Genomic DNA, 56,805 nt, shown 5'->3' with positions numbered 1-56,805 from the left:
GGCGACATCGGTCTTGACGCGGGCATCCCGCAGAACGTGTACGTCCTGGACACCAAACGGATGACGCCCTTCGGTGAGCGGAAGACCTTGAAAAAGGGCGAAACACAGACCCTCCCGGACGGCAGCAAGCTGGAGTTTCTGGGGACGCGGTCGTTCATCGCCATCTCGGTCCGCCACGATCCGGGTGAGCCGATCGTCCTAACAGGAGCGGTCCTGCTCCTGGTCGGGCTGCCGCTGTCGCTGTATGGCAAGCGGCGTAGGGTGTGGCTGCGTCTTCACCCAGACGGCACCGCCGAGGCTGGCGGTCTGCCCAAGACCGACTATCCCGGGTTCGCTGACGAGTTTGAAAAGGTGACACGGTGGCAATCGACGGAGTCTTTCTCACCCTCACGGTGAGCGGATACATGGTGGCGATGCTGCTGCACGCCGCCGACTTCGCTTTCGGCCCGCAAAGCCATGTCGCACGCGCCGCGGTGCGCGAGCGTGAGCTCGTCGGCGCGGGTGGCCCGGCGGTCGTTGAGGGCGCGCCGCATCCCTATGCCGCTCCCGAAGTGGAGCCGAGCAGTGAGCCGCGCTCACGCTGGCTGCTTCCCGCAGCGCTGATCGTCACGGTCGTCGCGGGTGCGGCGCATCTCGCGACAGTGCTCGCGCGCTCCCTGGAAGCGGGCCGCATGCCATGGGGCAACATGTACGAATACGTGATGACGGGCACTCTGCTCGCCACGGCGATCTGGCTCTTCATGGCGGTCAAGAAGCCAGGTGTGCGCCACTTGGGCCTGTTCCTGGTGCTCACCCAGGTGCTGCTGACTGGCGTGGCCGGCATCGTCTTGCGTAAGCCCGTGGCGCCCTTGGTTCCCGCGCTGGACTCCGTTTGGTACGTCGTGCACGTGGGCTCGATCATCACGGCGACGGGCCTGTTCCTCGTCGGCTTCGCCGCCTCCGTCATGTACCTCATCCGCAGCGGTTACGACGCCGGCAAGCGCACGTGGTTCTACCCCTACGGCCGCCTGCTCGCCAACGCGGAAACCGCCGAACGGCTGTCGTTTCGCCTGCACGCCCTCGCGTTCCCGATCTGGACCTTCGGCGTGGCCGCTGGCGCGGTCTGGGCCGAGGCGGCCTGGGGCCGTTACTGGGGCTGGGACCCGAAAGAGGTCTGGGCATTCATCTCGTGGGTGATCTACGCCGGATACCTGCACGCGCGGGCGACGCCGAGCGTGTCCAAGCGCACAGCGGCGTGGATCGCGGTCATCGGCTGGCTCACGATGATGATGAACCTCTTCGGCGTCAACATCTTCTTCACCGGACTGCACTCTTACGGCGGCGTCTAGCCGATACACAGGTGGCGCACAGCGACTCGGCCTAACGTTTTCGGCATGGATGAAAGCCGAGCTCGCCGGGTCGTTGACGCGTTACGGGAGCGGGGTGTCCCGGCTCACGTGGCGCAGCCGCGTGCTGGGGTGTCCCAGTTCGGGATCCGGGTCGTGGTGCCCGGAGACCGCGAAGCGCTATGGGATACCGACGGGACAGCCGGACTAGAGGCGACCGTGATGGCCAACGGGATGCTTGTCGGCTTCGTGCCGCACATCGAAGGGTCCGAGCACTTCACGGAAGAGCAAGTGATCGACGCGATCGCGCGGACCGATTACGACCAGCCGGTCGCCAGGCAACGATCCGCCGCACCACCGCCAGCGCCCGCTTTGCCGCGCGAGGGCGGGTTCTTTAGGCGGTTCATGGAGGGCTTCCGCGAGTGAGCTATTGGCAGCTGCCAGCCGTCCACGCGTCGTAGCGGTTGATCCACTCAAGACAGTAGTCAGCGTTCGATGCCCCGGGCGCGGTTGGCACCTGGCCATCCCAGTAGACGAGCGGTCCGCTCGCGCCATCTTTGAGGCTCACGTTGTCGACCCGCACCTGCGGGACGTCAAAGGGCTTCTCAGAATGCACTTCGATGTACTGCTCGATCTTGGCCCGCCCAGTGATCGGCAGTTCCTGGCTCGTGAGCAGATTCCACTTGTCGCCCCACCAGAGCCACGCCTGCCACGCGGTGGAGGGTGCCTCACGTTCCGTCTGCAGGTAGATCCAGATCTTGTCGCCGGTCTTGATCTCGTACTGGTCGTAGAAGACCCACGCGTCACGGTTCGTGTCGTAGGTGTAGATGCGCTGCTTGCCGTTGCCGGACCAGCCGGTCTCGGTCCAGCCCGCTTCCAGCCACTGGATGCCGTCGGGGGTGTCGCCCTTGGCCATGACGCGCCCGGCGAGGAAGTCAAAGGTCTCAGCGCGCACTGCGGGATCGCCCACCTGGAACCGGGCGATGATCCCCGACCAGCCGCTCGCCGTCGTCGCGCCCAGATGGTGATAGCCCGGGCTGGGAAGGGGCGCGGAGCGCTGCATCGCGGTCACCCGCGCACGGCAAGTGTCCGGAGACGACAGTGATGGGGAACCCTCGGGCGCGCTTGTTGGCGCCGGCTGGCCAGTTTCACACCATGGATAATTGGGGGTACCCGAGAACGCGCCGGCCTGGGTCAGAAAGGCCAGCGTAGCCAGCAAAATCGGGATGCGGCGCTTCACCCAAGGTCAAACGACCGCGCTATCCCGCAGGTCGCGGCAACCTGCCTTTTTACCGAATGCGAGGATGACCCACATGGCTGGACCGCGTTTTCCATACCAGGATCTGCAGGAGTTTCTGGCGGCTCTTGAGCAGGCGGGTGAATTGCACCGGGTGACCGCCCCCGTTGACCCCACGCTGGAGATCTCCGAGATCGTCACCAGGACGGTCCGTGCCAAGGGCCCCGCGCTGCTGTTCGAGAAGCCCACCCGCGGTCAGATGCCGGTCGCCATCAACCTGTTTGGCACCGAAAAGCGCATGGCCATTGCGCTCGGCGTAAAGAGCGTGGACGAGATCGGCACCCGCATCGGTGACCTGATCAAGCCGGAGTTGCCGGTTGGCTTCAGCGGCATGATGGACGGGCTCGGCAAGGTGATGCAGCTCAAGTCGCTCCCGCCGAAAAAGGTCAAGACGGCACCGTGTCAGGAAGTCGTGCTCAAGGGCGCTGACGTGGACCTGAACCTGCTGCCTGGACTGATGACCTGGCCGGGCGACGGCGGCATCTTCCACAACTATGGCTTGACGCACACGAAACACCCGGAGACGGGCAAGCGGAACCTAGGGCTTTACCGGTTGCAGCAGCACTCGCACAACACGCTCGGCATGCACTGGCAGATTCACAAGGACTCCACCGCACACCACGCGGTCGCCGAGCGGCTCGGTCAGCGTCTTCCCGTCGCCATCGCGTTCGGGGCTGACCCGGTCGTGTCCTACGCCGCGTCCGCGCCGCTTCCGGGAGATATCGACGAGTACCTGTTCGCAGGTTTCCTGCGCGGGGAACGCGTCGAGATGGTGGACTGCGTGACCGTTCCGCTTCAGGTGCCCGCGCACGCGCAGGTGATCCTGGAGGGATATGTCGAGCCGGGCGAGCGGCACCCCGAGGGCCCGTTTGGGGACCACACCGGTTTCTACACCCCGGTCGAGCCGTTCCCTGTGCTGCACGTCGAGTGCATCACGATGCGCCGCGCGCCGATCTATCACTCGATCGTCACGAGCAAGCCGCCGCAGGAGGACGGTCCGCTCGGCCACGCGACTGAGCGCATCTTCTTGCCCCTCATCAAACTGCTCGTGCCCGACATCATCGACATGCACATGCCCGAGCCGGGGGTCTTCCACAACTGTCTCATCGTGTCGATCCGCAAGCGCTACCCCAAGCACGCGCAGAAGGTGATGAACGCGGTCTGGGGCGCGCATTTGCTCAGCCTCACCAAGCTCATCGTGATCGTCGATGACGACTGCGATCCACAGGACTTGCACGAGGTCGCGTTCCGGGCGTTTGGCAATGTCGACTACTCGCGCGATCTGCTGTTGACGGAAGGCCCGGTCGACCACCTCGATCACGCGTCGTACCAACAGTTCTGGGGCGGCAAGGCCGGCGTTGACGCGACGCGCAAACTGCCGACCGAGGGCTATCACCGCGGCTGGCCGGAAGAAATGACGATGTCACCCGATGTCGTGTCCAAAGTGGACAAACGCTGGAAGGAGTACGGCTTCAAGTGAAGGCGTTTCTGAAGCTCGTCGCGATCGAGCACTCTGTCTTCGCTCTGCCGTTCGCCTACCTTTCCGCCATCATCGCGGGTGCTTCGTTCAAGCAACTCGTGCTCATCACCGTCGCGATGGTGGGCGCACGCACGTTTGCCATGGCGGCCAACCGCATCATCGACCGGCACATCGACGCGCGCAATCCGCGTACGGCGCAACGGGAACTCGTGACCGGTGCCGTTTCCGTGCGCACGGCTTGGATCGGGGCGATTGTCGCGCTCGCGGTGTTCTTCGCCGCGGCGGTCCTACTGAACCCGCTCGTGACCTGGCTGGCCCCGCTCGCGGTCATCCCGCTGGTCGTTTACCCCTATGGGAAACGGTTTACGAACTGGCCGCACGCGATTCTCGCTGTGGCGCAAGCGGTTGGCCCGGTTGGTGCATGGCTGGCCGTCACCGGGATCTTCGCCGGCTCAGGCCCCGCCTGGCTTCTCGGCACCGCGGTTGGTTTGTGGATCGGCGGGTTCGACCTGATCTACGCGTGCCAAGATGCCACGATCGACCGCGAGATCGGCGTGCACAGTGTGCCCGCGCGCTACGGCGTTGCGTTCGCGCTAAGGCTTTCGAGCATCGTGCACGCGGTGACGTTCGGCTTGTTCGTCTGGTTTGGACTGTGGACCAAGCTGGCCTGGCCCTGGTATGTCGGGCTGGCGCTAACCGCCGTCGCGTTCATTTACCAGCACCGGGTTGTGACGCCCAACGATTTGTCCAAGGTGAACCGCGCGTTCTTTACCGCCAACGGTTTCGTTGGCATCGTGCTATTCCTCTTCGGCCTGCTGGCCTACGTGCTCAGCTGACCGGTCCAGCGAGTGAGCAGGTCGTGCTTGACGCCGACGGTGTCGAGGATTTTGCCCGCGACGAAGTCGATGAGTTGCTGCGAACTGGCCGCCGCTCCTATGCCATAGAAGCCGGGGCTAGCGGGCAGGACAACGGCTCCTGAGTCGATGAGCTCCACCAAGTGCAGCAAATGGCTACGTGTAACGGGAGTTTCGCGTGGCACGACAACGACGGGGCGGCGTTCCTTCAAGTTGACTTCGGCCGCGCGCTGGAGCAGATCCTTGGACAGGCCAAGGGCGATGCCCGCGCAGGCGGCCGTGGACGCTGGTACGACGATCATCCCGCGAGCGGGGTAGGAACCACTTGACGGCCCGGCCGCCAGATCGCCCGCGGGCCAATAGCGAATATCGTTGGGCGCCAAGCCAATCCAGCTCGTTAAGTCTTGCTCCCAGTGCGCGTCCCGAAACGACAGGCTGGTCTCATCGAGGATCGTCAGCCTTGCCGCCCGCGACACCACCAGGTCAACTGGTTCGCCAGCCGTGATCAGAGCACGCAGGACCGCGGCCGCGTAAGGCGTGCCGGAAGCGCCGGAGACGCCGACGATCCACGGGGTGCGCATAGCAGCCAGCGTACTAAATCGCGTATTCACCTGCGGTTTCCGTGTGACGCTTGGCATACATCTGCTCATGGAACATGACGAAACGCTCGATCAGCGTGCTCGCCCGCTTGTCGCCCAGCCGCGTTTCCAGCTCCGGCAGATTGTTCATTAGGCGCTCCCGATGCTGGACGTAGAGCGCTGAGTAGTAGGCCAGGCTGTCCGCGAGCGCCCGCCAGGCCGCAGCCGTGCTGACGGATCGCCTCGCATGCCACAGCGCGACGTTTGTTTCGCCGTTCAGCGCGTCTTTGTGGAGCCGGTCAAACAGGGGATCCTCGGTGTCCTTCAGCGCCTGCACGACTTCGCCTGGCAGTTCCCGCAAACGGGCGGCCTGCTGCACCGGGGTCATCCGCAGGAGGGCCGTTCCCAGATCGTTTTGCAGGCGCACGAGCAACGACGCGTCCGCGAGCACTTCACCTAACGTGCCATCGGCCACGATGTCGGCGTACCCACTGGTGGTTTCGATTTGCTCATAAAGCACGGCGAGGTAGAACCCCACGGTCGGGGTGACGAGGATGGTTTGCGCGCCAACGGCGGCTAGTTCGAGGCGGGACAGGTGCGCGGCGTAGAGCGTGCGGTCAACACCCTGATAACGGTCGGCAAGCCCTTGCCGGACAAGGGTCGCCGTGGCCGTCCCGGTCATCGCGGCTGACAGTTCCCGGCAGACCTCGACGCCGGCCACGAGAGCTGACCACAGCCCGAATTCCAGCTCCTCGCGGGCGGGCACGGCTTTCCCGGCTGACTGAAGCGCGGCGGTGTATTCGTCGGCGGCACCCGCGTGCTTGGCAGCGGCGAGACTCTGGTCGAATCCCGAGGCGAACTGTGCCGCTTGCTTGGCATGTCCCGCGAGCAAGAGCACGGCGGGTGTTTGCCGCCCAGGCAGCAGCGCCTCCGTCATCGCCCGGTTGACCGAGCTGACGAGAAGCCGCCGTTGCTGAGCGGTCTCATCGAGCGTGACCTCGCCCAAGCCCATGGCGAGGTTGTCTGAGATGACCTCTAACACCTGATAGGCGTTCATCAAGCCGGCCTGGCGCAGCATGATCGGCCAAGCGTCCTCGCTGACCAGTCCACTTAGGATGGACGTGTTCATGCTGACCAGCTGCGTTAGACCGCACAGCCGCAAAAACTCCTGCTGCCGCGGGTTTCGCGGCGAGAAGGCCCAGGTCACGAACTCGCGATAGGGCCCGCTCGGCATGTGCTGCGCTATTGCCCCGCTAAGCGCGGTGCAGCTCGCCGCAAGCAACTGCGCGGCGCGCCGGTTTGCTGTCATGCGGCGAGGTTATACCGGCGCCAAATCTACATAGGACTAGTGGGCCGGATGACGGGCATGCGAGCCTGGTGTTGGCTCGGGCATGTCGTCAAAGTCCAGTCCGCCCTCTAATAGCGCTTTGACTTCGGATTCCCGGAACCGGCGGTGACCGCCGGGCGTGCGTATGCTGCCGATGCGTCCAGCCGCTGCCCACCTGGTCACCGTCTTAGGGTCTACCCGGAACAGCGCGGCCACCTCGCCGGGCGTTAGCAGGCGATCTCCCGTGTCCACGCTCACCTCCTCGTCTCGAAGCCAATTAGAGCACCGCTTGGGCGTCACGTCCCAAAAACATCAATATGCACCTTTTGGCAAGAATGCTGAGTAGAATTACGAGCTCAATTCGTATATTGCCCGAAGATCGGCCTCCAAAGTGCGGACTCCACCGAAAAGGGCCTAGGGTCACCTTGTGGACGCAATAGATCGAAGCATCGTTGACCTCCTGCGGCGCAGCGCGAGGCTTTCGTATGCCGAATTAGCCCGCAAGGTCGGCTTGTCCGCTCCGGCCGTACATGAGCGAGTAGGCAAACTGGAGACAGCGGGGGTTTTGCGGGGCTACCACGCCGACGTCGAGCCCCACGCGATCGACCTTGGTGTCACGGCGATCATCGGATTGGTCGCGAACGCCAGTGACCAAACGCTCGACGATCTGCGCGCGATGGAAGAGATCGAATCCTGCTACTTCATGGCCGGCGACGAGTCATACCTGGTCAAGGTGCGGGTGGCTTCCATCGACGAGCTAGAGCACGTGATCGTGCGCTTGTCGCGCATCCAGGGCGTCAGCCGGACACGCACGATGATCGCCCTGTCGACCAAGTGGGAAGGCCGCCCACGGCCGCTGACGTCAGAAGCCAGCTAGATTCGGGGCATGGAACAGGCTGACCGGTGCAGGGAAGACGACCGCGAGTGGGTAACCGAGGCGATCGCCAAGGTGAGTGCCGACGCTAACCGCAGCGCGGACACCCATCTGCTCCCGTTTCCGTTGCCGCATAGCTGGGGCATCGACCTGTACCTGAAGGACGAGTCAGTCCACCCCACCGGTTCGCTCAAGCACCGGCTGGCGCGTTCGCTGTTCCTCCACGCGCTCTGCAACGGCTGGATTCGCCCGAATACCACCATTGTTGAGGCGTCGTCGGGCTCGACAGCCGTGTCGGAAGCCTATTTCGCCCGCATGCTCGGTCTGCCATTCATCGCCGTCATGCCGGCCTCGACGAGCAAGGAGAAGTGCGAACTCATCGAGTTCAGCGGGGCCGAGTGTCATCTGGTCGAAGACCCGGCGCAGGTCGTGAACGAGGCGCGAGCGCTGGCCGCCAGCCGTGGTGGGCACTTCATGGACCAGTTCACCTTCGCCGAGCGGGCGACTGACTGGCGGGGCAACAACAACATCGCCGAATCGATCTTCCAGCAGATGTCGCAAGAGCGGCACCCCATTCCAGCCTGGGTCGTCATTGGCGCGGGAACGGGCGGAACCTCGGCGACGATCGGCCGCTATGTGCGCTATCAGCGCCACTGCACCAAGATCTGCGTCGTCGACCCGGAGAACTCCGCGTTCTATCCCGCCTATGTCAGCGGTGACTGGAATGTGGTGACAGGTAAGGGATCCAGGATCGAAGGGATCGGGCGGCCCAAGGTCGAGGCCAGCTTCCTGCCGTCCATTGTGGACAAAATGGTGCTGGTACCAGACGAGGGCTCCCTGGCCGCGATGCGCATCGGCTCAGGGGTTCTCGGCCGTCGCATCGGCGGCTCGACAGGAACCAACCTGTGGGGAGCTTTCGGCCTGATCGCACAAATGCTGGAACGAGGCGAGACCGGTTCTGTCGTCACGCTGCTCTGCGATGGTGGCGAGCGATACGCCAACACCTACTACAACGATGCGTGGATTTTGGAACAAGGGCTGGACCTAGGACACGCCTACTCCACGGTCCAGCACTTCCTCCACACAGGACAGTGGCGCTAGTAGCGCTCGTGCCGCTGGCGCGGGCGGTCGTCAAACGAACGACGCGGGCGGCCCTTGAACGGCGGGCGTCCCCCGCCACCACCACTGCCGCCTTCACGGAACGGCTTGCGCTGACGCGGCATCGGCTCGTCCTTGACCGGGATGCCTGACGGCTCCAGGGCACCGGTCACCTCGGCCAGCTTCGGGTCAGACGCGCGCACGCGGTGCTCGGCCGGGGCTTCAACGCCAGCCTTCTGCATCATGTGCAAGGTCGTCCGGCGCTGCTTGGGCAGAACCAGTGTCGCCACGGCACCAGACTCCCCTGCGCGGGCCGTCCGGCCAGCGCGGTGCAGGTAGTCCTTGGGGTCCTTCGGCGGGTCGATGTGCACGACGAGCGAGATGCCGTCGACGTGGATGCCTCGCGCGGCGACGTCAGTCGCGACGAGCACGCCCACGCGTCCCTCTTTGAACTCGGCGAGGGTGCGCGTGCGTACGCGCTGGGTCTTGCCACCGTGCAGGCCCCCGGCCCGGACACCAACTTCGCGGAGCTGTTCCACGAGCCGGTCGACGGCCATCTGGGTACGGGCGAACATGATCGTGCGGCCCTTGCGGTTGGCGATAGCGGCAGCGATCTTGAACTTCTCCTGCGGCGGGATCAGCAGAAGCAGGTGATCCATCGTCGTGACACTCGCCTGAGCGGGCGCGGTCGAGTGGGTCACCGGGTTGTTCATGAACCGGCGCACGAGCTGGTCGACGTCACCGTCCAAAGTGGCCGAGAACAGCAACCGCTGGCCACCGGCCGGGGTCTGCTGCAACAGCGCGGTGACCTCGGGCAGGAAGCCCATGTCAGCCATTTGGTCGGCTTCGTCCAAAACGGAGATTTCAATCTCTTCGAGCGAGCAAGAGCCGCGCTCGATGAGGTCGCCGAGACGGCCCGGCGTAGCGATCATCAGGTCGAGACCCTTTTGCAGGCCAAGGATCTGACGGTCGTAAGGAACACCGCCGACCGCGGTGCCAAGGTAAAGCCCGGTCGCCTTCGCCAAGGGGCGCAACGCGTCCGCGACCTGCATCGCGAGCTCGCGCGTCGGCACGAGGATGAGGGCGCGGGGGTGATGCGGGCGGGCAGGCTTGCCTTCGGCGAGTCGCGATAGGACAGCCAGGCCAAAGGCCAGCGTCTTGCCGGATCCGGTCTGGCCACGGCCAAGCACGTCACGGCCCGCGAGAGCATCGGGAAGGGTCGCGGTCTGGATCTCGAATGGTTCGATGATGCCCTCTTGGCGCAAGGTGCGCACGAGGTTCTTCGGCACTCCCAGCTCAGCGAAGCCGCCGGCGTTGGGGGCTGCCGGTGTTTCGGCAGGGGTATCGATGTTGATTTCGAAAACCGAAGGAAGCTGAGCAGGGTCGAACGACACAGCGTTGCTGTTCAAAGTGGTACCTCTCGGGTGGGCGCATCCCCGCGCACAACGGCCATCTCGACTTTGGCCTATACACCCGCAGGAACGCTGGAGGGGCGTGCTCCGCCCCAGACAACCTCGCTAGTCTACGCGATCACGCGCCCGTATTTCCCGCTGGTGTAGTGGGGGTCACCGTCGGGGTTGGTGTCGGCGTGGGGGTTGGTGTCGGCGCAGGTGGCTGCGGAACCGGTATGGCGTCAATGATCCGGACCGCGAAGTCGACCTGATTTCCAGCGCCCAAATTGATGTTTGCGATCTTCACCACATCACCCAGGCGTGGCGAATGAACAATCTTGTGGACGCCATTCTCCTTGCCCAGGTAGATCATCACGTGGTGGATGGTCTTCCAGTCCTGCGGATCGCGGGCGTAGAACAACAGGTCGCCAGGCAGTAGCGCGGACAAAGCCACCGGCTTGGCGCGGTACGCGTAGTACTGATCCTTCGCCACTCTCGGGAGCAGGACGCCCGCCTGACGATAAGACGTCTGTGTCAACCCGGAGCAGTCGAAGAAGTCTGGTCCCTCTTCAGCGAATCGCCATGGCTTGCCCAGCTGCTGCAAGGCGAACAGCACGGCCTTACGTGTTTCTGGGTGGGCGATCAGGCCAGCGTTGCTTTGCCCAGCGTCGTAGTTAACGGCCAGCTTGGCCAACTCGCGCTCCCGCTTGAGCGCGTCTTCGGATTTGAGCAGGAGCAACCGCTGTTCCAAGACGATGCGGGCATTGTCGCGCTGGGTGAACAGGTCAATGGCGGAGGCCACCTCGGCGGCGGCGAGCCGCTCGTCGGCGTTGGACTTCTCCAGCGCCGTCCGCGTCATGTGTTCCTCTGCGGTCGCCTTGGCTAGCTCGTAGGCGGCGCCCTCTCCGGCAGGCTGCGCACCTGGCTGCAGCAGCAGCAAATCATTCACCAATCCGTTGTTCTGCAACGGAACCGGGATCTTGTCCTTGTTTTGGTATGCCGTCGCCGCGGCTGTCGCCGCGTCTGCCCGTGCGAGTTTCAGCCGCTCATCGGCTTGCTTCCACGCGTGCTCGGCCCAGGCCTGGCTGAGTTTGGCCCGGTCGAGCACCTCTTGGAGTTCATTGATGCGTTCGGAAAGCAGGCCGGATTCTTCCCGGGCGGCGTCGACCTGGGCGCCGAGCGCCAGAAGAGGGTCGACAGCCGGGCCTTTGGGGATGGCGAGACTTCCGGTGGGGATGAGAGCCACTTGGGTGGTCTGCGGCCGGCTGCCGCCGTCGGGAACTGATGTGATCTTCGAGCCGGGCGCCGCGTGAGCCGGTGCGGGGATGGAGATTCCGCCCACAATCAGCGCTGTGAGCACAACAGTTCCAACTTTTTCTGCGCGTGATGGCACGAGTTACCGTCCTCCCCTGACAGACCCCCGGTAGTCCTACGTAGGCTAGCGGACATGGACATAGGCGTGAAGCGTCAGCTTGAGGAGAAGGTCTACGCGGGAGAGCGGCTATCGCGCGCTGATGGTGAAGCGCTGTATGCCAGCGACGATTTGGCCTGGCTAGGACGCTTGGCCCATCACGTGCGCACGCAGAAAAATGGCGAGCGAGTGATGTTCAACGTCAACCGCCACCTCAACCTGACCAACGTCTGCTCGGCAAGTTGCGCCTATTGCTCGTTCCAGCGCAAGCCGGGCGAGAAGGACGCTTACACCATGCGGGTCGAGCAGGCCGTGCAAAAAGCGTTGGAAATGCAGGATGAGCAGCTCACCGAGTTGCACATCGTCAACGGTCTGCACCCGACATTGCCCTGGCGTTACTACCCGCGTGTCCTAAAAGAACTAAAAGCGGCTTTGCCCAACGTCAAACTCAAGGCTTTCACCGCGACCGAGGTGCAGTGGTTCGAGAAGATCTCTGGACTGTCCGCTGACGAGATCCTTGACGAGCTCATCGAGGCCGGCCTGGAGTCGCTGACGGGCGGCGGTGCCGAGATCTTCGACTGGGAGGTCCGCCAGCACATCGTGGACCACGCCTGTCACTGGGAAGACTGGTCGCGCATCCACCGCTTGGCGCACTCAAAAGGCCTGCGTACACCGTCCACAATGCTCTATGGGCACATCGAGGAGCCACGGCACCGCGTCGATCACGTGATGCGGTTGCGTGAGCTTCAGGACGAGACCGGTGGCTTCACGGTGTTCATCCCGCTGCGCTATCAGCACGACTTCCACGACAGTGCCGACGGCAAGGTCCGTAACCGGATTCAGGCGCAGACGACGATGGCCTCGCCGGCCGAGTCGCTCAAGACCTTCGCCGTGTCACGGCTGATGCTCGATAACTTCGATCACATCAAGTGCTTCTGGGTCATGCACGGGCTCTCGGTCGCCCAGCTGTCCCTGAACTTCGGTGTCGATGACCTCGACGGCTCGGTCGTTGAGTACAAGATCACGCATGACGCCGACTCCTATGGCACGCCTAACACGATGCACCGCGACGACCTGCTCCACCTGATCTGGGACGCGGGCTTCACCCCGGTCGAGCGGGACACGCGTTACAACGTGGTCCGCCAATACGACCCGGCGCCGAAGCTGGCCGACCGGCGCAGCGAGCCGCAGCAGGTCTGGGCCTGATGGAGGTCAAGCGGGCTAGCCGGTTGGCCGACCTGCTAGCCCAGTCCTTCGCGGCGTTCCTGATCAGCATCGCCGGCGTGCTGATCATCGATGGGCTGTTCGCGCTCCTGGGCCTGGGCAAATTCGGTGACATGAACGGGTTCCTAGCCCTCGTGTTCCCGATCATCTTCTTCGCCGGGCAATACTCGGCGGCCAAGGGTGAGCGGGGGCGGCCGTTGGTCGCCGCGATCGGTGCCTTCTTCGGCCTCGGGGTCGGCTCCATTTCGGCCGGCATGTTCCCGGACATGTCCCCGATCGGCACCGGCGCCCTGGGCGCGTTCGTCGCCACGATCATCTACGCGACGATCTGGCACGTGGGGCTGGCTATCGCCAAAAAGTGACGGGCTACGCTGTTTGCTTGTGAGTCCTGCCATCAAGTACACGCTGGCCCGCCTGGGCATCTTCGCCGCGGTGCTGCTGCTCTTGCTGCCCTTCACCCAGGTGAGCCTGCTCCTCAGGCTCATGATCGCCGTGCTGGTCAGTGCCGTCGCGAGCTGGTTCCTGCTGAAGCGGTTGCGCGACCAGGTGTCGAGTCAGGTCGAGCAGTCCATCGACCGGCGTCGCGCCGAGAAGGAAAAGCTCCGCCAAGCGCTGGCGGGCGACGAAACCGACGCCAACTGACCGTTCTTTCGCAGCGAAGCCGGTGCGAGTCCGGCGCTGTCGCGCAACTGTGAACCCCTTGCACAGGGTCAGCCAGGTCGCCTGCGAAGCGGTCCCCTTATCGATTCGGCCCTCGCGGAAGGGCTTCAAGGAGGATCAACATGAAACGACGTTTGCTTGCTGTGCTCGCGGTCGCGGCCTTCGTGGCCGGCTGCGGCAGCACCTCTAACGAAACCCCGCAGGCTCAGCCGTCGACACCACAGCGGATCGTGTCGCTGTCGCCGACCGCCACCGAGATGCTCTTCGCGGTCGGTGCGGGCAACCAGGTCGTGGCGGTGGACGAATTCTCGAACTACCCGCCGCAGGCGCCGAAGACCGATCTTTCTGGGTTCACACCCAACGCCGAAGCCATCGCGGCCAAGAACCCGGATCTGGTCGTGCTTTCCGACGACGTCAAGGGCATCGTCGCTCAGCTTGAAGGCTTGAAGATTCCGGTTTATGTGGCCCCCGCCGCCAAGACGATGGACGACGTCTACGGTCAGATCACGGAAGTGGGCAAGCGCACGGGGCACGCCGATCAAGCAACGGCTCTTAACCAGCAGATCAAGGATGACCTGGCCAAGCTGGTCAAGGATCTGCCCAAGCGCGAAAAGCCGCTGACCTATTTCTATGAGCTTGACCCGGCGCTCTACTCAGCCACGTCAAAGACGTTCATCGGATCGCTTTTCACCATGGCGGGGCTGTCCAATGTGGTCGATGCCGCCGACACGTCAGGCAGCGGCTACCCGCAGATCTCGGCTGAAGCACTGATCGCGGCTAACCCCGATCTCATCTTCCTGGCAGACGGCATCATGGGCGAAACGCCGGAGAAGGTGAAGGCCCGCCCCGGCTGGCAGAACATCGGTGCGGTCACGAACAACCAGATCGTGGTGCTTGACAGCGACATCGCCTCCCGCTGGGGACCGCGCGTCGTTGACCTGATGCGCTCCATTACCAACGCGGCCGAAACCGCTAAGTGAAACCAGCGCGCCTTAGCTTCTGGTGGCTGGGGGCGGGGGTGGCCGCCGTCTTGGCCGCCCTCGTCCTTGGCGTGGCGCTCGGCCCCGTTTCCTTGCCCCTCAAAGACGTCGCACTTGAGCTGCTCGGCCTCGACAACAACCTCAACCCACGCGAAGCGGCGATTGTCACTCAGATCCGCCTGCCCAGAGTCCTTTTAGGACTCTTGGCGGGATCAATGCTGGCGTTAGCAGGCGGTTGCTTCCAGGGAGTCTTCCGAAACCCCCTTGCAGACCCCTATTTATTGGGTACTGCCGCAGGAGCCGGCGTGGGCGCGACGACAGCCATCGCGATGCGTGCGGACGACTCCCTCGTCCCGATCGCCGCGTTCGCGGGCGCGCTGATCGCCGTCATCTCGACCTATCTGCTCGGTGCGACGCGCAACCTAATCCTCGCCGGCGTGGCCATCTCAAGTTTCCTGACCGCGATTCAAACCTATGTGCTGCAACGCAATGTGGACACGATCCGGGAGGTCTACTCCTGGCTGCTCGGCCGCCTGGCCACCCACGGCTATGCCGAAGTGAAGACGCTTCTGCCCTACGCCGCCGTGACGATGATCGTGGTGCTGGCCTTGCGCCGTGAACTCGATGTGCTGAGCGTGGGCGACGCTGAGGCGGCCACGCTGGGCCTGCACCCGCAACGGTCCCGGCTGATCCTGCTGGGCGCGGCTTCCCTCGGCACTGCCGCTGCCGTCGCCGTGTCCGGGCTGATCGGCTTCGTCGGCATCATCATTCCGCACCTGGTGCGCCTCGTCGTGGGCCGCTCCTACCGGCAGATCCTGCCCTTGTCGTTGTTGTTCGGCGGTGCGTTCCTGGCCCTGGCCGACCTCGCGGCACGAACCGTCATCGCCCCGGGCGAACTGCCGATCGGTGTGGTGACCGCGTTCTTCGGCGCCCCGTTCTTCATCCTCGTCATGCGCACGACGAAGGCGGTGAGCCTGTAATGCTGACCGTCAAAGGGGTTGAGGTGTCGCTGGACGGCGCACCAATCCTGCGCGGCATCGACCTGACCGTGGCCGCGGGCGAGTGGGTGACCGTGATCGGACCCAACGGCGCCGGAAAGTCCACCTTGCTCAAGGCGATCGGCGGCACGCTGCCCTACACCGGTGCGGTGCTCATCAACGGCATTCGTTCGGAGGACCTTCCCCGCCGTAAGCGGGCCCAACTGGTCGCGACGGTCGCCCAGCAGCCGGTCGTGCCAGGCGGCATGCGCGTGTTCGACTATGTCCTGTTAGGACGGACGCCCTACATTCCTTTGCTGGGACGGGAATCCGCCGAAGACGCGGCGACCGCCGAACGGGTGCTGTCCCAGCTCGCGTTGTCGCGCTTCGCCTCCCGTGCCCTGGAAACGCTGTCAGGCGGCGAACGCCAGCGGGTCTTCCTCGCCCGTGCCCTCGCTCAGCAAGCCCCGCTGCTCCTGCTCGACGAGCCGACCTCCGCGCTCGACATCGGCCACCAGCAAGAAGTCCTCGAACTCGTCGACGAACTGCGCCAGACCCACGCGCTGACCGTCCTCGCGACGATGCACGACCTGTCGATCGCTGGCGAATACGCCAACCGGCTCGTGCTCCTGGCTGACGGTGCGACGGTCATCTCGGGCAAGCCAGAGATCGTGCTGACCGAAGAGCTGCTGCACCGCCACTATCGCGCTCACGTGCGCGTCATCCGAGGCGACTTCGGCCCCGTCATCGTCCCCATCCGCAAGCCTTAGCGGTGGCCGGGGGGCTTGGGCTGTTTGCCGCTCGGGTCGGGGCCTTCGCGGTCGATGACGATTTTGGTGCCGGATGGTCCGGCTGCCGAGCCGGCGGATTCGATGCAGTTGGTGGTGTCGACCGCGCGCGGTCGGTCGGGGACCAAATCGGAGACCGGTTCGCGGCTTTGCGGGGCGATGAGGTTCAGGGTGAGGCGGGAAATGCCGTTCTCCGTGAGAGCCCGGCCATCGAGCAGCAGATGGTAAGAGACGCCGTCAGCGACCTTGTAGGCGAATGCCTCGAACGCGGCGTAGCAGTTGGCGTAGAAGATCGTCCAGCCGCCGGCGCGGGCCAGGCGCATGGTGTCAGCGGTGAGGCGCCGGGCATCCGCCGCAGACGCCGATTCCAAAGTGGACACCACGTCGTTGCGGCGGGGCGGGAAGTTGTCGTTGCGATAGGAGCCCAGCGTCACGGATGGGTCTTTGTCATGAGCGAGGATGCTGTCCGCCTTCATCACATCCACCCGGGCTTGGTCGGCCGAAGGAGTGCTTCCCGTGCAGCCCGCCAGGAGAACCAGCAGGGCGAGCCCGGCAGCGAGCCTCATGACGGAGTCACCACGGCATAGAGGTTGCCAAAGGACAGGGCGCTCATATCCCCGTTGAGGAAGTCGGATTCCTTCATCCTGGTCATTCGTCCCCACGGGTTGTAGAAGATCAGCTCATCGCCCTCGTGGCCGACCAGCAAAACATAATGCTCCGGGTAGAGGTCACCACCGATGAGCACCGGCACCTTGTGCCCCGCGTCCACCGCGCTGACCGCCTCATTGAGCGGACCGCTGCCCTGCAAGTGCCAGTCATAAGACGTGCCAAAGGATTCGGCGTGCACGTTCATCTCGTCACTGAGACCCCACGGCGTCGTGCCGAGGGCGGGTGGCCAGATGGTGTTCGTCGCGTCGTGGATGCGGTCCTGCTCCGCCTTGATCCGGTCACGGAACGCGTCGTCAGACAACGGACCGCCTTTGTCATCAGTGGTTAGCCACAAAGCGTAGAGCGGATCGTTCATCGCGCGGGCCACCATGATGGCGGTCGACCCGCAAGTCGTGTCGCCGCGCTGCTCCAGCATCGCGCCGTTGACATAGACGTTGCCGCTGTCGGCTGAGTCGACGAGACCGAGCTGCTGGTCGAGCCAAGCCGGGCTCTTGCCGTGAATGACTTTGCCGAACGCCTCGATCTCGGCCACGGAATGCCCTGCTGCCAACGCTTTCAGCAGATAGGCGCGTTCGGCTTCGGAACCGGCCGCGTCGAGCAAACCCTGAAGCCGGGCTCTGTCGGCATCGGACAGTGCGCCCATCTTGTCGGCGATCGCCTGCAGCTGTGCCGTGGTGAGGATGCCGTTGTCGAGCCGGGCTAAGCCGGAGACTCCAGCCGTGGCCAAGGCGACGGCGTCGAAGGCGCTCACGTAAGGAGATCGCACCGCACCCGCCCGTGCCTTGCCGATCACGTCGCCGAGACCGCGGTTGAGCCGTGCGATAGCGGCGTTGAGTTTGTCGAAGACAGCGATCGCTCCGGCGACCGCATCGATCGCTTTGCGGATGTTAGGCGGGAGATCAAACGGGTCGTAGAGGTCCCTTGCGACTTCGTGCAGATCTTCCCGGTACCCCCTGAGGTCCTTGCTCAAAGCTCTTAGGGTGTCGGCATAGTCTTCATAAAGCGTTGCCACGTAACGCATCGCTGGAGCTGCCGCCTCGGTGAGCTGGCGTGCTGAGGTCAAGGCGGTCAGAGCCTCGTCGGCCGCTTTTCCTTGCCACACCGAGGGAACCCCGGTCGAAGCCGTCTTGCTCAGGTCGGTAGTAGTCGCATCAAGCGCGGTGGCCAGCTGGCGGTAGGCGAGCGCGTCGGCGTCAATGGCATCGGGATCGCCGGGGAGGTCACGCAGCAAAGCGAAGAGATCGCCCGTCAACTCGGTGAAGACGCGGGCGAAGCTGAGCGGGTCGCCAATCGTGCGCAGCGCTTCCCCGGCGCGGCGCAACTGCCGCAGGATTTCGCTGACATCCATCATGGCCGCATCCCGGCCGCGACATAGGCATCAACAGTCTTGTATCCAGCCGCGACGGCGCGCGTGGCCAGACACCACTGCTCCAGCACCTCTTGATAGACCTTCAGCTCGGCTTGCCACACCTCACGCACCGTGGACGCGGACACGGCGACGTCAAACGCCGGCGCGTCCACGGCTCCCGCCCAGGCAGAGCTAGCCAAACGCAGATCTTCAGCGATCTGGCACACCGAAGCGGCATTGCGGGTGAGCCCGGCAGGATCGACCTCTATCGCCGTCATGCCCAACAAGCTACGCGCCAAACCCGCCAACTTCTGCCCCCTGTGGATAACTCAGACGAGCGCGCGAACCTCCTTCAGGGTTCGCTCCACATCGGCCTCCGTGTTGACCATGCTGGTGCCAAAACGCAGGTAAGCGGGGTTGTACGGGGTGACGCTCGCTAGGACACCCTTGGTGTACAACAGGTTCTTGGCTGTCGTCGGCTGCATGCCCTCGACCGAGCAGCAGATGATGCCCGCGGAAAGCTCGGCGGCTCGCGGTGTGTGCAGGGTGATCCCCTTGATCCCGGCCAGGCCGTCCTTGAGTTTGGCCGCGAGTTCCTTGATGCGTGCGGTGATCCGGTCGCGGCCGATGCTCTTGTGGAACGCGAACGCTTCGGCCACGGACCATTGGTACTCAAAGGATTTGTAACCGCCAGGGCTAGCCGAGTTGCCGCGCGCCTGGAAGTCGAAGGTCGGGATGACCGGGAGGTATTGCTGCCAGGCCACCGTCTTTCCCCAGATCAAGCCGGTGCCGCGGGGACCGAAGAGCCATTTGTGAGTGCCCGACACCAGAAAGTCAACGCCCAGGTCAGCCGCGTTCGACAGTTCGGCGCCGAAGCCGTGCACACTGTCCAAACACACCAGTGCGCGTCCGGCGACCATGCGCGTGATTTCCTTGACGGGCAACGTCACGCCGGTGCTGGAGTGCACCCAGGTCAGTGCGATCACCTTGGTGTTGGGCCGGATCGCGGCGGCCAGATTGCTGACGATCTCGTCAACACTGGCCTTAGCCGGATCTTCGTAAAGCCGCACGCGCCGCACCGTTGCGCCATCGCGCGCGGTTCGCCACCGCAGCGATTCGTAGGTCGCGTAGAAGTCGTGTTCTGTCGTCAGGATCTCGTCGCCGGGTGACAGCCGGATCCCGTTGTAGAGCAGGCCTAAGCCCATCGTCGTGGAATCGGTCAACATGACCTCATGAGCGGTGCCGCCAAGATACTCGGCCGCGGCATCCTTCACGGCGTTGTTGTTGCGGACCTCATTGGCGTGCAGGTATTCAATGGGATTGAAGTCAAACTGAGCCTGATGCCGGGCGATCGCCGCCCGCACGGTGGCCGGCGAACTGGCGAAGACAAACGTCGCCATATTGGCGATCGCCGGATCATAGGCGAATTGAGCCCGCACGCTCGCCCAGTCTTTCGGGTCAAAGGGCGGCAGACTGACCACAATGGACGGTCCAGGATTTGGCGTGGGAGCGGGATCGCAGGCGGCGCTGAGCGCACCGACCGCGATAGCTCCACCGATCAGGCCACGGCGACTGACATTCGGCATGCCTTCAAAGTAGCGCCGGCGGCAGCGGTTTGGTGTGCAGCACGGTCAGGCTCGTGACGGCCCGGGTCAGCGCGACGTAGAGGCGGTTAAGCCCTTTGGCCTCGGCAGCCACGATGTCGGCCGGCTCAAAGAGCAGCACATGGTCATATTCAAGACCTTTAACCAGACTTACTGGTACTAGTTCGAGCCTCGGATCGTCCGGAAGTTTTCCTTTGAGCCGGTCGACGTGGGCATCCGGGACGATGACGCCCACGGAACCCTCACGAAGCAGCAGCCGGGCGACCGTGCCGACCACATCTGCCGACGCCTCGACCTCCAGCGAGCCGTCCCGTCGCAGCGATGTCGCCGCGGGAACGACCACGTCCAGCTCGGGCAGCAGTTTGTTCGCCAAGGTCAGCACCGTCGCGGGTACGCGGAAACCGGTGGTCAGCGGAACGACCTTGCCATCGCGTTTGTCGAGATGAGCCAACGTGTCCGCCCAATCCCGCGCCGCCCAGGGAGCGGTCCCCTGCGCGAGATCGCCGAGCACTGTGAGCGACCCGTGCCCACTGCGCCTCGCGAGCGCACGTGCCTGCATCGGTGACAGGTCCTGTGCCTCGTCGATGACAATGTGCCCGAAGCTCGGCGTCCGCTCCAGTAGACCGGTCACCTCGTCGATCAGCACCGTGTCGGCCGCCGTCCAGCGTGTGGATTTGGCGCGCCGCAACAGATCCTGCTCCTGCGGTGTAAGCAGATCGTCGGCCGGGTCAGCGAGGAATTCGGCGACCAGCTTCTCCGGCTTGACGGGTGGCCAGGCGTGGTCGAGGAATTCGGTCACGGGCTTGCTCTTGCCCATTCGCCGCACCCATGTTTCCGGTGGCGATTCGGCTGTGCGTGCTTCGGCCTGACGTTGCAGGAGCGCCACGACGCGCGAGCGCAACCGCTCACGGCCGGTCAGGTAAGGCGTTTCCTCTCGCCGGACATCGTCGATGAGACGCTTGAGGACGCCCTCGTCGATGCGCCAGCGATATGCCCCGTCGGAGACCACGATCGCGTCAACGGGCCGTTTTAGCCGTGACCACAACACTTTGCGCAGAACGGTGGCCATCCGCGGATCGTGTTTGAGGGAGGCGACCTCCGGTGGGTCCACCGCTTTTACCGGGACGTGGTTGAGCAGATCGTCCACAGTGGACTGTTCGACCTCGATCTCGCCTAGCGCTGGGAGCACCGCGGCGATGTAATTCAGGAACCCGCGGTTCGGCCCGACGATCAGCACCCCCGAGCGGCGTAGCCGCTCCCGGTGGGCGTAGAGCAGGAAGGCCGCCCGGTGCAAGCCAACGGCGGTCTTACCGGAACCTGGATTAGTACCCCCTAAAATGCGACACTAGTTCACATGCATAAACCCCAGAATGCCATCGGTTTGGTCCGGCTGTCAGAGCTGAGAGAGGCGGATCTTGGTGAGGACGGCCAGGGCAGGGGCCTAGTTGACCAGGAGCAGCGTATTCGGGACCACGCCAAAGCTCTTGGTTGGACGATCACTCGGGTCATCATCGAGAACGACATTGCCTCCGCGGATGGCAAGGTGCGCGGAGTTTCGGCGTTCAAGCGCCGCAAGATAACGCTGCCCGACGGGCGGGTTGAGTGGCGGACGTTCCGGCCCGGATTCCGCGAGTGCCTGACGCTGTTGATGCGCGGTGATCACGACGGCTTGCTCGCGCTTGATCTCGATCGCGTTGTGCGTGACCCGCGCGATTTGGAGGATCTGATCGACGTGGTGTGGCAGAGCAAGGTGCCGGTGGACTCCGTCACGGGTTCTCTACGCCTGGCCACCGATGCCGACATCACGATGGCACGAGTGATGGTCGCGATGGCGAACAAGTCTTCCCGTGATACATCGCGACGTGTCGCGGCAGCACGGCAACGCAAGGCGATTGCGGGTGAGCGGGGAGGCGGGCGTCGGCCGTATGGCTTCGAGGATGATGCTCAAACTTTGCGCCCTGATGAAGCGGCGATCATCGCTGAATGCAGCGAGCGCCTTATCCAGGGGGCGTCGCTTCGGTCGATGGCGCTCGACCTTCGCCAGCGCGGCTTGGTAACTGTCATTGGCGCACCCTGGCGAGCTGAAGGCCTTCGGGAGGTGCTTCTTCGGCCGCGTAATGCAGGACGGCTCGTGTATCGAGGTGAGGAGATCGGAGACGCTCCGTGGGAGCCGATCGTGCCGTTGGACACCTTCCGCGCCGTCCAGCGAATCCTCACGGATCCCAGCCGCGCGATCAATCCTGGCGCCCCGCCAAAGTGGCTGGGCAGCAAGATCTATCTATGCGGGATCTGCACGCCCGAAGACCTTAGTGTTCGCGTGACAGTCAAGGCCCGTGTTGGCTCACGGCTTCCTGCTTATCGCTGCTACGAGAGCGCACATCTCATTCGGTCGCAGGTGCACACGGATAACTACGTGGTGGGCGTGATCCTTGCCAAGTTGGCTGAGCCTGACGCCGTCGAGCTATTAGTCCCCGCCAAGCCTGATGTCGATACCGCTGGGCTGCGCGCGGAGGCGAAGGCCATCCGAGGCAACCTCAACGAGCTTGCGGAAGACAAGGCGCTGGGCCTCATTGACCGAGCGCAGCTGCTATCGGCGACGGCCAAGGCGAACACTCGGCTGGCTGAGATCGATCGGGAGCTTCAGGCCGCGGTCGTAGAGTCGCCGCTTCGCCCACTGATCGAGGCTGAGGATGCCCGAGTTGTCTGGGAGCAACTTCCGTTGAGTCACAAGCGCATGGTCATCGAGAGGCTGGTTACTGTTCGGATCCTCCCCTCGGGAAGGAAAGGCCGAGGCTTTGACCCGGCCACGGTGGAGATCCGCTGGAACGAAAATGTGTCGAAGTAACCCACCCGGCGAGCTAGGCTGGTCAGTTCGTGCGCGGCTTCGTCGCGCCTCGGCACTGCCGGTACTCGCGCGAGCGGGTGGCCGGGCGGCCCAGGTCAGCTCAAGACTGGGAGGTCCCGCAGAACAATGCCCACCGATCTTGAAACAGAACTCGAAGCCGAACGGACCCATCTCGCGGTCTCACGGCAGGCTCTGCATGAAATGCGCGTCAATGCCGAGCTGATGTATGCGGCCGGCTCGACCATCGCCGGTGATCCATTTGCCGCCGAGACTTTAGGTACTGCTCTCGCCCGTCGAGTGGCGGAGCTAGCAGATGATCCCCGTACCCCACTGTTCTTCGGCCGTCTTGATATGGCCGAGCGCTTCTACATCGGCCGTCGCCATGTGATGGATGCCGTGGGCGAGCCACTCGTCCTGGATTGGCGCGCGCCACTGAGCCGGTCGTTTTACCAGGCCAGTGTTCGTGACCCACAGGACGTCCGCATCCGTCGGCGCTTCGGCTACTCCGGTGGCGACCTGACCAGCTTCGAGGACGAGTACCTCGATCGTGGCGAAGAGCTTGGCACCGCGAGCAAGATTCTGATCGATGAGATCGAGCGGCCCCGGGTCGGGCCGATGCGCGACATCGTCGCCACGATCCAGCCTGAGCAGGATGAGCTGGTCCGCGCAGACCTTGATACCTCGATCTGCGTGCAAGGCGCACCTGGTACAGGAAAAACTGCGGTTGGCTTGCATCGAGCGGCGTACCTGCTCTACGTCCACCGTGAGCGGCTGCGCCGCAGTGGGGTGGTCATCCTCGGTCCGAACCAAGCCTTCCTCGGCTACATCGCTGCGGTCCTCCCAGCCCTCGGCGAGCTGGAGATCAAGCAGTCCACGTTGGACGACCTCATCGCCCGCACACCGGTTGCTGGTGTGGATTCCGTTGCCGCACAGACGGTTAAGCACGATCCCCGGATGGCGCCAGTCTTGCACCGTGCGCTTTGGTCGCGGGTGATTGAACCTGCCGAGCCGATCCAGGTCTCCGATGGTGCTTATCGCTGGCGCATCGACCGGGGCGTGCTCGCCCGGCTGGTGGGCGAGGTCCGCCGGGAGGAGCCGCCGTATCTGCTTGGGCGCGAACGCGTCCGCGCCCGCGTGGTGAGTCTGCTGCAACGTCAGGCCGAGGCGCGCTCGGGTGAGTCGCCGCCGGAAAGCTGGCAGCGCAAGATGGGTAAATCGAAGCCGGTGACCGCGTTCCTTGACGCGTGCTGGCCCGCCGTCACCCCTGAATCCCTGGTGTTCGAGCTGCTGTCGTCCGCGGATGTCCTGCGCGAGGCCGCCGAAGGTCTCCTAACGCCCGAAGAGCAGACCGCCCTTTCGTGGGCGAAGCCACCACGTACTGCCCGTTCTGCAAAGTGGAGCACCGCCGACTTGGTGCTCCTGGACGAGGTCGCCGGGTTGCTGGAACGTCAGCTCAGCGTGAGTCACATCGTCATCGACGAAGCTCAGGACATGTCGCCGATGCAATGCAGGGCAATCGCCCGGCGCACGAGCCACGGCTCTATAACCCTGCTCGGTGACCTCGCCCAGGGCACAACCCCTTGGGCCGCAGCCGATTGGCGCGACTCTCTCGCTCATCTCGGAAAACCTGGCGCAGCGATCGTTCCGCTAACCACCGGATTCCGTGTGCCCGAAGCCGTTGTGGCGCTGGCAAACCGGCTGCTTCCAGCCCTCGACGTCAATGTACCGCCTGCCGTCTCGCTGCGCCGCGATGGAAACCTTATGGTGCAAGCCGTTCCCGATGTTGCTGCTGCCCTTGTCAATGAGATCGCTGAGGCTCTGACCTACCTCGGATCTGTCGGAGTCATCGCCGCTGATGACCAGATCGGCAGTCTTCGGTCTTCACTTGAAGATGCCGGCATTGCTGTGTCTGATCTGGACGATCCCGAGCCGGGGCGGGTCACCGTGGTGCCAGCCACTTTGGCGAAGGGCCTTGAGTACGACCACGTCATCGTCATCGAGCCGCGCCACATCGTGGAGGCTGAGCCCCGCGGGCTGCACCGCCTCTACGTCGTGCTGACGCGAGCTGTGTCGCGTCTGAGCATCCTGCACTATAAGCCATTGCCGAGCGCGCTTCTCCCAGAAGCTAGCTAGGGCGGCGTGGACGCGCCTCGCTGCGCGTCCACGCCTGGTTCTACTTCTTCTTTACTTGGTGATTTGCAGCTGACAACAGCTCCGCGAGCCGGGCCTTCGTTTCTGGGCCAAGTGGTGGTGCCTTAGAAACGCAGATGGCGATCGCTTTCGCGATCGCCGTCTCTGTCCTGTTAGCCCTCTTGGCCTTAAGCGGCAACGTCTCATTGGTCGTCTCCTCACTTGATGGTTTGCGTTGTCGCGGGATCTTGCGCCCTGCGTCGCGGGCCGGCTTATTCTCGGCCATGCGACTCCAATTGTGGTGGGTGGATGAGAAACTGCTCTACTCACAGGGGTGCTCCTCTCGTTTCGAACGGGACTTGTTCGTCACCACACCAACTGGTGCGGATAGCGCTCGGCGTCAATGACAAACGCCGACAGCAGCATCGCCACGCGGCGGACACTGACTAGGGCCTCTTCATCCGAGACGCCTTCGTCTCGAAGGATGTCGACCAGCTCCTCTATAAGCACCAGCATTGAGTCGGATCTCAATGACTGCGTCGCGGGTCCAAGGAGCCAGAACTGCGCATCCCATTTCATGGATGGATCCTTGCCATTCTCGATCTCGTTCGGTTCATGCATATTCGTTCACCTCCCTTCGTGCGTTGGCTCCGCAAGCAATCGCCTGCGGTGGCTTCGTTACTGCACGCCGAGCCGGTGGGCCCATTCGATGTCGTGCTCGGGATCGATGTAGGGAAGGTCGATGAGCCTTCGACGCATGGAGGGACGTCCGCCGACGTGCCATACCGCCCCGGCTGGGGTTTGGTCCAGGTACTGCGGGCTATCGGTTGCAGCGGTGGCGAAGGTAGTCCATAAACGCCTGGTCCTGTCAGCCAGGTGCTCGTGAAAGTTCAATTCCCTTTGCCAGCTTGAAAAGACGAAGAGAACGGGCCACTGCCAAACGACGGATTCGCGGTAAAGCAGCTCGTACTTGTCGACCTTGTCTCCCAGAACGGAATGTGGTTCTGTGCCAGTGTCATACTCGGCGAAGAACGGAACGGCGAGATTCCCTTCGACCCACACACCGTGCCCGTCTGGACGCGGATAACCGTTGGGCCGCATGCCAAGCCGTGAGTCGCTGCCTTCCCGATAGAAAGCATCAGCACCGTGGAACGCGGTCGCAGGCCACCATCTCGCAAGGCTGACTCCTGGGTTAGTTCGCTCGTAGGCCGCAAGGTCTATGAAGAGTTGGTTCGCGCCGAGCAGGTGCGGTAGATCTCGCCTTGATATCAGGCTTTGCTTGCGCCGCTTGGCTTTGTCGCGGGTTGGCATACCAAGACCACGCTGTCCCATGACATGCTCGTATCCGAGCTGGTCAAGAACGTAGTGGTACGGATACGAGCCACCCTCCCAGCGCTGCGGCCGGAAGCGCGCCACAGCTCCTCGCTTCATCAGCCGAGGCAGCCTGCGCTGTGCGTAGTCCTTCGACGGGAACAGGGCCTTGGCGATCTGGTCGGTCGTCAGGACGCCGTGGTCGTAAAGCCAGCCAAGCAGCCGTTCGTCGCGGGGAGTGATAGTGGCTTGCAGGCGCATGAGCTTGTCGTTAGCTAACGTCATATACGCACCTTCTCGGGAGACCAATAGGTCTTTAGGGAGCACCGGCCTAGCATCGATCGATCGCGCTTGATGCAGGGATGCGCTACCAAGGGGGTCCGCTTGGGTGTCCGTATCAAGGCGGACACCCGAACTGACTCCCGCACGGTTAGATGAACCGATCCCCGGGCGGTTTCTGGATCCGGTGATGTGCAGTTACCTAGCGTCAGGTACGGAGCGAGTTGGGTAGAGCTTGCTGAACACATGTTGATCACTCCTTTGGATGGGATGGGATTAACGAACGCCGCCTTGAGATACGGCGAACCCTAGGGCCGTCAAACGACGGCTTGTCACGAAAGAAAATTGGGCTACTTGCCCTCGTCCGGCCCGACGCTGGTCAGTTCAATGAGGCGAAGGTAATCAGTCGAGTCCGGTGTGGACCAGATCGGTCCTATCGGACCATCGGGTCCCCACAAACGCCTCATAGTCGTCGTTGCCGTGACCGTGGTCAGCCCAGTATCGCGAATGAGGTCGAGGAGGAACTTCTCATCGCCGCGGGTTGGAGAAATCAGCAGAATGGCGTTAACCGGCAACGGTGATGCTTGGCGCCCAAGGCGTTCGATCAGCTTCTCCGCTAGGTGATCGCTTGGGTGATCCACGAGAACGAGGAACCGGATTGCTAGGTCGGCCTCTGCCCAGATCCCGAGAGCGTCAACCTGGACGTCATCAACGCCGTGTTGGCGAAGCCACCAAGCAGCGTCTAAGCCGGAGCGCCACTCGACCACCTGCCCCGCATCGCCGCTCTGGCTCGCGATGGAAAGCTGCTTCAGCAGGATGTTGGCAGATGAACCGGCTCCAAACCTTACGTTCGCGGGAACCGAGCTGCCGTTGGATCCGATGACCCTGGCCAGCCGGTGCCCGCCTGCGTCCGTAATGAAATACTGCCACTCATGGCTCGGATCGTTCTCTGCTGCGATGCGGCTCAGAAGCCCATTGTGGACAAGCGCCGTTAAGTCGCGGTACATCGTCGCCGCGCTTGTCGCCCCTAGCAGGATTTGGAGGTCTGCGGCAGTGAAGCCGCCGCCGTGCCGGCCGAGGATCATCAAGATGCGCAAACGCCGCCGCGCGACCTGATCTCCCCGTGCCATCTCACAAGTGTGCTCGTCTTGGACGCGGGATGGCCACGGCTTCGATGGCCGGGACTGAAACGCAATACCCAGTACCGATTTGAGAGCGCTCTCCGGTGATCGTCTTTCAGAAGATAGGCCAATCAGCCGACCACAAGACGTCCAAAACATTCCAATTCGGACTTCTGCGGCCCGTCGAACGCAAAGACCTAGTCGACTGCTCCTTCATCGCCGACTCGGTTCCACCGTCCGGCGAAGCCCTTTCCAAGCTGGATCCGTATAGCCATACTGACGGATTGGTCGGCGAGGATCGGGGGCTTTGATGGAGCGCGATGACCGTATGCGGTTCACCGAGGCGGAGTTCGTCAGCTTCATTGCTGAGATCCTCGGCCGCGAGGAACGCGTGGAGGTCATGCGTGAGTCAAACCTAGGCTCGCGATTGCGTCCAGACCTCATGATTCGGCAAGGCAGAACCATAAGCATCATTGAGGTGCGCCATGTAGTTCCGCAGACTGAGGTCCGGTTGGACGAGCTGTTGGCACAGTTGGTGGAACTCCGGACGGCTGCCCTACGTGAGTGGCCGGGACACGAAGTCTGGCTGGTGCTAGCCATCCCGGGAGTTCTTGCCCCAGATAAAACGGAAGGGCTCTTAGGCCAGCACGTCCAAGTGTGGGACCGGCAGGTCATTCTCAATCGCGCAAACGCCGTTGGCCTCGGCGAAGAGGCTTATCGATACTTTGGGTACCAGTATGAGGAACCACGCACCCGCACGGTGGCAGACGAGCTGCAGTTCCGCCTACGGCACATGAACTGCGGAAGGCCTGATTGGGTTGCCTACCAACGCCTTTGCGGAAACATCTTTGAGTATCTCTTTTCTCCGCCGTTACAGGCGCCAATTCCCGAGAGTGCCAACGCTTCGCGCGTCAATCGACGGGACATAGTCTTGCCGAATTATGCGCTAGATGGATTTTGGTACTTTATGCGAGCGCATTACAAGGCGGACTTTGTAGTTGTCGATGCCAAGAACCTCTGCGGACTAGTGGGCAAGAACCATGTACTGCAGCTGGCAAACTACCTTTCAGGCCACGGGACTGGCCTGTTCGGAATGATCGCATCGCGGCGCGGCGCAGACGCCGCAGCGATCTATACATACCGAGAGCAGTGGTTGCTACACAACAAGATGATCATAATATTGACCGATGATGACCTGCTTCAAATGGTTGAAACGAAAAAGAGCGGCGACGATCCAGGGATCCTGATTCGACAGAAGATTGAAGACTTCCGGCTTGGCATGTGAGGCTGAGAATACTTACTCAGCGTGGTGGCCGAGCCGCATGTGGGTTTGCTCGGTTTGCACGATAAGGCTTGACCGGGCTCGGCTGATCGCGCGGTGAACTGCCGTCCCATGTGGATAACGCACCAGAATTTCCTCTATGCGGGCAGATACGTCTAGCGGTTGGCCAGTCGGTCCGACGGTGAGGTCAGCCGTGGTTAATGCGTCTGGCACAGGCCCTTCCTCACGATCGAAGGCGTCGAGTTCACGAATCAGGCCTCGCTCCGCTGCTTCGAAGCGGGCTCCAGTGTGGTGCGCGACAAGTGCCACGAGCCGCGGAAGGAATCCCTCCTGATCAAGAAAGATTGCACCGTCGATAGCGTGCATGCCGGTCTTGACCAAGGCCGGCGCATAGCCGATGTCATGCAACCAAGCTGCCGCGATGAGTAGATCCTGGTCGTCGTCGGGAACCGCTGCCCTGAGGCGGAAAGCCTGCGCGGCGACGCCCTGCACATGTGCCCAGCGGTTGGCGAGATCGGCGGTGTCGAGGTGAAAGGCGGCTAGGCCGGCCGCGCGCTCGACGAGATCATTCATGCCTTCTGACGCTAGCGACCGCTGCTGGTGACGTGCCACGGTCCGGCAGGGGCGTTTCGAGACGTCTTCACGTGATGGCAAACGTCCCTGTTCATTTAGCCGATGTAGGGCCTCTGACTTCCCGCTAAGCCGTGATCGATTCGCAGGCGCATTGACGGGTGGATGTCGAGGTCGTCGAGCCGTTCTGGCTCCAGCCAGACCACTTCTTTGGACTCGTTCGAGGTCGTGAGACTGCCGCCGATTGGCTTGGCGGAGAAGCAGATCGAGAACTGCTGCCGGACCTCACCGTCGTCATAGGCCATGACGTGATTGGGGTTGGTGTATATGCCAATCAGCCCTGTTACCTCGACGTCAATACCCGTCTCCTCGATGACCTCACGGACGACGGTCTGGGAGATCGACTCACCTGCGTCGTGCCCTCCACCGGGCAGCGCCCAGAGGTTGTTGTCGGTTCGATGGATCATCAGAATGCGTCCCTCTTCATCCCGTACGAAGGCGACGACTGACGGGACAACGCTGTTGGCGGCCGGTGCGTGTGGATCGTTAAAATAGTCTTTGCGTGCCAACGAGTTCAGCCTTCCAACTTATCGAAGCTTGCGATGACGGTGTCCACATCAGTAACCGGTACGGCGTTGACCCATACCCTGTCGAAGCTTGTGCAGTAATGGCTGAACACTCGGCCCTCAGGAACTCGGCGAAGGTGCAGCACAGGGTTTTGGGCGGCGGCTGCGCCGTAGGCGTGAGTGTTGACCAGCATCGTGTCATCGCAACGGTAGATAGACGCATAGAGCGTCGTGTCGTGAAGCCTTAGCTCGATGCCTTTGACGGCGAGGATCGGAGCGTAGTAGCGCAGCGTCAAGACGATGCGGTGGACGAGACCAAGGCCGACGCCTTCCTCCTCGCCTCTCGCTCTCGCGGCCTTCCCCCGCGGGTCGCCGAGCAGGAGCCTGACGCGGCAGCCATCCCGTGCACGTTCGGCTAAGCGGTAAACGTCGTGGACCTCAGGGAGGAACTGGCCCGCGAAGACGAGCACATCTACGACATCCTCGGCACCGTCGATGAGCGAACGCCAAAGTTCCGGTGGCACGGCCGATCGAGAGGGAAAGAAGTCCGCGAGCTCTGCCCGGCCCGCGGAGAGGACCCGCGCATCGTTGGTGGCTCCGGGCCACAGGTAGGTCTCCTCGACGCCCAACAATTGGGCTGCGGCGAGACGGTGCGCGCGGTGCGGAACGCGGTCCTTCGTTATCCAGCGTTCGACGGTCTTCTGGTCAACACCCACCAACTCCGCGCACCTGGCGATACTCAGACCCCGCCCGGTCAGTGCACCACGTAGCCGTTCATTAGCCATTTAGGACGCTCACTGTGGGACGCATAGGGACGTTTTACCATCCCGTGGCCGATCAGGGAAACCCCGGGCAACCGACAGCCACTGACCTGGCGTGCTGAACGCCGTCGGCGTAAATGAGTGATCATCGGGGCATCGCCGTGGGACGCATCTGGACGTCATAGGAATCCATAGATGTCCCGCGATCCGTCCCAGCAACGCGGTGGTTACGTCCTGTGACCGATGGTGTGCTCCTCCCACCTAGATATCGACATGCGTAGGGGGTGGGCATGGACCGCCGATTGCTTCCACTGGACGTGAGTCGTCCGGTAGCGAGAGTGCCTAATGTTCGTGGGGCTGACGCAGCGGCTCTTATGCCGCAATTGGCCGACGAGGTGGCATGGCAGCACTCGCAGATTGACCTGCAGGGGCGGTGCGGCAGATGCGGCAGGCCTTGGCCGTGTGCCGCTTTCCGGCTATCAGATTCGGTGCATGAATCCTTGACGGCGCCGACCGCCGCCTTTCCCGTCTGTTCCAAGGCTGGTGGATGACATGCGTCCCGCAGCAGAACCTCACGATGCCAACGAGATTCAATCGCTCCTCAAGGCCGATCGCGTCCTGGTGACAGGTGGGGCGGGATTCATCGGCGGACATGTGGTTCGCCAGCTTCTGGCTGTGGCGCCGCATGTCGCTGTGCTGGATAACTTCAGCTCTGGCACCCGGTCCAATGTAGACGAAGCGCAGCGCCAGGCGGGCCGTAAGGCGACAGTCTTCGAGGCAGACATCCGTGACCATGCGGCACTGCGAGCAGCAGCCGCTTGGAAGCCAACGATAGTCGTCCACCTTGCAGCGCAGTCCAAAGTCGCCGCGTCTATGCGTGATCCGATTGCTGACGCCCACACGAATGTCGTTGGCAGCCTTAACGTTTTCGCTGCCGCTTGCGCGGCTCAGGCTAGCCACATTGTCGTGGCGTCAAGCGGTGGTTGTGTCTATGGTCAGGCTGGCTTCGGAGGAACGGCGCTGCATGAGACCGTCCGCAACTGTGCGGCTAGCCCGTATGGCGTATCGAAGGCCGCAGTAGACGATTACCTTCAGCTGTTCACTCGCGAGTACCGCCTACCAGGCGTAAGCCTGGCGATCGGAAACGCTTACGGTCCTTCGGTTTCCGGCGGACCGGGAGACGGCGTCGTGGCTGCCTTCGTCACCCGTCTGCTGTCTGGTGAACCGGCTCGCATCAATGGAGACGGCGAGCAGACGCGCGACTTCGTGCACGTGCGCGATGTAGCTGACGCCTTCGTCCGCGCCTGCGCCTACCGCGCGAACGGGCGCATCAACGTCGGCTCAGGTACCGCGACCTCGCTGAACCAGCTGCTTATCGAGATCGCCATACTCGCGCAGCGGCCAGGCAACGCCAGCCACGTTACGCCGGCGCCTGGAGAAGTCCGCGACGTCTGCCTGGACATCGAGCGCGCCGCGCACCAGCTCGGTTGGCAGCCGAAAATCCCTCTGCGTACCGGAATCACTCACGTCATCCAAGCGGCCTGCGCGGCGCAGGCCGTCTTCTAAACCCTCCAGAAAGGCAACAAACGATGAAGACAATCAACCGTTCATCCGTCCTGCTCGACTGCGTAACCGGAGGCGAATCACGGCTCACCGTCGAAACCGGAATCCCTAACGCCGAACCCGGCATCACCATCATCGAGCGCAAAGGACTCGGCCACCCAGACACACTCGCCGATCACCTCGCCGAAGCCCTCTCCCGCGCCTACGCCAAGCACACGCTCGAAGCAGTCGGCGCCGTGCTACACCACAACTTCGACAAACTCGCCCTGCTCGGCGGATCATCGCGCGTCAGCTACGGCGGCGGTTCGATGGGCGATCCAGTCCGGGTCCTCGTCAACGGCCGAGCCACCCGCACCTGCGGCGACCTAACCATTCCCGTCGATGACATCGTCAACAGCACAGTCGCGGAGTTCTTCGCCGAACGCTTGCCGCACCTGGGATCCCACTACGTTGTCGAGCTGAACATCACTTCCAATTCCAGCCCAGGCGCCGTCCATGGCGCGGCTGGAACCCCTGAGCGCACATCCTGGTTCACACCAACCTCCGTCGAACAGCTCCGCGAACGCAAAGTCGTTCTGGCCAACGACACCTCTATGGGCACAGCGTTCGCACCACTCAACGACATCGAGTCGTTCGTGATCGCGCTGGCCAACGACTTCTCCGGGCCAAGCGACTTCACCCAAGACCGCCCGTGGTGCGGCACCGACGTCAAGGTCATGGCATTCGCCGACGACGACCGCTGCGACATCGTGTTCTGCGTCCCGCAGATCAGCGCGTTCGTGCACAGCCGCGACGACTACAGCCGCAACTGCACTGAGGTGATCCAGTACGCCGAAACCCTCGCGGCAAGCATGCTTCCCGAACGCAAAGTCACCCTGCGGCTCAACGCCCGGGACATGGTCGACCGCGACGAGATCTACCTGACTCTGACCGGCAGCTCGATCGAGTCCGGCGACGAAGGAGTAGTCGGCCGCGGCAACCGCGCCTGCGGAATGATTACACCGCTTCGGCCGATGAATCTCGAAGGCGTCAACGGCAAGAACCCGGTATATCACGTCGGGAAGGTCTACAACATCGCCGCCCGCCGTATCGCCAGTGCCCTGCACACTCGTTTCGGTGGCTACGTAGAGGTCCATCTCATCAGTGCGACAGGGCAGGCACTCGCTTCACCGTGGCAAGCAATCGTGCGCATGGCAGATAGCCTCGCTGACCACACCGATGTGCAGCTCGAGGTGACCGCGATCCTTTCCCAATTCCCGCAGCTCACCGAAGACCTGGTGGCTGGCCGGGAACTTACGGCCTAAGGACGCCTGCGATGAAGGTTGGAATCTGCGACTACCCGTCGGCATATCTCTTTCCGCCCAGCGGATACGGCAGCATCGAGCGGTGGCTATGGGCTGCCGCAACCGGCGCCCGGATATGGGGAGCAACTGTTCACCTCCTCGGCCCACGATGGCGAAACGATCTGCCCGATGGCTTTAGCCGCAACGATGTCCGGCTCGAAGACCTCCGGGCCGGAGACGCCGGCGAACACGAGCTTGACCGGCTCGGCCTCGACCTGCTGATCGTCGGCCACGAGTATCCAGCGTTACCAGAATGGCGCCGCACATGGCAGCAACTGCGATGCGACGTGGCCACATTTCAGCACGATCCGCATTTCAGCCACCCGGCAGGCACCTTCGACGGTGTACGCAGTCGGCTTTACTGCTACTCAGCCGAAATGGCCCACAGGTACGCCGAACAGAAGCCACGCCGGGAACTCAGTGTCCAGATCGGACTCGATGAGGAGCCGCTGCCCGCAGTTGCCGGCCGTGACCTGCTGTGGCTCGGCCGGATCTGCGAAGCGAAAGCGCCGCACCTTGCGGCATACGCGGCCCGGAAACTTGGCCGCAAACTGCGGATCGTCGGGCCGATACATGATGAAGACTATGTTCGCCGACGCCAAGACATCCTGCGCGCCCCACACGTGCAATGGGCCGGAGAACTAGGCGGGCAAGACAAAGCACTCGCGCTTCGCGACGCCAGCGTCATGGTCTACACCTGCTCGCGTGACTACATCGAAGCCGGAGCAGCCGTCTTCGCCGACGCGATCCGGGCGGGCACGCCGGTTGCCGCTTTAGCCTGGCGACCTGGCACGTGCCCAGATGCGGCCCTATGCAACGACACTGGCGCAGTGGCCTCCGTCTACGGCGAAGACGACGATACTGCGGCGGCCGAGGCACTCATGTTGGCAATACTGGCAGCCGAACGGCTCGACCCAGAGACGGTGCAATCGGTTGGCCTGCAACGCTTCGACCCAGTTCGCCACTTTGAGGCGCTGGCGGCTCTGCGATGAACCAAGGCTGGCTCCTGCGCGACGCACTACTAGAGCGCTTCGCCAGCCGTTGGCACGTAACAACAGAGGAGCACACCATCCATATGCATCACAGGTCGAAGGCAGCGCCGTCGTTGCGGCGGCGCTGCCCCAGCCCGCATCAAATCGCCAGCACCATGCGGGAATCCCTACAGCACAGCGGGCTGCTCACCGGCGCCCCGCTGCTGCCGTTGCGCTGGAACCGCGACACCGACCTAACCATCTCTGCGGTGCAGGCGCTCGACCCTTGGCTCAAAGACGCACGCCCAATCGTTTGGCGCGAAGGGTTTCTCGCCCAGCCGGTTGTGCGGTTCACAGGTGAACGAGACGCCAGCGGCAACCTCGCCGAAGGCTTCCTCACAGCGTTCACCAACCTTTCCTACGTCCAGCGCATCGCCCATCCCCGGCAGCTCGCCGATCTGCTCGACAGCTGGTTCACGGCCCTGTCCGCGGTAGGTTTGCACGCTGGAAGGCTTACCGTGCAAGGAAGTTTGCAGACCTGGCACCGGCCGCCCGTTTCCGGCATCACCCTGTTCTTCGAAGCAGACGGAGTTGGCCTAGGCGACGCTGTCTTACTCTGGAACAGTCAGCAGCCGACGTTCATGGCCGCCGACATCGGCTCAGGCCTTGAACGCCTGCGGTGGGCGATATCAGGCCAGGCATGGCCTGAAGCCGCCTTTGGGCAAGAGTGCGCGTACTACGAATCGCCTTTGCTCGACGCAATCCGAACCGCAGTACTAATGCTGATGAGCGGCATTCGCCCAGCACATCGAGGACCCGGTGCGGCACTGCGCGGCGTTGCCAGGGCAATCGAGCCAAACCTCGCGCGCACGGGTTTGAGCCGCGTCGTCAGGGCGCAATGCGCCTACTGGCGCGGACTTGGAGTCACCGGAATGGCATGGCCTGCCATTACATCAGCACTGGAAGACGAGGTACTACGGCACCCACGGCCAGCGGGGAGGCGCAATGCCAAACGATAGTTACACGGGCATGGACGAGACTGGTATCCCGCAGGCGACCCAAGACCGTCTAATTTCGTTCTACGGGCCAGCTATCAAGGACTGGATCGAGCAGATTCCGGTGGTGATCCACCAGGCGGCCATCGACTGGGGCATCGACCTTGCTGGCTGGTACGACCGGGGATGGACTTCAATTCTTGCCCAGGGACACACGGCGGAACGTGAACCCGTCATCATCAAGGCCATTCCCGAAAACGCGAGGTACCGCCGCGAAGCCGCAGCCCTGAATCACTGGAACGGTGAGGGAGCGGCTGCGGTCTCCGCACGCAACGACGGTGACCGACTACTCCTACTACCGATCGTCGGCTCCACAGCAGGCGGCGCCGCCAGACCCCCAGACCACGAAGTCAGAACCGCGATGCGCCTCCCGGTCCTGCACCGCAAATCCGCCAGGCCACAGCACCACGTGCCTGAATTGGCTCGCGACCTCAGAGAGCGGATGTTGCCGCTCGTCAGCCAATCACAACGCCTAGCGGATGTACTCGGGGAAAGCCTCGTGGACGCCGTCGTTGGCCGAGGTAGGCGTGCCGCCGTCGAGATCTCGAATACCGTCATGCTCCACGGAGACCTTTACGCCGACAACGTGCTGTTCAGCGGGTCAGGCCATCCGACCTTCATCGACCCACGAGGCCTGATCGGCCCGGTAGCCTACGACTGGGCCTTCTGGTGCATCTTCTACCAAGACGAGGGTTTCGGACGGCGGCTGTCCATTGTGGAACGGCTTCAGGCCAGTGAGCTTGCCGCCACCAAGCTCTGGGCAGCAGTCATCGCTACTGACAGCCTGCGCCACCACCTCAATACCAGTGACGGGCAAGTCGCGGATCGCCTTGGGGCTATTTTGACGAGCCAGCAGATCCTGGGCAGCCTGGAGGCCTGAATGACGATCAGCTACCTCATGCGACATGGCCGCACTGACGCCAGCGCTCGCTACATCGCCAGCAGCGATCCAGCGAAACCGATCCTGTTGGACGCAGCGGGGATCGCGCAGTGCCAGCAGAAGGCACGGTCGGGCTGGGTATCAGCTATCGCCAGCACCATCACGTCGGAGTTTCCACGCGCCCAGCAAACGGCCGGACTCCTGCTGGGAGAGCACCCGACCGACATAGTTGTCGAGCCGCTCCTCAATGAGATCAACTATGGGGTGTTCGATGGTGGGCCCTGGATGGCGTACGGCGATTGGCTCGGCGCGTCCGGCCCTCACGCAGCCCCCGAGGGAGGCGAAGCCAGGTCCACGGCCATCGGCCGTTACTTGCAAGGGCTCTCGCGTTGCCTTGACCTACCGGGGCCTCGTCTGATCGTTGGCCACGGGCTCATGATCTCGGCGCTGATGCAGCTCATGGTGGACCGGCCACTGCTCGCGCTCGATCTGCCTGAAGCGCCGTATGTGACTGCAATTCCGCTTTCTGATGGCCGCCTGTGCGAGTTGATCGATGGCGGCCAGCGGGCGCTCTCATTAATCCGCTAGATGATCATCGTTGTGTACTAGCCTAGATGGCTGCTCACCAATTTGGATGGAGATGACATGCACGACCCGAGACACCTCCTCGATCCTGCCACTGAGGCAGTCCGCCGCCTTGCCCGCCGCGGCTACAGTCTCGACATCGAACGGCTGGGCAGTCTGGTCGCATCTCGTAGTCAATCCATCCAAGCCGTAGATGCAGCCCGGTCAGAAAGCAAGCAGCTCGCCGCCGCGGTCAACGCTGCTGCACGAGCCGGCGAGCCTACGGAAGAACTCGCCGAAAAGGGACGCGCGCTCAAGACGAAGATCCAGGAGCTCGACGCTGAGCTTGAGCGGCATGAAGCCGCACTCCAAGACGTGCTTCTGGAGATCCCGAACCTGCCTGAAGACCGGTGCCCTGATGGCGACAGCGACGAGTTCGCCGTCGAGATCCGCCGTGAAGGAACGCCGCCCGCGTTCGACTTCGAGCCCCTGGATCACGTCGACCTCGGTGAGCGCCTCGGGATCCTCGACTTCAACGCCGCAGCGAAGCTCTCAGGTTCGCGGTTCGCTGTCCTAAAAGGAGCTGGTGCTGCGCTCGAACGTGCGCTGGCACAATACTTCCTGACACTGCATACGCGACGCCACGGCTACGTCGAGCACTCTGTCCCGTCACTCGTTAGCCGTAAGACCATGACCGGCACTGGCCAGCTCCCGAAATTTGAGCAAGATCTCTTCAAGACTTCCGTGGGTGACCGAGAGTTATTCCTGATCCCTACGGCTGAGGTCCCTCTCACGAATCTCTTTGCAGGAGAAGCGCTCCGCGCCGATCAATTCCCGATCGCCATCACGGCACACACTCCATGTTTTCGATCGGAAGCCGGTTCCTACGGTCGTGACACTCGTGGGCTCATCCGCATGCACGAGTTCGCCAAGGTCGAGCTGGTGAGGATCTGTGAGCCGGCCGACTCCACGAAGGAGCTGGAACTCATGCTCAGCCATGCCGAAACGTGCCTTCGGGAACTCGGACTTGCGTACCGTGTCGTCGCTCTGGCGGCTGGAGACATCAGCTTCGCCGCGCAGTTCACCTACGACCTCGAAGTATGGATCCCCACCCAAGGGCGCTACCGCGAGATCTCAAGTGTTTCCGACTGCTCAACCTTCCAGGCACGCCGCGCCGGAATCCGGTACAGCGACAGCGAAGGCAAACGAGGCTTCGCCGCCACACTCAACGGATCCGGCCTGCCCATCGGCAGGACGCTGGTGGCGATTCTTGAGCAATACCAACAGCACGACGGCAGTCTCCGAATCCCCGAGGTTCTCGTGCCGCACACCGGCTTCGCCCAGATCCTCGCCGATGGGACACCAAAGTGATGCCTTGGCCCCCAATATCCAACTTAAGCGCTGCCGCCCGTGATTTCGGCCGCGGAGCGGAGATAGTCGCGATGGGAGCGGTTCGGCCGTCGTGGGGCTGAGACGTGAGCGCTATGCGACATGCGCGCGTGACGCTTGACGGCAAGAAACTAAAGTCCCTATGCTTGTCCACTGTAGGAAAATAAAGATCCTTCAGGTGGGGTGGGGCGTGGGTAAAGCGCCGTGGCAGTCCGGATGGGCTGATGAACGTTTCGGAGTCGAACATGCCGCGATACTGCGGCGCCTCCTGCCGGAGGCGCTCGCAGCTGCGGTTAGTGATGCGGTAGATGCTCACGAAGCAGCCAAGACGGAAAAGAAGATCACCTTCGGGGCCACTCGGTACGTCAAGCAGTACGAGTCCGTTGTGGAGTATCTCCGCGACATTGACGGAGTGAGTTTCGTCCGTGTTCCAGGAACCTTCTACGAGCTGGCAGTGGTCAACGGAACGATTCTTCTCCCGTTCCGATTCGCTGACCAGCTTGCGGTGCGGCTGGAGGATCCACGAGTAGTCCGTGAACTCGGTAAGGTCGCGCGCGGACTCATAGAACGTATCGGAGCTGAGCCGAGTTGGAGCCAGCCACAGCTATATGCCGACTTCGATGATGCGGACCATGCCTCAGCCGTCGTGCAAGCCACACTTGAACGACTTGGCCTGGACACGAAGCTTGTGCTGGTGCCCTTTGCTTGCAACGTAGAAGGTGGGCTGCTTGCAGCTTATTGGGGGGAAGCTGCACTTCGAGGCGATGGTCAACTTGAATGGGTTTCCTACGAAATGTTGCCCATTCCGGAAGGGCGTATGTGGAGCGGTCACCTCTCTGAGGTTGCACCTATACCAGGTCAAGCCAACGCGACCGCCGTCGCCCGTTTCGATGACGCGCCGCTAGATGAGCCGGCGCTTTCGCAGCAGACTGGTATACCTGATCATGCCCAAGACTCTGGTCGCAGCGAAGAACGCTCAACGTGAGAGATGAACAAATTTGAGCAGCTACGCCTTGTGCCCGACGACGAGATGGATCAGCGGGGGCCCTCGTCGTCCGGGCCAGGCGAAATAGCAAGCCTCTTTGACCCCGCTCGTTTACGGCAGGCTCGGTATCTGGCCGGTATAACTAAGAAGGACCTGGCAGAAGCTATCGGCGTTACGCCTGCAGCCGTCGGGCAGTACGAGTCGGGGAGTAGTAAGCCACGTCCGGACCTGCTGCCACGGCTCGCAGCTGTACTCGCTGTCCCAATAGCTTTCTTCACAACTGGTCGGCCCCACGCAAACCTTGACGCCGCCGCTGCGCACTTTCGGCACCTACGCGCGACACGGTCTTACCAGCGAGCGAAGGCTGTCGCGTTCGTGGAGCAACTATGGGAACTTACTCATGCACTTGAGAAGCGCATAAGACTTCCTGCGGTCGACCTTCCTGGCTTTGCTGCTGGGGAAGTCGAAACGGGCACTGAGATACCGGACGACCCGAAGGAGGCCGCAAGGGCACTCCGCGCAAGGTGGGGCCTCGGTGCCGGACCGATCCCTCACCTCATTCGTTTGCTCGAGAACCGTGGCATTGTTACGGCACTTGTTCCGTTGGCTGATGACGATGTAGCCACGGTCGATGCATTCTCTACATCGCGGCTGCCGCGGCCAATTGTCGTCATCACGCGCGATCGGGCAGATGATGTTTATTGGCACCGATTCACTGCGGCCCATGAACTCGGTCACCTTGTCCTTCATGGCGACGCTATCCCCGGCGATGCGCGTCAGGAACGTGAGGCCGACGCTTTTGCTGCCGAGTTCTTAACCCCTCACGCGAGCATTGTGCCTAGCTTGCCGGGAAGGGTGGATTTTGCTGCGCTGTCAGAACTTCAGCGAATCTGGGGGGTGTCCGTGAAGAGCTTGCTGTATCGGTGCCGAGAGGTTGGTCTGTTCTCAGATTCAACCGCTACACGCGCCTATCAGCGGCTAGCCATCATGCGCGGCCGTGGTGCATTCCGTCCAGAACCCATCATCGGTTTTCCAGGTGAACGCCCGGTCCTGCTTAGTCGCGCCTTCGAGCTCGCAAGCGAGAATGGAACCTCGCTCCTTGAGCTGGCGAACGAACTTGCGTGGCCGCTGCCCCGGTTACGAACGCTGTTGGGGATGGAAGACACCCGACCGACTTTGAAGTTGATCAGATAGTGCGAACCAGGGCGTGACCGGTCTCCAAACCGGTCCGCCCTATTCTGAACTGAAACGCCGACGTGTCGTGTTCAAAGGCGTTAGGTCGCTCCACAATCGTCAGTGACTGCCAAGCAACGGGATGAACGACTGGAGAACTGCCCCACGTCGACTCAAGCCCAGACTATGCTTTCGCATGGAGTTGGCAGGGCGTGATGCCCTGGCTGCGACCCGTTCCAATTAGGCCGAGTCATTCCGCCGTCGAATCAGCTTGGCTACTGCGAGAACCCGCGGCCGTCCCGTTCCCGTGACTCCAAACTCAAGCCCGTGACGGTAGATTTCCGGAATCCAATACTGGTCCTCTTCGCGGAAGAGAACTCCGTTGGCTTCTAGAAGGCGGGCATCGGTCGCACTTAGACCTACGGTCTCCAATACGAACGGCACCTTTCTGACGTCCTCCGGAACCTCCCGTAGGCGACGGAAGAGTTCTCCCACCGGTGGATTCTCCTGGGAGATGGCTCGTATCTTCTCTCTGCTGCATGCAGGGAGCGCTCGCCGCATTGCTGTCGGTGGCAGCAGACGGTCATTCCAACGAGCCGCGATCCTCTCATCCTCAAGTGCATTGCCGGTAGCTTCGAACAGGAACGAGACAATGTCACGAGCTTGGATCTGCAGATTAAAGTCCGACAACGCCGCGAAGAACCAGTCCTCTGAGCGTGCCTCACGAGACGAATCAGAACCCAGCTTCTGGCCCCATACCTGCGTAAGGATCATCGACAGGGCTTGTGCGCTGGCGGTTCTGGTGTCCTCGCCATCGCCAATCCGAATTACACTGGCACGATCACATACCCAGGTGGCCAATCGGAGGGCTTCGGTCCGGTTCCAGCGCAATTCATATGCCTGGTGACGGGCGAAGAACTGGTCCGTGTTCTGCTGAATTGAGTTCAGCACCAGGTCTCGGCGGACAAATACGACGAGGCCGAGCGGGCGGCCACGGAGAGAGCGGAGCCACTCCGGGCATCCAGTAAGGAGAGCGCGGAGCGCCCGCTGCTGACTCGCGTCAGTACTAAACCTTTGGAATAGATCCTCAAGGCCGTCCAGGACGAAGACGACGCGGTGGTCGCGCGCCAGGGCAGTAAGATCCTGTTCGACTGTCGCGGGAGTCGTATTTAGCCCAGCTGCGCGGGCAAGACAAGTAAGCCAAACTCTTCGCCACGCGACGTCATTCAGATCTTGGTCGAGTGACTCGACAATAAGATCACGAAGCTCCAGGAACGTCGCCGGTGTGGAGTTAGTGAGCAGGTTGGCCGACTGATGCTGAACATCGACGATCTGTTCCCTGAGGCTATCAACAAGATGTTGCGATGCCATGACCGGCAATATGGGTGCAGCAAGTTCGACCCCACTGACACCAGCGGCTTCGGCGAACTGCGCCCAGTTTCCCTGTCGACACATCCGAAGATAGGTGAAGGTCTTGCCCGACCCCTTGGCGCCAACCACGACCTCGACTGGCGCTTCGGTGCGGTGCTTTGACACCAAATTTGTTAGGGCCTCTGTGGGTAGAAAGTCGTCGTCTCCCGTGGCACTTTCCGCGTAAACGAGGCGTTCAGCCAACTCGCGGAGAGCTTGCCGGGCGGCTGCAAGATCATCACCAAAGGGCGTTTCTGTCGAGATGCCCTTAGGCGCTGTAGGTGGACGGAGCGTATGAGCCAGGCGCGATACGACGGAGGGCAACTCGACCCTGCCGATCAGGTCGCACATCTCGTCCCATGTTGCGGGCAAGGCCAATAACCGTGAATCAAATGGACTACTCATCGGTTGGGTCGCAACGTCTCGGTCGACTGCGCTGCTGTCGCTGGCTGTCCCGCCCGCCACACCGTCCAAAGCAGGCAAGACGCGAACCGTGCTCGCAAGAGCGTCCGCCAACTCGCCCGTCACCGCTGACAGGTGTGAGCTATGTTCCTTTTCTTGGAACTGGGTAATCAGGACCGAGCATGCGGGGTCAGTGGAGAGGCGTGATGGCGCCCGGTGGCCGATCTCGCGGATCAGGTGGCCGGTGCCCCTCACAGATTGATCGCTCACGGTGGTTACGAAGACCCTGTGAACTCGTGGGTCTAGAAGCACTGGAGCACTCAGCTCACTAGTTCCAGCACGTAGATCGATCAAAACCGTATCGGCGCCAACAGCATTGGCTACTTCCGCTAGGGCCTCGGTTAGGAAATACGGAGAACGTTGGTGGGTGAGAAGATCTCCCGGCTCGATCCGGAGTGGACTTAGCCGCATCGGATCTCTCATCGCGGGCAGTACGACGATGCCACCTAGCTCCTGGTTGGCCAGGAATTTCCGCGCTAGAGCAACGGCGCCACTAATGTCGCCTGTCGGCGAGCCGTGCAACAAGGCGAGCAAGTCTTTTAGCGAAAAATCCAGCCGATTCCCTTGTGACGAAACCATCCAGGTGATGCCAGGCGCCTCGAAGTCTGCATCTATTAGAAGAACACGGCCTCGATCCATCGGCTGGTTCTGTCTCAGGTTGGCCAGTTCCCGCGCTAACGCAAGGCAATGCAAGGTGCGACCCGTGCCGCCTTTGAACGAGTGGAAGGCGCAAATCTGTACGTCAAATGAAAACCGATCGATAGCCGGAGGTTCCAGTGAGTCGACCAATTGCGGAACGATGCGGCGCTCGTTCCATTGAGGTCGCCGGTTCGGTGGCGGCACCTCACTTGATTCCCGTAGGCGCACAGGCAATGGTTGACCTGCACCGTTCACTGACTCAAGGAGAATCGCTTGCCCCGAGGCATCGACCGTGAGGGGTCCAAGCCGAGATGTAAGCCACTCCCAGACGGTGTCCTCCGGCGTCCCATCAGCGACTGTGAACTCAACCGAGTCCCAGTATGCGTCGACCTCAAGCAGCCATGTTTCCCATTGCCCACGTGCGGCTAGCGCAGCGAAGTACTCGTCGATATCTACCCATGTGTAGAGGTGATCGGGAATCGCCAGGGCATCTTCTGTAGTCACCGGTTGTGCTCCCTCCGACACCAGTCGCTGAGAACTTTGAGTGCTCCCACTGCACGCTCCTCGTCCTGAGAGTTCAGAGCTGCCCCGTAGCGCCATGCCTGATGTAGGTCATCGTGTTCGACACGTTCGCGCTCCGTGTGCGCGCGTCGGCACGCCAGCAATTGCTGTGTCTGGCTGCTGTCGAGCCTAAGTTCCTTAGCCAACCGACGTAGATCATGGTTTCGCAAATCTGGGGGAAGGTCTCGGGTACTCCGTGCACCTCTACCCTTCTTGCCTAAACAGGCTGCCTTCAGACCGCACTCCACGCCGTAGAAGAGCAGTAAGAACGCGGTGTCACCAGCAGTACTGTCGGCTGCGTCGCGCAGGCGAACGTAGCTGCGGATTAGATCAGCTACCCCGACGTCAACGGACACCCCGGCATCCTAGTCTGGGAGCAGTTGACTGACACGTAAGGACACGTCGGATTTAGTGTGGCAGCTGAAACTTGCCCCGATGCCGTCGCTGAGGCCCAACTGTCGTTTCTGGACTGTCGCTGAGGTTACAAGCATGCCGAATGAGTTCTGGAGCAAGATTGTGTGCTCGCAGGCGGTCAGGCGAAAACCGTGGTGACGGCCACGCCAGAACCGGTTTAGAGTCGCGGTGTGGCCACATCAGACCAGCTGGTGAATCACGTGAGCGACCTCCTACGCGGAGCCGCACTCACGCGGCAGGTTGAGCGCGGAGCCAAGCCTTGGGTTTACGCATGGTGCAAAGAGGAATACCGGCGGTCTCCTAACGCAGCCGCAAGCTCCCCGGAAGGCCCAATTGTCTTCTCAAGGGAAGGAGTTGACGCCCTAGAAGCGGCCGTGAAAGCACTCTTGGCAGACCGCCGGGTACATAACGCCTGGGCTGACGATGACCTGTGGCAGCTAGTTGTAAGCGCGGTATCTACACTTCCGCTTAGTTTGGATGACGTAGCGATGCGCTCCATCATCACAAATAGGGTTACACGACTTGTGCTGCCAGGAATTACGGTCGTTGCCTTCGCTATTGCAAATGCGACATGGCGAGGAGATCCGCTGCGAATCGGGGAAGCAGTTCTCGGCACAGTCGGGCAGGAATGGCTTGCTTTGGTGAAAGACCTCGTTCCCAGTGGAGAGACCTTTCTGGACCATGAAGAGTTAGATCGCTGGCTAGCTGATATTGAAAAGTCGGCATGCGAGACCGGGGCACAAGAAGAGCATCACCTGCACGCCGAAGATGAGGACGGCGATCAGGGCTTCCGTCAATGCGGCAACCATTTTCCTATGGACGTTAGCATTCCAAAGCCTGTCGTCTTTGCAACCAAGTCTAGGTTCCAGCAGGGTCGTTCCGTGTCTCATGCAAATGAGCGATTTAATGAGATCGTAAACCTGGCTCTGCTCCTGCATTCTGACGATACTGGCACTATAAGAACGAGTAGGCCTGCTTTCGACCGGCCTGCGCGTCGTGGCGTTATGTTGGACCGCACTGCGATTGAACACGCGATCGCCCGAACTAACCATGTTGGAGAACTTGCTTCAAACACTCTCATTTGCTCAGCAATCAATTTGCACGCAAGCCATAGCTGGCATCAGGCTCAGCCCCTAAATCTGGCGGAAGTGCTTGCTAGCACTGAAGCGAGGAAGCAAATCGAGGACATCCTCTCTCAGAATGCGCCGCTCTCACGTCGTTTGCGCATAGCTGCGCGCTGGTACTCTCAAGCGCATTGGTCTGAGCAGGACATTGACGCTGTACTTAGTCTAGGAATTGCGCTGGATGCCTTGGTTGGCGATAAGAGCGGTTTGCCGACAAGTGCCCTTGCAGAGCGTTATGGGCTCTTGGAACCGAAGCCTAACAATCGAGCAATGCGATCCTCCGAGTTTCGTGAAATGTATCAAGTCCGAAGCGCTGTTGCGCACGGATCACTCACTCCGACTAAAGTAGACTTCCGGTTTCGGGAGAAGATGGTTGCCGCTGTCAGGTGGGCAACTCAGCGAATCATAGCTTTTGACGCACAATTCGCACCTGCAGCCGACAGCGACGTCAGAACCGCTTTTGAAAATCTCCGGTGGGGAACCGCGACGTGGTATTAGGCGCCTACTTTGGACGCCATCACCGCTCAGACTTCGGCGATCATCGCTATAAGTCACGACGGTATGGCTACCAGATCTGACCTCGTGGACAGGGGGTCACAATCCGGTATCGGTCTTTCCCGTGCCGGGTGCGCCTTGGATGCAGATGGTCTCGTCTAGTTCGGCGCGGACGAGCTCGTCCTGCTCGGGCTGGATGGTGGCGACGATGTCGCGCATGGGGCCGACGCGGGGCCGCTCGATTTCGGCGGTCAGGATGGCGCTGCTGGTGCCGAGTTCCTCGCCGCGGTCGAGGTGCTCGTCTTCGAAACTTGTTAGCTCGCCCCGGGAAAAGCCAAACCGGCGGCGGGTGTGCACTTCCTGTGGGTCCTTGACGCTCGCTTGGTAGAACTTGCGGGACAGCGCGGCCCGCCAGTCCAGGACGAGTGGTTCGCCGGCCGAGTCCGTGACATGGCGCCGTCCAATGTGGAAGGCCTCCACGCCAAACGTGAGCTTGCCGAAGAACAGTGGCGTATCGGGGTTATCGGCTAGATCCTTGATGCGCTGTGCCATGTGCTTGCCCAGCGTTTCGGCGGAGTAGGCGTCACCGGCGATCTTGTGACCAGTGGTGAATAGCTCCTCGGCCCGCTCGCGCATGGCCTTTAGCGCCGTTCTCGAAGTAGTTAAGTGAGCACGTTCGAGCTCAAGCTCGTCTGTCATGTAAACCGACCTCGACTCCCGTTGCGGTGCGGCCGTCTATGTTAGCTGTCGCTGTGCAAGATGCATCTGGTTTTCTTATGACGTGACCGAACCCGAACCGCAGACCGCCGCCCCAGCCGCTGAGCCGACGACGACGATCAATGACCCGGCTGTGATGCGTGCACTGGCGCACCCGGCCCGGCTGGCCGTGCTTGATCACTTGTCGCACGCGGAAGACGGCGCGACCGCCACTCAGGTCGCCGAGATCGTGGGCCTGTCCCCGAGTGCCATGAGCTATCACCTGAGAGCGCTGGCCAAGGTCGGGATGATCGAGGAGGCGCCGGGCAGGGGCGATGGCCGCGAGCGCGTCTGGCAAGCGCGGTACAAGCAATTCTCGGTCGGTGGCGGCGGTCGTGACGACGCGCCAGAGGTGATCGCGGCCGAAGCCCAATTCGTCGAGGCTTTCCTCGCCCGGTCCAACGACAGGGTGCGACGTCACCTGGCGAAAGTCCGCGACGAACCGGAGGAGTGGTTCGAGCTCAGCCGGATCAGCGAACACACCCTGCTGCTCACGCCGGAGGAGTTTCAGACCTTCCTCAAGGCCTTCGATGCCCTCATAGAGCCGCTGAAACGTACCCAAAGATCAAGCGCTCCGCCGACGGCCCGAACGATATCTGTGCACTTCAGGGCCTTCCCGGAGGACTAGCCCTTGCGATCTTGAGGATGTGAAGCACATACTTCGAAGTATGTCCTTCACATCTGAACTTGCGCGTTCCCGATGGTCCGACGTCTACATCGCCGCCTTCGCCCACTTCTTCGGGTCGGTGGCGGCCTTCCTCGTGATGGTCACGCTCGTGCTCTCGCTGCAGCGACAGGGAGCGCGCGGGATCGAGGTGGCGATCTTGATCATTGCCGAGGCGCTGCCCATGGTGGTGCTCGGCAAGGTCATCGGCCGGCTCGTCGACCGGGTGGACAGCCGCGTGCTGCTGGCGATCGCGGGCGCCGGCCAGGTGCTGGCCACGCTGGCGCTGTCGCAAGTGGACGAATACTTCGCGATCGTCGCGGGGGCGGTCGCCCTATCCGTCGCGACAGGTGTCGCCGGGCCGGTGCGTTCAGCGTTGCTGCCGAGCATGGTCACTCGGGACGACTTGCCCAAGGCGATCGCCATCGGGCAGACGGCCGGTTCGGCCGGCATGATGATCGGGCCCGCGCTAGCCGGGTTCCTGGTGTACGGCCTTGACGTGCGCCCCACCCTCCAGCTCGCGGCACTCGGCTTCCTCGGCACCATCGTGGCGGCATTCCTCCTGAAGACGCGGCGCGGCGGCCAGGCCGTCACCGCCGAACAGTCCACTGCGGACGCTGGCAAGGTGGAATGGACGCTGGGCGGCGACCGTCTGCTGTGGAGTGCCACGTGGGGGCTGACCGCTTGCATCGCGGCGATCGCGGCCGTGAACGTCGTGCTGGTGTTCTTCATCATCCGCACCCTGGGCAGCACTGAGCAGGTGTACGGCATCGTCGACTCCATGTGGACCCTTGGCGTTCTGGTCGGCGCCTGGGTGTTCACTCGCTTCATCAAGCCCGCCACCACGGACGGCACCCTGGCGAAGTGGTTGTTCACGGCTTTGGGCATCGCGTCGGCCGCATTGGTCGCGGTTGGTGCGGCACAGCACGCGCTGTGGATCGTCCCGTTCTACTTGATCGGTGGCATCCAGAACGCTGGGCTCAACGTTCTGGCAGGCACGCTGCTGGGGCGGCGGGTGCCGGCCGAGGCGCGAGGCCGGGCGAACACGGCACTGGCGATGCGGGTCCAAGCGGGAGCGCTGCTGGGCTACATGTCCGGCGGTCTGCTGCTGGAGCTATCGCAGCCGCGGTGGATCGTCCTTAGCTGTGGCGTGGTGGGCGTGCTCGTAGCGATCGTGGTCGCTCCGCTGGTGCTACGTCACTCCGAAGCGACTGCCGTCTCGAAGGATGAGAACGTGCGTTACGCTGAGGCATCGTGAGCTTGGTTCAGCGCCCCCGAGTCGGACATATCCAGTTCCTTAACTGCCTGCCGCTCTACTGGGGATTGATGCGCTCCGGCGCTCTCATCGACGTGGAGCTTTGCAAGGACTCCCCTGACCGGCTCAACGCCGCTCTTGTGGCGGGTGACCTGGACATCGGCCCGATCTCGCTCGTGGAATATCTGCGTCACGCCGACGACCTGCTGCTCCTGCCCGACCTGGCCGTTGGCTCGGACGGGCCGGTGCTGTCGGTCAACATCGTGTCCACGCGGCCCCTCGCCGAACTTGACGGTGCGCGCGTCGCCCTCGGCAGCACGTCGCGCACCGGTGTGCTCCTCGCTCAGCTGGTGTTGCAGGAGCGCTACGGCGTGCGGCCCGACTTCTTCCGGTGCCCGCCCGACCTGACCAACATGCTGCTCGAAGCAGACGCCGCGGTCCTCATCGGTGACGTGGCTCTGCGGGCGCTGTTCGATGCGCCCAAGCGCGGGCTCAACGTCACCGACCTGGGCCAGGCTTGGCGCGAGTGGACCGGCCTGCCGATGGTCTTCGCCGTGTGGGCGGTCCGCCGTCAGTTCGCCGCCGAGAATCCAGGGCTCGTCAAAGAGGTGCACGAAGCCTTCTTGCGCTCACGGGACCTGTGCCTGGCTGAGCTCGATGAAGTGGCCGCCTCGGCTGCCCGGTGGGAACCGTTTGACGCCAAGACATTGGCGTCATATTTCCGGGTGCTCGACTTTTCGCTGGGCCAGCGCCAGGTCGACGGCCTGCGGGAGTTTGCCCGGCGGGCCGCCGCCCTTGGCGAGGCTCCTCAGCTAAGCGAAGAGGGGCCGGAGTTCGCCGCTGTTTAGCAGCTGCTCCGCGACCGACTTACAGATTCCCTGACCGTGCGCGTCACCGGCCTTAAGCGAGGCCGGATAGCGCGTCAGCGCCACCATGACCCAGCGATCGTGGATGGCGAGGCAGTTGATGTGCCGGGTGCCGTCCTCGGCCGTGATGTCCCAGCCGTTCTTGACCGCGATCGCGGGACGGGCATCGGCCGGGAAGGCGTCCCGGATGCCCCACGTCCCACGGCGAACAGTCCGCATGAGCGTGAGCAAGTGATCGGTCCAGCGATCGTTGGCGATAGCGCCCCGGCCGATCGCTTCACCCGCGCGAACCATGTCGCGGGCGGAGATCTCCGCCCGGCTCCACGACGCGATAGGCGTGAATTCGGTTGTCTTACATAGATCCTGCAAGCGTTTGAACGACGCGGACCGTCCAATTTGGTCCATGAGCCGGTCAGCTGAAACGCTGTCGCTGTCCCGAATCATGATTTCGATGTCGGCAAGGGCGGTCGCCGACGGGGAAGGCTTCTGCCGCAAGTAGTCCGCGGCCACCCATGATTTGATCATCGAGCAGGCGCGGTTGGTCTCGGCGGCGTTGGCCGAGCCCAGGATCGCGCCCGTGCCGCGGTCGAGCAGGGCCCAGCTGTGCCACCCGGACGCGGTGATCGAGACGATTTTGGCGGGGTCGAGCTTGGAGATGTCGAGCGTTTCCGACAACGTGGACACCGCTGGCTCGGGCTCAGTGCTTCCTTCGGGCGCGGGGCGCGGCTGCGGTGGTACCCACTGGGGCTTGGCATTTGAATTCGCCGCATTGATGACGGGCACTCCACAAGCGATGGCCGCCAGACCGGCGGCACCGCTAAGGAGCAGCACGCGGCGTCGGTTCATCGGGGGTGTCACGCGGGAAGGTTATCCCCGCAGCGAGATCTTCACACGTCTGAGCACCTTGTGACAGCGCCCACTCCTGTGGATAACGGGTCAGAGCAGCCATAACCCAGCTCTTGGAGATCGCTAGGCAGTTGACGTTCCACAGTCCGAGAGCGACGCGTTTGTCCCAGCCGTTCTTGATCGCGATGGTCTGCCGGACCGCAGGTGCAAAGGCATGCCGGATCCCGAAATCGCCCCTGCCGCGGACTTGCCGCATCTCCTCAAGTAACCAGGGCGTCCAGTTCCCCGCGGCCGTTCCATCGCTGATCGCCCGGCCCAGCCGGACCGTGTCACGAGCCGACATCAGCGTCATGCTCAGGTCCTCGCCCGGGCTGGAGTCGGTCAGCCCACAGACGTCGATCATCCGCTGGATGGACTCTTCGCGGCCTAGCTCGTTGTAGAGCTGCCAGGCCGGTTCGTTGGCGCTGTCGCGAATGACGGGACTAAGCAGAGCCGACATACCAAAACGGGTGAGGTAGTCAGCGGCGATCCAGGCTTTGACCATCGAGGCCGTCATCGTCGTTTCCGCCTGGTTCGCCGATCCGCTCACGGCACCATTACGCAGGTCAAGCAGGGCCCACGAAATCCACACGAGGCTAAATTACGTGAGGAGCTGACTGGCGATCGACTCACAGATCTGGGCGCCGTAGTCCAGGCCCAGCTCATCTGGGTACCGCATCATCACGGCCATCGTCCACCCATCGGTGAAGGCCAGGCAGTTCAGATGCCAGTTGCCGTCGGAGCCGATCGAGGTCCAGCCGTTCTTGATGGCGACCTGGTCGGCAGACGCTGCCGGGACGCCGTCGATGATGCCCCAGCGGCCACCACCGCGTCTTTCTTCCTGATCGGCGGCCGCTGTGGTGCCAGCGACGTTGCGCATCTCGTTGACGAGCCAGTCTGTCCACTGCGGACCGGCGGCCGTGCCGTTAGCGATGCACTCCCCGAGACGGACCGCGTCACGCGGCGACATCTGCGTGCGGCTCCACCAATCCGGGTAGACCTTCGTGTCGGTCAGCTCGCACATCTCGATCATGCGCTCGATCGAGGCGTCGCCACCGTTCTTCTCGTAGAGCACCTGTGCCGCATCATCGTCTGACCACCGGATCGCCTCTTCGGCCTGGTCGAGTTCGTAGCTGGTCGGCTTGTCCTCGGTGCGCAGAAAGTCGGCGACGAGCCACGTCTTGATCATCGACTCGGTGCTGCTCGTCTGCTCAAGGTTTTCGCCGATGGTGACGCCGGTCTGCTTATCACGCATGGCCCAGCCCAGGAACTCGCCAGTGAAGCTGACCGATACCAAAGTGAGCGGCGGCGCTTGGCCACCCGTCCCGGCGGGCGTTTCCTCGGCCGGTTGTTCAGCCACAGATTGTGGTTCGTGCCACACCGCTGGATCGTATCGGGACGCGAGCGCCTTGGGCACGAGGAAACCCGTGCCGATGGCAAGAGCTGCGCATACGGCGATCGTGACCAGCGTCCGACGGGACACGAGGGGTCGCTCCGTTCGTCGAGGGGTTTTCGACGATACGAAGATTTCCTGTGAATCGCCTGCTGAGAACGCATGAGGGTGACCCTTGTCTCGGGCAGACGGCACTTGTGACAGAGATTGGACCAAGTGGGGAAATTCTGTAACACTGAGCGCATGGAGGTGCATGGAGCTGACGGCTTGCTTGGCGAAGTCGAGGAAGCTGAAGCGGCGCTGCGAAGTGCCGCCGCGCGGGATCTTTCCGGCGAGGCGTCGTTTGACGCGATCATTGCGGCCGACCAGAAAATCGAGCCGCGAGACGTCATGCCCGACGCCTACCGCAAGGGGCTGATCAGGCAGATCGCCCAGCACGCCCATTCCGAAATCATCGGGATGCAGCCAGAGGGAAACTGGATCACCCGGGCACCCTCTCTGCGCCGGAAGGCGATCCTGCTGGCTAAGGTGCAGGATGAGGCGGGACATGGTCTTTACCTGTATGCAGCGGCTGAAACCCTTGGTATCACCCGAGAAGAGCTAACGGACGCGCTCCTATCTGGGCGTCAGAAGTACAGCTCGATCTTCAATTATCCCACCCTTACCTGGGCTGACATGGGTGCTATCGGCTGGCTGGTCGATGGGGCCGCAATCGTTAACCAGGTGCCCTTGTGCCGCTGTTCTTATGGCCCCTACGCACGCGCGATGATCCGTGTTTGCAAGGAGGAGTCCTTCCATCAGCGCCAGGGCTACCAGTCGCTTTACGTGCTGGCCCAAGGCTCCGAAGCGCAGCGCGCGATGGCTCAGGACGCGGTAAACCGTTGGTGGTACCCGTCATTGGCGATGTTTGGCCCACCCGATGCCGAATCGACGCACTCGGCGCAATCGATGGAGTGGAAGATCAAACGGTTCACCAATGATGAATTGCGGCAACGGTTCGTGGACATGTGCGTGCCGCAAGCGGAGATCCTCGGCCTCACCTTGCCCGACCCCGAACTGCGCTGGAATGAAGAGCGCGGTCACTACGACTTCACCCAGCCCGACTTTGACGAACTCATGCGCGTGGTGAAGGGCGACGGGCCCTGCAACCGTCAGCGCATGACGCATCGCCGCCGCGCGCACGAGGAAGGTGCCTGGGTGCGCGAAGCGGCACAGGCTTATGCGAAGAAGGTGTCCGTCCAATGACGACAGAGCCGTTGTGGGAAGTCTTTGTCCGGCCGCGCCGGGGTCTGTCGCACACGCATGTGGGCAGCCTGCACGCGCCAGACGCGCGAATGGCGCTACGCCACGCGCGTGACCTCTACACCCGCCGTCAAGAGGGCATCTCTATTTGGGTGGTGCCCGCCGGAGCGATCACGGCTTCGAGCCCGGACGAGAAGGACGCGTTCTTCGACCCCGCCGCGGACAAGATTTACCGGCACCCGACGTTCTACGAACTGCCCGAGGGAGTGCAGCACCTGTGACTCCTCTTGAGCTTGCCGATGACGCACTCGTTGCGGCGCAACGCCTCAGCGAGTGGGTGTCACGTGCGCCGACGCTGGAAGAAGACGTCGCGCTGGCCAACATCGCGCTCGATCAGCTTGGCGTGGCACGGCTTTACCTTCAGTCGCTCGGCGACGAAGACGCGCTGGCTTATGGGCGTTCTGACGCCGAATTCCGCAACTGCCAGCTGGTTGAGCTTCCCTTGGGGCCATCGCGTGGCGATCTCGACTTCGGCTGGACCATCGTTTGGCTGCTCTTCCTGTCAGCGGCACAGAAGATTCGCTACACCCAACTGGCCGCCGCCGGTGACGAGATCGCGGCCAAGGCGGTCAAAGAGTCGTCCTACCACCTTGACCACGCGCTCGAGTGGACGGTCCGGTTAGGGGACGGGACCGAGGAGTCACACCTGCGGGCGCAGGCCGCGCTCGATGAACTGTGGCCCTACAGTCACGAACTGACCGAAGGCATCCGCGAGGAGTGGCTTTCCGTCGTGGAACCGGTGCTGGCCAAGGCGACCCTGGCCGTCCCCTCAACCACGTGGGCGCCGTCGGGTGGACGCAACGGGCAGCACACGGAACATTTGAGCTACCTGCTGGCCGAGATGCAGTCCCTGCATCGTGCGCATCCGGGGGTGATGTGGTGAGCGTTGCCTATGAAGTCGTCGCGGCGGTTAAGGATCCGGAACTGCCCGTCATCACGATCGCCGACCTAGGTGTGCTGCGGTCGGTGTCCGAAAAGGACGGTCACGTGCGGGTCGTCATCACGCCAACGTATTCGGGCTGCCCCGCCATGGATGCCATCCGCTTCGACATCGAGACCGCCTTGACCCGCAACGGGTTCGGCTCGGTCGAAGTCGTGACGTCGTTGAGCCCTGCCTGGTCCACGGACATGATTACCTCAGCCGGGCGCGCCGCTTTGGCCAAGAGCGGAATCGCGCCGCCGGTGGCAGGCTCGCCGGCCTGCCCGCACTGCGCTTCCAGCAAGGTTTTGCAGATTTCCCGGTACGCGTCAACCGCCTGCCAGTCACTTTGGAAGTGCCATAGCTGCGCCGAACCCTTCAACGCGGTGAAGACACTATGAGGTCGCACAAGCTGACGGTGTCCAAAGTGGAGCCTCTTACCTCCGTGTCGGTGGCGATCAGCCTCGACGTCCCGCCGTCGTTGCGCGGTGCCTTCGCCTTCAAGCCGGGGCAGCACCTCACCTTCCTCGACGGTGATCTGCGCCGGTCCTATTCCATCTGCTCCACGCCGGCCGACCTGACCGAGCGCGGTCGGCTGACTGTGGGCGTCAAGCGTGTCCCTGGTGGTGCCTTCTCCACCCGCGCGCAAGAGCTGAGCCCCGGAATCGAGCTGGAAGTGCTTGCGCCACTGGGGCATTTCACGACCGCTTTCGATCCCGCTCGCAGTCGCAACTACGGCGCGATCGTCGCGGGCTCGGGCATCACACCGGTGCTATCGCTGGCGTCGGCTGGGCTGGCTGTTGAGCCGGCGAGCACGTTCACCATCGTGTGTGGCAACAGGGCAGCGGCCGAAGTCATGTTCGCTGATGAGCTTGCTGAGCTGAAAGACCGGTACCCAGCGCGCCTGCAACTGATGCACGTGCTGTCCCGGGAAATGCAGCAGAGCGATCTGCTCTCCGGGCGGCTAGACGCTGCGCGCATCGGTGAGCTCGTCAAGGCGCTTAACCTCGACACCATCGACGAATGGTTCCTATGCGGACCGTTGGGCGTGGTCAAGGCGGCCCGTGAGGCTCTGTCCGGACAGCCCGGCAAGATTCACGTCGAGCTGTTCCACGCTGAAGAACTCCCGCTCGCCACGATGGCGTCCGTCGACGGCCCGCCAGTCAACGTCACGATCATCCTGGACGGACGGACGACCGACTTCGCGATGGAACGCGGCGAACGTGTGCTCGACGCCGCGCTGAAGCACCGCAGCGAGCTGCCTTACGCCTGCAAGGGCGGCGTTTGCTCGACATGCCGCGCCAAAGTGGTCACCGGAACGGTTGAGATGGCCGCCAACTGGGCACTGGAACCAGACGAATTGGCTGCGGGCTATGTGCTTACGTGCCAGTCGATGCCGACCAGCGAGCAGCTCACGGTCGATTACGACGCGTGATTCACGTCTGGCTCCACTGTCGAGTTAGGACCGCCGGGCGGACTCTGTGACCGTTCGTCCGTAGCGGCGTTCCGCATCTGACTTACTACATTCAGTGACGTTGATTGGCGTTTGGCCGTCTCTCACTGAGGAGCTGATCCGTGATCGCTCGCTTCACTATGTCCTTGTCTGTTTTAGTCACCAGTTTGTTCGTCATCGCTGGCCCCGTTCCCGCTTCGGCAGCCCCCGTCGCGGACTGGATCGACACCACCTATGGCGTGGGTGGATCCCAGGTGTTTTCCGGCGAGGGCCATTGGATCCCGATGGGAACCATGGATTCTGCTGGCCGCGCGTTGATCGTCACCGTTAACGAGAACTACGACCAGATCCGTGTCCGGCGGCTCACCACGGCAGGCGCACTTGACAACACCTTCGCTGGCGGCGCGCTGATGTTGCCCGCGATTCCGCAGCAGGTGTTCGCCGATGCCGATGGGCGGCTGATCGTCGCGGATATCCCAGGCGGAAGCGGCGGGCTGAGAATCTCGCGCTTCACCACCGCTGGGGTCCTCGACAGTGGTTTCGGCGGAGGCGACGGTGAGATCACACTGCTAGCTGGTGCGACCGCGATTCACTCGGTGCAGATAACCCAACGTCAAGACGGCAGCTTGATGGTCGTGTTCACCAACGAGCACATCCTCCCGGCGACGTCCTACGTCGCTGGCATCACGCCGGCGGGTGCCCTGGACACGACCTGGGCTCCGGGCGCGGCGACACCCGGTTTGCTTACCCTGCCTGACGATTTCGTCTATGAAGTCGCGGCGGCCGGCAACACCGTGCTGGTGGCCGGTTATGAATCAGACTTTGGTGACACGACAGGCGTGCGCCGTTTCACGGCCGCCGGCGCTGTCGACAATGGATTTTCGGGCGACGGCAAAGTTGTTTTCCCAGAAGGCTTTGGTGCCCGCTCGATCACTGTCGCCAACGGAGCCTATTACGTCGGGGCGACAAAGTCCGTTCCCCTCGATCCGGACACGTCGATGGCTTTGACGAAGGTGCTGCCGTCCGGCGATATCGACACCACCTTTGGCGATGGCGGTTACGCGATTGGCGATGGTCACCACTGCGGCATCAACCCCGAGGCCGTTCTGGTCACCGGTTCGGAGATCTACCTGACCGGTGATTTCATGGATTGCGGCGACTATCCCATGAACATCAACAGGTTCACGCTGGAGGGAGACCTAGACCCGGCCTTTGGCACCGATGGCTCGCTCATCCTGGATCAGGTCGACGGCTACGACAGCTTCGGCGGCGTTGGCCTTGGTGTTCAGGGCGGCAAATTGGTCGCTGCCTTTGGCCGCGTCATCGGCGAGGGCGACAGCATTGACATGGGAACCATCCGCCTGAAGGCGGAGGTGGAGGAGCCGCCCGCGGCCGCAGGGTCGTTTGTGGAGCTGTCGCCAGCGCGCATTCTCGACACNCGTTCGGGTAACGGGGCTCCGGCAGGGCCGGTGGCTGGTTTTGGTGCGGTCACGTTGCAGGTTGGTGGCCGTGGTGGGGTGCCCGCGTCGGGTGT

General features: G+C 62.7%; 54 protein-coding genes and 4 pseudogenes (1 of these 58 only partly in view). 36 read left to right on the top strand and 22 right to left on the bottom strand.

All coding sequences use genetic code 11. The features are described 5' to 3' along the window. The 3 genes in view from resB to A3E1_RS0119400 are tightly spaced (at most 45 nt apart) and all read left to right on the top strand, a layout consistent with a single transcriptional unit that may run on beyond the window. Positions 1-396: the final stretch of a cytochrome c biogenesis protein ResB gene (gene resB / locus A3E1_RS41080; protein WP_040391330.1), read on the top strand. Its footprint begins 1,080 nt before the window's first position; 396 of the gene's 1,476 nt are visible here — the last part of the coding sequence; its start codon lies beyond the left edge, outside the window; its stop codon occupies positions 394-396. Between the two features lie 8 nt (positions 397-404). Continuing rightward, positions 405-1,328: a c-type cytochrome biogenesis protein CcsB gene (gene ccsB, locus A3E1_RS0119405; protein WP_051105110.1), complete on the top strand. Its 924-nt coding sequence runs from the start codon at positions 405-407 to the stop codon at positions 1,326-1,328. Positions 1,329-1,373: 45 nt separating this feature from the next. Next, entirely contained in the window at positions 1,374-1,751 is a 378-nt protein-coding gene (locus tag A3E1_RS0119400) for a hypothetical protein (protein WP_020522456.1), read from the top strand. 1 nt (position 1,752) lies between these two features. On the opposite strand, the gene A3E1_RS0119395 is transcribed toward A3E1_RS0119400, so the two are convergent. After that, positions 1,753-2,388: a hypothetical protein gene (locus A3E1_RS0119395; protein ID WP_026208607.1), complete on the bottom strand. Its 636-nt coding sequence runs from the start codon at positions 2,386-2,388 to the stop codon at positions 1,753-1,755. A gap of 250 nt (positions 2,389-2,638) precedes the next feature. Here A3E1_RS0119395 and A3E1_RS0119390 point away from each other — a divergent pair, with 250 nt between their 5' ends. Both A3E1_RS0119390 and mqnP read left to right on the top strand, forming a co-directional pair. Then, on the top strand, positions 2,639-4,102 hold the full coding sequence (locus A3E1_RS0119390; protein WP_020522454.1) for a menaquinone biosynthesis decarboxylase: 1,464 nt from the start codon (positions 2,639-2,641) through the stop codon (positions 4,100-4,102). Next, a complete protein-coding gene (mqnP, locus tag A3E1_RS0119385) occupies positions 4,078-4,938 on the top strand; it encodes a menaquinone biosynthesis prenyltransferase MqnP (protein ID WP_040391250.1) in 861 nt (286 codons plus the stop codon). Before A3E1_RS0119390 ends, mqnP begins: the two co-directional genes overlap by 25 nt. Here the strand turns inward: mqnP and A3E1_RS0119380 are convergent. Genes A3E1_RS0119380 through A3E1_RS46225 form a run of 3 tightly spaced genes read right to left on the bottom strand, consistent with a single transcriptional unit; the run spans position 4,923 to position 7,113 of the window. After that, positions 4,923-5,537 carry a UbiX family flavin prenyltransferase gene (locus A3E1_RS0119380; RefSeq protein ID WP_020522452.1) on the bottom strand — a complete coding sequence of 205 codons (615 nt, stop codon included), beginning with the start codon at positions 5,535-5,537 and terminating at the stop codon, positions 4,923-4,925. The genes mqnP and A3E1_RS0119380 overlap by 16 nt on opposite strands. Positions 5,538-5,550: 13 nt before the next feature. Beyond that, a complete protein-coding gene (locus A3E1_RS0119375; RefSeq protein ID WP_020522451.1) occupies positions 5,551-6,843 on the bottom strand; it encodes a hypothetical protein in 1,293 nt (430 codons plus the stop codon). Positions 6,844-6,879: 36 nt separating this feature from the next. Next, positions 6,880-7,113: a BldC family transcriptional regulator gene (locus A3E1_RS46225; protein WP_083929552.1), complete on the bottom strand. Its 234-nt coding sequence runs from the start codon at positions 7,111-7,113 to the stop codon at positions 6,880-6,882. A gap of 175 nt (positions 7,114-7,288) precedes the next feature. Here A3E1_RS46225 and A3E1_RS0119365 point away from each other — a divergent pair, with 175 nt between their 5' ends. Further along, on the top strand, positions 7,289-7,738 hold the full coding sequence (locus A3E1_RS0119365) for an Lrp/AsnC family transcriptional regulator (protein WP_020522450.1): 450 nt from the start codon (positions 7,289-7,291) through the stop codon (positions 7,736-7,738). 9 nt (positions 7,739-7,747) lie between these two features. Continuing rightward, the gene (gene cds1, locus A3E1_RS0119360) at positions 7,748-8,836 is read left to right on the top strand and encodes an L-cysteine desulfhydrase Cds1 (protein ID WP_020522449.1); all 1,089 of its coding nucleotides are present in this window, start codon (positions 7,748-7,750) and stop codon (positions 8,834-8,836) included. Here cds1 and A3E1_RS41070 read toward each other — a convergent pair. Both A3E1_RS41070 and A3E1_RS41065 read right to left on the bottom strand, forming a co-directional pair. Further along, complete coding sequence (locus tag A3E1_RS41070) at positions 8,833-10,182, bottom strand: DEAD/DEAH box helicase (RefSeq protein ID WP_051105109.1); 1,350 nt, start codon at positions 10,180-10,182, stop codon at positions 8,833-8,835. The genes cds1 and A3E1_RS41070 overlap by 4 nt on opposite strands. A 181-nt stretch (positions 10,183-10,363) precedes the next feature. Further along, on the bottom strand, positions 10,364-11,584 hold the full coding sequence (locus A3E1_RS41065) for a C40 family peptidase (protein WP_020522447.1): 1,221 nt from the start codon (positions 11,582-11,584) through the stop codon (positions 10,364-10,366). Between the two features lie 87 nt (positions 11,585-11,671). Between A3E1_RS41065 and mqnE the strand changes: the two genes are divergently transcribed. The 6 genes from mqnE to A3E1_RS0119320 all read left to right on the top strand — a co-directional run bounded on the left by mqnE (position 11,672) and on the right by A3E1_RS0119320 (position 16,246). Beyond that, positions 11,672-12,841 (top strand): aminofutalosine synthase MqnE, encoded by a 1,170-nt coding sequence (gene mqnE, locus A3E1_RS0119345; RefSeq protein ID WP_020522446.1) that lies wholly within the window; start codon positions 11,672-11,674, stop codon positions 12,839-12,841. Continuing rightward, a complete protein-coding gene (locus A3E1_RS0119340; protein ID WP_020522445.1) occupies positions 12,841-13,221 on the top strand; it encodes a hypothetical protein in 381 nt (126 codons plus the stop codon). Before mqnE ends, A3E1_RS0119340 begins: the two co-directional genes overlap by 1 nt. A 19-nt stretch (positions 13,222-13,240) precedes the next feature. Further along, complete coding sequence (locus tag A3E1_RS0119335; protein ID WP_020522444.1) at positions 13,241-13,501, top strand: DUF4229 domain-containing protein; 261 nt, start codon at positions 13,241-13,243, stop codon at positions 13,499-13,501. A 140-nt stretch (positions 13,502-13,641) separates the two neighbouring features. Further along, positions 13,642-14,499 (top strand): ABC transporter substrate-binding protein, encoded by an 858-nt coding sequence (locus tag A3E1_RS0119330; RefSeq protein WP_020522443.1) that lies wholly within the window; start codon positions 13,642-13,644, stop codon positions 14,497-14,499. A 38-nt stretch (positions 14,500-14,537) separates the two neighbouring features. Then, entirely contained in the window at positions 14,538-15,479 is a 942-nt protein-coding gene (locus tag A3E1_RS0119325; RefSeq protein ID WP_020522442.1) for a FecCD family ABC transporter permease, read from the top strand. Next, positions 15,479-16,246, top strand: a complete 768-nt coding sequence (locus tag A3E1_RS0119320; protein ID WP_020522441.1) for an ABC transporter ATP-binding protein — start codon at positions 15,479-15,481, stop codon at positions 16,244-16,246. Before A3E1_RS0119325 ends, A3E1_RS0119320 begins: the two co-directional genes overlap by 1 nt. Here the strand turns inward: A3E1_RS0119320 and A3E1_RS0119315 are convergent. The 5 genes and pseudogenes from A3E1_RS0119315 to A3E1_RS41055 all read right to left on the bottom strand — a co-directional run. Further along, on the bottom strand, positions 16,243-16,830 hold the full coding sequence (locus A3E1_RS0119315; RefSeq protein ID WP_020522440.1) for a hypothetical protein: 588 nt from the start codon (positions 16,828-16,830) through the stop codon (positions 16,243-16,245). The two genes, A3E1_RS0119320 and A3E1_RS0119315, sit on opposite strands and share 4 nt — an antisense overlap. Further along, positions 16,827-18,284, bottom strand: a complete 1,458-nt coding sequence (locus tag A3E1_RS44915; RefSeq protein ID WP_157631614.1) for a hypothetical protein — start codon at positions 18,282-18,284, stop codon at positions 16,827-16,829. Before A3E1_RS44915 ends, A3E1_RS0119315 begins: the two co-directional genes overlap by 4 nt. Continuing rightward, positions 18,281-18,559, bottom strand: coding sequence for a hypothetical protein (locus tag A3E1_RS0119305; RefSeq protein WP_020522438.1), 279 nt, complete (start codon positions 18,557-18,559; stop codon positions 18,281-18,283). Before A3E1_RS0119305 ends, A3E1_RS44915 begins: the two co-directional genes overlap by 4 nt. A gap of 51 nt (positions 18,560-18,610) precedes the next feature. Next, positions 18,611-19,867 (bottom strand): aminotransferase class V-fold PLP-dependent enzyme, encoded by a 1,257-nt coding sequence (locus A3E1_RS0119300; protein ID WP_020522437.1) that lies wholly within the window; start codon positions 19,865-19,867, stop codon positions 18,611-18,613. 4 nt (positions 19,868-19,871) lie between these two features. Beyond that, positions 19,872-21,206, bottom strand: a pseudogene (locus A3E1_RS41055) (HelD family protein); the annotation flags it as partial. Between the two features lie 33 nt (positions 21,207-21,239). On the opposite strand from A3E1_RS41055, the gene A3E1_RS46220 reads away from it, so the two are divergent. Both A3E1_RS46220 and A3E1_RS0119285 read left to right on the top strand, forming a co-directional pair. Further along, positions 21,240-22,730 (top strand): recombinase family protein, encoded by a 1,491-nt coding sequence (locus tag A3E1_RS46220; protein ID WP_020522435.1) that lies wholly within the window; start codon positions 21,240-21,242, stop codon positions 22,728-22,730. A 126-nt stretch (positions 22,731-22,856) separates the two neighbouring features. Then, positions 22,857-24,863, top strand: coding sequence for a HelD family protein (locus tag A3E1_RS0119285; RefSeq protein ID WP_020522434.1), 2,007 nt, complete (start codon positions 22,857-22,859; stop codon positions 24,861-24,863). 363 nt (positions 24,864-25,226) lie between these two features. Here the strand turns inward: A3E1_RS0119285 and A3E1_RS0119275 are convergent, their stop codons facing one another. The 3 genes from A3E1_RS0119275 to A3E1_RS0119265 all read right to left on the bottom strand — a co-directional run bounded on the left by A3E1_RS0119275 (position 25,227) and on the right by A3E1_RS0119265 (position 27,580). Continuing rightward, entirely contained in the window at positions 25,227-25,481 is a 255-nt protein-coding gene (locus A3E1_RS0119275; RefSeq protein ID WP_020522432.1) for a hypothetical protein, read from the bottom strand. 57 nt (positions 25,482-25,538) lie between these two features. After that, positions 25,539-26,456 (bottom strand): replication-relaxation family protein, encoded by a 918-nt coding sequence (locus A3E1_RS0119270; protein WP_020522431.1) that lies wholly within the window; start codon positions 26,454-26,456, stop codon positions 25,539-25,541. A gap of 344 nt (positions 26,457-26,800) precedes the next feature. Next, positions 26,801-27,580, bottom strand: coding sequence for a hypothetical protein (locus A3E1_RS0119265; RefSeq protein WP_020522430.1), 780 nt, complete (start codon positions 27,578-27,580; stop codon positions 26,801-26,803). Positions 27,581-27,881: 301 nt separating this feature from the next. Here A3E1_RS0119265 and A3E1_RS41050 point away from each other — a divergent pair, with 301 nt between their 5' ends. Next, the gene (locus A3E1_RS41050; protein ID WP_020522428.1) at positions 27,882-28,856 is read left to right on the top strand and encodes a hypothetical protein; all 975 of its coding nucleotides are present in this window, start codon (positions 27,882-27,884) and stop codon (positions 28,854-28,856) included. A 12-nt stretch (positions 28,857-28,868) separates the two neighbouring features. Here the strand turns inward: A3E1_RS41050 and A3E1_RS0119250 are convergent, their stop codons facing one another. From A3E1_RS0119250 to A3E1_RS41045, 3 genes are all read right to left on the bottom strand, one after another. After that, positions 28,869-29,426, bottom strand: coding sequence for an HD domain-containing protein (locus tag A3E1_RS0119250; protein ID WP_020522427.1), 558 nt, complete (start codon positions 29,424-29,426; stop codon positions 28,869-28,871). 95 nt (positions 29,427-29,521) lie between these two features. Then, a complete protein-coding gene (locus tag A3E1_RS0119245) occupies positions 29,522-29,992 on the bottom strand; it encodes an NUDIX hydrolase (RefSeq protein ID WP_020522426.1) in 471 nt (156 codons plus the stop codon). 5 nt (positions 29,993-29,997) lie between these two features. Then, complete coding sequence (locus tag A3E1_RS41045) at positions 29,998-30,705, bottom strand: DUF5919 domain-containing protein (RefSeq protein WP_020522425.1); 708 nt, start codon at positions 30,703-30,705, stop codon at positions 29,998-30,000. A 597-nt stretch (positions 30,706-31,302) separates the two neighbouring features. Here A3E1_RS41045 and A3E1_RS0119235 point away from each other — a divergent pair. The 10 genes and pseudogenes from A3E1_RS0119235 (at position 31,303) to A3E1_RS0119195 (ending at position 40,694) form a co-directional block, all read left to right on the top strand. After that, complete coding sequence (locus tag A3E1_RS0119235) at positions 31,303-32,316, top strand: SDR family NAD(P)-dependent oxidoreductase (RefSeq protein WP_020522424.1); 1,014 nt, start codon at positions 31,303-31,305, stop codon at positions 32,314-32,316. Positions 32,317-32,339: 23 nt separating this feature from the next. Beyond that, positions 32,340-33,617, top strand: a complete 1,278-nt coding sequence (locus A3E1_RS0119230; RefSeq protein ID WP_020522423.1) for a methionine adenosyltransferase — start codon at positions 32,340-32,342, stop codon at positions 33,615-33,617. 11 nt (positions 33,618-33,628) lie between these two features. Next, positions 33,629-34,648, top strand: a complete 1,020-nt coding sequence (locus A3E1_RS0119225) for a glycosyltransferase (RefSeq protein ID WP_026208602.1) — start codon at positions 33,629-33,631, stop codon at positions 34,646-34,648. An 83-nt stretch (positions 34,649-34,731) separates the two neighbouring features. Beyond that, positions 34,732-35,646 (top strand): hypothetical protein, encoded by a 915-nt coding sequence (locus tag A3E1_RS41040; protein ID WP_157631613.1) that lies wholly within the window; start codon positions 34,732-34,734, stop codon positions 35,644-35,646. After that, entirely contained in the window at positions 35,633-36,562 is a 930-nt protein-coding gene (locus A3E1_RS0119215) for an aminoglycoside phosphotransferase family protein (protein ID WP_026208601.1), read from the top strand. Before A3E1_RS41040 ends, A3E1_RS0119215 begins: the two co-directional genes overlap by 14 nt. Further along, complete coding sequence (locus A3E1_RS41035) at positions 36,563-37,150, top strand: histidine phosphatase family protein (protein ID WP_020522420.1); 588 nt, start codon at positions 36,563-36,565, stop codon at positions 37,148-37,150. It begins immediately after the preceding gene. A 57-nt stretch (positions 37,151-37,207) separates the two neighbouring features. Further along, positions 37,208-38,497, top strand: coding sequence for a serine--tRNA ligase (gene serS, locus A3E1_RS0119205; protein ID WP_020522419.1), 1,290 nt, complete (start codon positions 37,208-37,210; stop codon positions 38,495-38,497). A 208-nt stretch (positions 38,498-38,705) separates the two neighbouring features. Continuing rightward, entirely contained in the window at positions 38,706-39,500 is a 795-nt protein-coding gene (locus A3E1_RS0119200; RefSeq protein ID WP_020522418.1) for a hypothetical protein, read from the top strand. A 3-nt stretch (positions 39,501-39,503) separates the two neighbouring features. Further along, positions 39,504-39,764: pseudogene (locus tag A3E1_RS48490) on the top strand (helix-turn-helix domain-containing protein); the annotation flags it as partial. A 111-nt stretch (positions 39,765-39,875) separates the two neighbouring features. After that, a complete protein-coding gene (locus tag A3E1_RS0119195) occupies positions 39,876-40,694 on the top strand; it encodes an ImmA/IrrE family metallo-endopeptidase (RefSeq protein ID WP_245571305.1) in 819 nt (272 codons plus the stop codon). A 219-nt stretch (positions 40,695-40,913) separates the two neighbouring features. Here A3E1_RS0119195 and A3E1_RS41030 read toward each other — a convergent pair whose 3' ends face one another. After that, entirely contained in the window at positions 40,914-43,688 is a 2,775-nt protein-coding gene (locus A3E1_RS41030; RefSeq protein ID WP_020522416.1) for a ParA family protein, read from the bottom strand. 845 nt (positions 43,689-44,533) lie between these two features. Between A3E1_RS41030 and A3E1_RS47210 the strand changes: the two genes are divergently transcribed. Continuing rightward, positions 44,534-45,781, top strand: a complete 1,248-nt coding sequence (locus tag A3E1_RS47210; RefSeq protein WP_157631612.1) for a HEPN domain-containing protein — start codon at positions 44,534-44,536, stop codon at positions 45,779-45,781. Between the two features lie 99 nt (positions 45,782-45,880). Here the strand turns inward: A3E1_RS47210 and A3E1_RS0119175 are convergent. Next, positions 45,881-46,477: pseudogene (locus tag A3E1_RS0119175) on the bottom strand (AAA family ATPase); the annotation flags it as partial. Positions 46,478-46,559: 82 nt separating this feature from the next. Between A3E1_RS0119175 and A3E1_RS41020 the strand changes: the two are divergent. Genes A3E1_RS41020 through A3E1_RS0119160 form a run of 3 tightly spaced genes read left to right on the top strand, consistent with a single transcriptional unit; the run spans position 46,560 to position 49,301 of the window. Continuing rightward, a complete protein-coding gene (locus tag A3E1_RS41020) occupies positions 46,560-47,162 on the top strand; it encodes a winged helix-turn-helix domain-containing protein (RefSeq protein ID WP_020522413.1) in 603 nt (200 codons plus the stop codon). Between the two features lie 40 nt (positions 47,163-47,202). Continuing rightward, complete coding sequence (locus tag A3E1_RS41015) at positions 47,203-48,456, top strand: MFS transporter (RefSeq protein ID WP_020522412.1); 1,254 nt, start codon at positions 47,203-47,205, stop codon at positions 48,454-48,456. Continuing rightward, positions 48,450-49,301: a menaquinone biosynthetic enzyme MqnA/MqnD family protein gene (locus A3E1_RS0119160; protein WP_026208598.1), complete on the top strand. Its 852-nt coding sequence runs from the start codon at positions 48,450-48,452 to the stop codon at positions 49,299-49,301. Before A3E1_RS41015 ends, A3E1_RS0119160 begins: the two co-directional genes overlap by 7 nt. On the opposite strand, the gene A3E1_RS41010 is transcribed toward A3E1_RS0119160, so the two are convergent. Genes A3E1_RS41010 through A3E1_RS0119145 form a run of 3 tightly spaced genes read right to left on the bottom strand, consistent with a single transcriptional unit; the run spans position 49,266 to position 51,687 of the window. Continuing rightward, positions 49,266-50,177 (bottom strand): serine hydrolase, encoded by a 912-nt coding sequence (locus A3E1_RS41010; protein ID WP_157631611.1) that lies wholly within the window; start codon positions 50,175-50,177, stop codon positions 49,266-49,268. The two genes, A3E1_RS0119160 and A3E1_RS41010, sit on opposite strands and share 36 nt — an antisense overlap. Then, on the bottom strand, positions 50,137-50,796 hold the full coding sequence (locus tag A3E1_RS41005) for a hypothetical protein (protein WP_020522409.1): 660 nt from the start codon (positions 50,794-50,796) through the stop codon (positions 50,137-50,139). The genes A3E1_RS41010 and A3E1_RS41005 overlap by 41 nt, the downstream gene beginning before the upstream one ends. 9 nt (positions 50,797-50,805) lie before the next feature. Further along, entirely contained in the window at positions 50,806-51,687 is an 882-nt protein-coding gene (locus A3E1_RS0119145; RefSeq protein ID WP_020522408.1) for a serine hydrolase, read from the bottom strand. Between the two features lie 153 nt (positions 51,688-51,840). On the opposite strand from A3E1_RS0119145, the gene paaA reads away from it, so the two are divergent. The 6 genes and pseudogenes from paaA to A3E1_RS0119115 form a co-directional block, all read left to right on the top strand. Continuing rightward, positions 51,841-52,842 (top strand): 1,2-phenylacetyl-CoA epoxidase subunit PaaA, encoded by a 1,002-nt coding sequence (paaA, locus tag A3E1_RS0119140; protein ID WP_020522407.1) that lies wholly within the window; start codon positions 51,841-51,843, stop codon positions 52,840-52,842. After that, positions 52,839-53,120, top strand: a complete 282-nt coding sequence (gene paaB, locus A3E1_RS0119135; RefSeq protein WP_020522406.1) for a 1,2-phenylacetyl-CoA epoxidase subunit PaaB — start codon at positions 52,839-52,841, stop codon at positions 53,118-53,120. Before paaA ends, paaB begins: the two co-directional genes overlap by 4 nt. Next, on the top strand, positions 53,117-53,782 hold the full coding sequence (paaC, locus tag A3E1_RS0119130) for a 1,2-phenylacetyl-CoA epoxidase subunit PaaC (protein WP_020522405.1): 666 nt from the start codon (positions 53,117-53,119) through the stop codon (positions 53,780-53,782). Before paaB ends, paaC begins: the two co-directional genes overlap by 4 nt. Beyond that, entirely contained in the window at positions 53,779-54,219 is a 441-nt protein-coding gene (gene paaD / locus A3E1_RS0119125) for a 1,2-phenylacetyl-CoA epoxidase subunit PaaD (protein WP_020522404.1), read from the top strand. The genes paaC and paaD overlap by 4 nt, the downstream gene beginning before the upstream one ends. Continuing rightward, positions 54,216-55,253, top strand: a complete 1,038-nt coding sequence (locus tag A3E1_RS0119120) for a 2Fe-2S iron-sulfur cluster-binding protein (RefSeq protein ID WP_020522403.1) — start codon at positions 54,216-54,218, stop codon at positions 55,251-55,253. Before paaD ends, A3E1_RS0119120 begins: the two co-directional genes overlap by 4 nt. Positions 55,254-55,411: 158 nt before the next feature. Next, positions 55,412-56,805, top strand: a pseudogene (locus tag A3E1_RS0119115) (hypothetical protein); the annotation flags it as partial.

The sequence above is a fragment of the Catelliglobosispora koreensis DSM 44566 genome, from assembly GCF_000379685.1.
In the GTDB taxonomy this organism is placed as follows: Bacteria; Actinomycetota; Actinomycetes; order Mycobacteriales; family Micromonosporaceae; genus Catelliglobosispora; species Catelliglobosispora koreensis.
This window is presented reverse-complemented; position numbering and strand designations above follow the sequence as displayed.

Excerpts from the sequence above, each read along its gene's own strand:
- ccsB (WP_051105110.1), top strand. The coding sequence starts at position 405 with ATGGTGGCGATGCTGCTGCACGCCGCCGACTTCGCTTTCGGCCCGCAA.
- A3E1_RS0119400 (WP_020522456.1), top strand. The coding sequence starts at position 1,374 with ATGGATGAAAGCCGAGCTCGCCGGGTCGTTGACGCGTTACGGGAGCGG.
- A3E1_RS0119395 (WP_026208607.1), bottom strand. The coding sequence starts at position 2,388 with ATGCAGCGCTCCGCGCCCCTTCCCAGCCCGGGCTATCACCATCTGGGC.
- A3E1_RS0119390 (WP_020522454.1), top strand. The coding sequence starts at position 2,639 with ATGGCTGGACCGCGTTTTCCATACCAGGATCTGCAGGAGTTTCTGGCG.
- A3E1_RS0119380 (WP_020522452.1), bottom strand. The coding sequence starts at position 5,537 with ATGCGCACCCCGTGGATCGTCGGCGTCTCCGGCGCTTCCGGCACGCCT.
- A3E1_RS0119375 (WP_020522451.1), bottom strand. The coding sequence starts at position 6,843 with ATGACAGCAAACCGGCGCGCCGCGCAGTTGCTTGCGGCGAGCTGCACC.
- cds1 (WP_020522449.1), top strand. The coding sequence starts at position 7,748 with ATGGAACAGGCTGACCGGTGCAGGGAAGACGACCGCGAGTGGGTAACC.
- mqnE (WP_020522446.1), top strand. The coding sequence starts at position 11,672 with ATGGACATAGGCGTGAAGCGTCAGCTTGAGGAGAAGGTCTACGCGGGA.
- A3E1_RS0119340 (WP_020522445.1), top strand. The coding sequence starts at position 12,841 with ATGGAGGTCAAGCGGGCTAGCCGGTTGGCCGACCTGCTAGCCCAGTCC.
- A3E1_RS0119330 (WP_020522443.1), top strand. The coding sequence starts at position 13,642 with ATGAAACGACGTTTGCTTGCTGTGCTCGCGGTCGCGGCCTTCGTGGCC.
- A3E1_RS0119320 (WP_020522441.1), top strand. The coding sequence starts at position 15,479 with ATGCTGACCGTCAAAGGGGTTGAGGTGTCGCTGGACGGCGCACCAATC.
- A3E1_RS0119315 (WP_020522440.1), bottom strand. The coding sequence starts at position 16,830 with ATGAGGCTCGCTGCCGGGCTCGCCCTGCTGGTTCTCCTGGCGGGCTGC.
- A3E1_RS44915 (WP_157631614.1), bottom strand. The coding sequence starts at position 18,284 with ATGATGGATGTCAGCGAAATCCTGCGGCAGTTGCGCCGCGCCGGGGAA.
- A3E1_RS0119305 (WP_020522438.1), bottom strand. The coding sequence starts at position 18,559 with ATGACGGCGATAGAGGTCGATCCTGCCGGGCTCACCCGCAATGCCGCT.
- A3E1_RS0119300 (WP_020522437.1), bottom strand. The coding sequence starts at position 19,867 with ATGCCGAATGTCAGTCGCCGTGGCCTGATCGGTGGAGCTATCGCGGTC.
- A3E1_RS46220 (WP_020522435.1), top strand. The coding sequence starts at position 21,240 with ATGCATAAACCCCAGAATGCCATCGGTTTGGTCCGGCTGTCAGAGCTG.
- A3E1_RS0119285 (WP_020522434.1), top strand. The coding sequence starts at position 22,857 with ATGCCCACCGATCTTGAAACAGAACTCGAAGCCGAACGGACCCATCTC.
- A3E1_RS0119275 (WP_020522432.1), bottom strand. The coding sequence starts at position 25,481 with ATGCATGAACCGAACGAGATCGAGAATGGCAAGGATCCATCCATGAAA.
- A3E1_RS0119270 (WP_020522431.1), bottom strand. The coding sequence starts at position 26,456 with ATGACGTTAGCTAACGACAAGCTCATGCGCCTGCAAGCCACTATCACT.
- A3E1_RS0119265 (WP_020522430.1), bottom strand. The coding sequence starts at position 27,580 with ATGGCACGGGGAGATCAGGTCGCGCGGCGGCGTTTGCGCATCTTGATG.
- A3E1_RS41050 (WP_020522428.1), top strand. The coding sequence starts at position 27,882 with ATGGAGCGCGATGACCGTATGCGGTTCACCGAGGCGGAGTTCGTCAGC.
- A3E1_RS0119250 (WP_020522427.1), bottom strand. The coding sequence starts at position 29,426 with ATGAATGATCTCGTCGAGCGCGCGGCCGGCCTAGCCGCCTTTCACCTC.
- A3E1_RS0119235 (WP_020522424.1), top strand. The coding sequence starts at position 31,303 with ATGCGTCCCGCAGCAGAACCTCACGATGCCAACGAGATTCAATCGCTC.
- A3E1_RS0119230 (WP_020522423.1), top strand. The coding sequence starts at position 32,340 with ATGAAGACAATCAACCGTTCATCCGTCCTGCTCGACTGCGTAACCGGA.
- A3E1_RS0119225 (WP_026208602.1), top strand. The coding sequence starts at position 33,629 with ATGAAGGTTGGAATCTGCGACTACCCGTCGGCATATCTCTTTCCGCCC.
- A3E1_RS41040 (WP_157631613.1), top strand. The coding sequence starts at position 34,732 with ATGCATCACAGGTCGAAGGCAGCGCCGTCGTTGCGGCGGCGCTGCCCC.
- A3E1_RS0119215 (WP_026208601.1), top strand. The coding sequence starts at position 35,633 with ATGCCAAACGATAGTTACACGGGCATGGACGAGACTGGTATCCCGCAG.
- A3E1_RS41035 (WP_020522420.1), top strand. The coding sequence starts at position 36,563 with ATGACGATCAGCTACCTCATGCGACATGGCCGCACTGACGCCAGCGCT.
- serS (WP_020522419.1), top strand. The coding sequence starts at position 37,208 with ATGCACGACCCGAGACACCTCCTCGATCCTGCCACTGAGGCAGTCCGC.
- A3E1_RS41015 (WP_020522412.1), top strand. The coding sequence starts at position 47,203 with ATGTCCTTCACATCTGAACTTGCGCGTTCCCGATGGTCCGACGTCTAC.
- paaA (WP_020522407.1), top strand. The coding sequence starts at position 51,841 with ATGGAGGTGCATGGAGCTGACGGCTTGCTTGGCGAAGTCGAGGAAGCT.
- paaB (WP_020522406.1), top strand. The coding sequence starts at position 52,839 with ATGACGACAGAGCCGTTGTGGGAAGTCTTTGTCCGGCCGCGCCGGGGT.
- A3E1_RS0119120 (WP_020522403.1), top strand. The coding sequence starts at position 54,216 with ATGAGGTCGCACAAGCTGACGGTGTCCAAAGTGGAGCCTCTTACCTCC.